Source organism: Streptomyces polyasparticus (assembly GCF_014493765.1).
Classification (GTDB): domain Bacteria; phylum Actinomycetota; class Actinomycetes; order Streptomycetales; family Streptomycetaceae; genus Streptomyces; species Streptomyces polyasparticus.
The window spans coordinates 1-55,983 of sequence record NZ_JACTVJ010000036.1 but is presented as its reverse complement, the minus strand read 5'-3'; the positions used below and the strand labels follow the sequence as shown (position 1 = coordinate 55,983).

69 protein-coding genes (1 of these 69 only partly in view) are annotated in these 55,983 nt (G+C 70.7%); 44 read left to right on the top strand and 25 right to left on the bottom strand.

Annotated features, from left to right (window positions below; all coding sequences use genetic code 11):
- A protein-coding gene (locus H9Y04_RS42770) for a DUF1295 domain-containing protein (RefSeq protein WP_187819672.1) crosses the window boundary here: on the top strand, positions 1-478 show its 3' portion. It extends 329 nt beyond the left edge of the window; only the last 478 of its 807 coding nucleotides appear in the window; its start codon lies off the left edge, out of view; its stop codon occupies positions 476-478.
- Between the two features lie 55 nt (positions 479-533).
- Here the strand turns inward: H9Y04_RS42770 and H9Y04_RS42765 are convergent, their stop codons facing one another.
- The 4 genes from H9Y04_RS42765 to H9Y04_RS42750 form a co-directional block, all read right to left on the bottom strand.
- Positions 534-1,898, bottom strand: coding sequence for a cryptochrome/photolyase family protein (locus H9Y04_RS42765; RefSeq protein WP_187819671.1), 1,365 nt, complete (start codon positions 1,896-1,898; stop codon positions 534-536).
- 14 nt (positions 1,899-1,912) lie between these two features.
- Complete coding sequence (locus H9Y04_RS42760) at positions 1,913-2,656, bottom strand: anti-sigma factor (protein WP_187819670.1); 744 nt, start codon at positions 2,654-2,656, stop codon at positions 1,913-1,915.
- Positions 2,653-3,243 (bottom strand): sigma-70 family RNA polymerase sigma factor, encoded by a 591-nt coding sequence (locus H9Y04_RS42755; protein WP_187819669.1) that lies wholly within the window; start codon positions 3,241-3,243, stop codon positions 2,653-2,655. Before H9Y04_RS42755 ends, H9Y04_RS42760 begins: the two co-directional genes overlap by 4 nt.
- Positions 3,244-3,417: 174 nt before the next feature.
- Positions 3,418-4,119 (bottom strand): alpha/beta hydrolase, encoded by a 702-nt coding sequence (locus tag H9Y04_RS42750; protein ID WP_308802015.1) that lies wholly within the window; start codon positions 4,117-4,119, stop codon positions 3,418-3,420.
- 233 nt (positions 4,120-4,352) lie between these two features.
- Here H9Y04_RS42750 and H9Y04_RS42745 point away from each other — a divergent pair, with 233 nt between their 5' ends.
- The 5 genes from H9Y04_RS42745 (at position 4,353) to H9Y04_RS42725 (ending at position 10,395) form a co-directional block, all read left to right on the top strand.
- Positions 4,353-4,838, top strand: coding sequence for a peroxiredoxin (locus H9Y04_RS42745; protein WP_187819668.1), 486 nt, complete (start codon positions 4,353-4,355; stop codon positions 4,836-4,838).
- Positions 4,839-5,193: 355 nt separating this feature from the next.
- Positions 5,194-6,765: a DUF4331 domain-containing protein gene (locus tag H9Y04_RS42740; protein ID WP_187819667.1), complete on the top strand. Its 1,572-nt coding sequence runs from the start codon at positions 5,194-5,196 to the stop codon at positions 6,763-6,765.
- Between the two features lie 97 nt (positions 6,766-6,862).
- Positions 6,863-8,212, top strand: a complete 1,350-nt coding sequence (locus tag H9Y04_RS42735; RefSeq protein ID WP_187819666.1) for a tetratricopeptide repeat protein — start codon at positions 6,863-6,865, stop codon at positions 8,210-8,212.
- Positions 8,209-9,831, top strand: a complete 1,623-nt coding sequence (locus H9Y04_RS42730) for a nickel transporter (RefSeq protein ID WP_187819665.1) — start codon at positions 8,209-8,211, stop codon at positions 9,829-9,831. The genes H9Y04_RS42735 and H9Y04_RS42730 overlap by 4 nt, the downstream gene beginning before the upstream one ends.
- A 225-nt stretch (positions 9,832-10,056) precedes the next feature.
- Positions 10,057-10,395: a hypothetical protein gene (locus H9Y04_RS42725; RefSeq protein ID WP_187819664.1), complete on the top strand. Its 339-nt coding sequence runs from the start codon at positions 10,057-10,059 to the stop codon at positions 10,393-10,395.
- On the opposite strand, the gene H9Y04_RS42720 is transcribed toward H9Y04_RS42725, so the two are convergent.
- From H9Y04_RS42720 to H9Y04_RS42710, 3 genes are read right to left on the bottom strand one after another with little or no spacing between them, the layout of a single operon-like run.
- Positions 10,390-10,641, bottom strand: a complete 252-nt coding sequence (locus H9Y04_RS42720) for a hypothetical protein (protein ID WP_187819663.1) — start codon at positions 10,639-10,641, stop codon at positions 10,390-10,392. The two genes, H9Y04_RS42725 and H9Y04_RS42720, sit on opposite strands and share 6 nt — an antisense overlap.
- Positions 10,642-10,652: 11 nt before the next feature.
- Positions 10,653-11,120: a hypothetical protein gene (locus H9Y04_RS42715; RefSeq protein WP_187819662.1), complete on the bottom strand. Its 468-nt coding sequence runs from the start codon at positions 11,118-11,120 to the stop codon at positions 10,653-10,655.
- 9 nt (positions 11,121-11,129) lie between these two features.
- Positions 11,130-11,660 (bottom strand): hypothetical protein, encoded by a 531-nt coding sequence (locus tag H9Y04_RS42710; RefSeq protein WP_308802011.1) that lies wholly within the window; start codon positions 11,658-11,660, stop codon positions 11,130-11,132.
- Positions 11,661-11,818: 158 nt separating this feature from the next.
- Here H9Y04_RS42710 and H9Y04_RS42705 point away from each other — a divergent pair, with 158 nt between their 5' ends.
- Positions 11,819-12,025 (top strand): DUF8825 domain-containing protein, encoded by a 207-nt coding sequence (locus tag H9Y04_RS42705; RefSeq protein WP_308802009.1) that lies wholly within the window; start codon positions 11,819-11,821, stop codon positions 12,023-12,025.
- Positions 12,026-12,256: 231 nt separating this feature from the next.
- Complete coding sequence (locus tag H9Y04_RS42700; protein WP_187819660.1) at positions 12,257-12,877, top strand: hypothetical protein; 621 nt, start codon at positions 12,257-12,259, stop codon at positions 12,875-12,877.
- Positions 12,878-12,944: 67 nt separating this feature from the next.
- Here the strand turns inward: H9Y04_RS42700 and H9Y04_RS42695 are convergent, their stop codons facing one another.
- The 18 genes from H9Y04_RS42695 to H9Y04_RS42610 form a co-directional block, all read right to left on the bottom strand.
- Complete coding sequence (locus tag H9Y04_RS42695; RefSeq protein ID WP_187819659.1) at positions 12,945-13,958, bottom strand: MSCRAMM family protein; 1,014 nt, start codon at positions 13,956-13,958, stop codon at positions 12,945-12,947.
- Between the two features lie 59 nt (positions 13,959-14,017).
- The gene (locus H9Y04_RS42690) at positions 14,018-14,512 is read right to left on the bottom strand and encodes a hypothetical protein (protein WP_187819658.1); all 495 of its coding nucleotides are present in this window, start codon (positions 14,510-14,512) and stop codon (positions 14,018-14,020) included.
- Between the two features lie 25 nt (positions 14,513-14,537).
- A complete protein-coding gene (locus tag H9Y04_RS42685) occupies positions 14,538-15,014 on the bottom strand; it encodes a hypothetical protein (protein WP_187819657.1) in 477 nt (158 codons plus the stop codon).
- Positions 15,015-15,058: 44 nt separating this feature from the next.
- On the bottom strand, positions 15,059-16,252 hold the full coding sequence (locus H9Y04_RS42680; protein WP_187819694.1) for an ATP-grasp domain-containing protein: 1,194 nt from the start codon (positions 16,250-16,252) through the stop codon (positions 15,059-15,061).
- A 93-nt stretch (positions 16,253-16,345) separates the two neighbouring features.
- Positions 16,346-16,684 (bottom strand): hypothetical protein, encoded by a 339-nt coding sequence (locus tag H9Y04_RS42675; RefSeq protein WP_236072134.1) that lies wholly within the window; start codon positions 16,682-16,684, stop codon positions 16,346-16,348.
- Positions 16,685-16,716: 32 nt separating this feature from the next.
- Positions 16,717-17,958: an MFS transporter gene (locus H9Y04_RS42670; protein ID WP_187819656.1), complete on the bottom strand. Its 1,242-nt coding sequence runs from the start codon at positions 17,956-17,958 to the stop codon at positions 16,717-16,719.
- Positions 17,955-18,470, bottom strand: a complete 516-nt coding sequence (locus tag H9Y04_RS42665) for a hypothetical protein (RefSeq protein ID WP_187819655.1) — start codon at positions 18,468-18,470, stop codon at positions 17,955-17,957. The genes H9Y04_RS42670 and H9Y04_RS42665 overlap by 4 nt, the downstream gene beginning before the upstream one ends.
- The gene (locus tag H9Y04_RS42660) at positions 18,467-19,360 is read right to left on the bottom strand and encodes a winged helix-turn-helix transcriptional regulator (RefSeq protein WP_187819654.1); all 894 of its coding nucleotides are present in this window, start codon (positions 19,358-19,360) and stop codon (positions 18,467-18,469) included. The genes H9Y04_RS42665 and H9Y04_RS42660 overlap by 4 nt, the downstream gene beginning before the upstream one ends.
- A gap of 29 nt (positions 19,361-19,389) precedes the next feature.
- A complete protein-coding gene (locus tag H9Y04_RS42655; protein ID WP_187819653.1) occupies positions 19,390-19,812 on the bottom strand; it encodes a hypothetical protein in 423 nt (140 codons plus the stop codon).
- Between the two features lie 11 nt (positions 19,813-19,823).
- Complete coding sequence (locus H9Y04_RS42650; protein ID WP_187819652.1) at positions 19,824-20,027, bottom strand: hypothetical protein; 204 nt, start codon at positions 20,025-20,027, stop codon at positions 19,824-19,826.
- The gene (locus H9Y04_RS42645) at positions 20,024-20,482 is read right to left on the bottom strand and encodes a hypothetical protein (RefSeq protein ID WP_187819651.1); all 459 of its coding nucleotides are present in this window, start codon (positions 20,480-20,482) and stop codon (positions 20,024-20,026) included. The genes H9Y04_RS42650 and H9Y04_RS42645 overlap by 4 nt, the downstream gene beginning before the upstream one ends.
- Before the next feature lie 236 nt (positions 20,483-20,718).
- Entirely contained in the window at positions 20,719-21,432 is a 714-nt protein-coding gene (locus tag H9Y04_RS42640; protein ID WP_236072133.1) for a hypothetical protein, read from the bottom strand.
- Between the two features lie 55 nt (positions 21,433-21,487).
- The gene (locus H9Y04_RS42635) at positions 21,488-22,141 is read right to left on the bottom strand and encodes a hypothetical protein (protein WP_187819650.1); all 654 of its coding nucleotides are present in this window, start codon (positions 22,139-22,141) and stop codon (positions 21,488-21,490) included.
- A 24-nt stretch (positions 22,142-22,165) separates the two neighbouring features.
- Complete coding sequence (locus tag H9Y04_RS42630; protein WP_187819649.1) at positions 22,166-22,627, bottom strand: GNAT family N-acetyltransferase; 462 nt, start codon at positions 22,625-22,627, stop codon at positions 22,166-22,168.
- A 29-nt stretch (positions 22,628-22,656) separates the two neighbouring features.
- The gene (locus tag H9Y04_RS42625) at positions 22,657-23,376 is read right to left on the bottom strand and encodes a DUF3631 domain-containing protein (protein ID WP_187819648.1); all 720 of its coding nucleotides are present in this window, start codon (positions 23,374-23,376) and stop codon (positions 22,657-22,659) included.
- A complete protein-coding gene (locus H9Y04_RS42620) occupies positions 23,373-23,861 on the bottom strand; it encodes a hypothetical protein (protein ID WP_187819647.1) in 489 nt (162 codons plus the stop codon). The genes H9Y04_RS42625 and H9Y04_RS42620 overlap by 4 nt, the downstream gene beginning before the upstream one ends.
- A complete protein-coding gene (locus tag H9Y04_RS42615; RefSeq protein WP_438818221.1) occupies positions 23,858-24,613 on the bottom strand; it encodes a DUF4913 domain-containing protein in 756 nt (251 codons plus the stop codon). The genes H9Y04_RS42620 and H9Y04_RS42615 overlap by 4 nt, the downstream gene beginning before the upstream one ends.
- Positions 24,614-24,770: 157 nt before the next feature.
- The gene (locus H9Y04_RS42610; protein WP_187819690.1) at positions 24,771-25,526 is read right to left on the bottom strand and encodes a DNA-methyltransferase; all 756 of its coding nucleotides are present in this window, start codon (positions 25,524-25,526) and stop codon (positions 24,771-24,773) included.
- A 521-nt stretch (positions 25,527-26,047) separates the two neighbouring features.
- On the opposite strand from H9Y04_RS42610, the gene H9Y04_RS42605 reads away from it, so the two are divergent.
- The 36 genes from H9Y04_RS42605 to H9Y04_RS42430 all read left to right on the top strand — a co-directional run bounded on the left by H9Y04_RS42605 (position 26,048) and on the right by H9Y04_RS42430 (position 55,925).
- Entirely contained in the window at positions 26,048-27,163 is a 1,116-nt protein-coding gene (locus H9Y04_RS42605) for a C40 family peptidase (RefSeq protein WP_187819646.1), read from the top strand.
- Positions 27,164-27,302: 139 nt separating this feature from the next.
- Positions 27,303-27,620, top strand: a complete 318-nt coding sequence (locus H9Y04_RS42600) for a DUF6112 family protein (RefSeq protein ID WP_187819645.1) — start codon at positions 27,303-27,305, stop codon at positions 27,618-27,620.
- Complete coding sequence (locus H9Y04_RS42595; RefSeq protein WP_187819644.1) at positions 27,620-28,300, top strand: hypothetical protein; 681 nt, start codon at positions 27,620-27,622, stop codon at positions 28,298-28,300. The genes H9Y04_RS42600 and H9Y04_RS42595 overlap by 1 nt, the downstream gene beginning before the upstream one ends.
- Positions 28,301-28,335: 35 nt before the next feature.
- Entirely contained in the window at positions 28,336-29,688 is a 1,353-nt protein-coding gene (locus H9Y04_RS42590) for an SCO6881 family protein (RefSeq protein WP_187819643.1), read from the top strand.
- An 87-nt stretch (positions 29,689-29,775) separates the two neighbouring features.
- Positions 29,776-31,248 carry an SCO6880 family protein gene (locus H9Y04_RS42585; protein ID WP_187819642.1) on the top strand — a complete coding sequence of 491 codons (1,473 nt, stop codon included), beginning with the start codon at positions 29,776-29,778 and terminating at the stop codon, positions 31,246-31,248.
- Positions 31,249-31,308: 60 nt separating this feature from the next.
- On the top strand, positions 31,309-31,773 hold the full coding sequence (locus tag H9Y04_RS42580) for a DUF6238 family protein (RefSeq protein ID WP_187819641.1): 465 nt from the start codon (positions 31,309-31,311) through the stop codon (positions 31,771-31,773).
- Between the two features lie 23 nt (positions 31,774-31,796).
- Positions 31,797-32,339, top strand: coding sequence for a hypothetical protein (locus H9Y04_RS42575; protein ID WP_187819640.1), 543 nt, complete (start codon positions 31,797-31,799; stop codon positions 32,337-32,339).
- Between the two features lie 44 nt (positions 32,340-32,383).
- Complete coding sequence (locus H9Y04_RS42570; protein ID WP_187819639.1) at positions 32,384-33,898, top strand: putative type IV secretion/conjugal transfer ATPase; 1,515 nt, start codon at positions 32,384-32,386, stop codon at positions 33,896-33,898.
- A 174-nt stretch (positions 33,899-34,072) separates the two neighbouring features.
- Complete coding sequence (locus H9Y04_RS42565) at positions 34,073-34,423, top strand: hypothetical protein (RefSeq protein ID WP_236072131.1); 351 nt, start codon at positions 34,073-34,075, stop codon at positions 34,421-34,423.
- A gap of 232 nt (positions 34,424-34,655) precedes the next feature.
- Complete coding sequence (locus H9Y04_RS42560; protein WP_236072130.1) at positions 34,656-35,018, top strand: hypothetical protein; 363 nt, start codon at positions 34,656-34,658, stop codon at positions 35,016-35,018.
- Positions 35,019-35,179: 161 nt separating this feature from the next.
- On the top strand, positions 35,180-36,103 hold the full coding sequence (locus tag H9Y04_RS42555; protein ID WP_308802001.1) for a DUF8094 domain-containing protein: 924 nt from the start codon (positions 35,180-35,182) through the stop codon (positions 36,101-36,103).
- A 17-nt stretch (positions 36,104-36,120) separates the two neighbouring features.
- Positions 36,121-36,639: a hypothetical protein gene (locus H9Y04_RS42550; protein WP_187819637.1), complete on the top strand. Its 519-nt coding sequence runs from the start codon at positions 36,121-36,123 to the stop codon at positions 36,637-36,639.
- Positions 36,640-37,112: 473 nt separating this feature from the next.
- Positions 37,113-37,829, top strand: coding sequence for a hypothetical protein (locus tag H9Y04_RS42545; RefSeq protein ID WP_308801999.1), 717 nt, complete (start codon positions 37,113-37,115; stop codon positions 37,827-37,829).
- 81 nt (positions 37,830-37,910) lie between these two features.
- The gene (locus H9Y04_RS42540) at positions 37,911-38,645 is read left to right on the top strand and encodes a glycosyltransferase family 2 protein (RefSeq protein WP_187819636.1); all 735 of its coding nucleotides are present in this window, start codon (positions 37,911-37,913) and stop codon (positions 38,643-38,645) included.
- Between the two features lie 48 nt (positions 38,646-38,693).
- Complete coding sequence (locus H9Y04_RS42535) at positions 38,694-39,500, top strand: SPDY domain-containing protein (RefSeq protein ID WP_187819635.1); 807 nt, start codon at positions 38,694-38,696, stop codon at positions 39,498-39,500.
- A 49-nt stretch (positions 39,501-39,549) separates the two neighbouring features.
- Positions 39,550-40,734: a hypothetical protein gene (locus H9Y04_RS42530; protein ID WP_187819634.1), complete on the top strand. Its 1,185-nt coding sequence runs from the start codon at positions 39,550-39,552 to the stop codon at positions 40,732-40,734.
- A 67-nt stretch (positions 40,735-40,801) separates the two neighbouring features.
- Positions 40,802-41,203 carry a hypothetical protein gene (locus H9Y04_RS42525; protein ID WP_187819633.1) on the top strand — a complete coding sequence of 134 codons (402 nt, stop codon included), beginning with the start codon at positions 40,802-40,804 and terminating at the stop codon, positions 41,201-41,203.
- Complete coding sequence (locus tag H9Y04_RS42520; protein WP_187819632.1) at positions 41,200-41,550, top strand: hypothetical protein; 351 nt, start codon at positions 41,200-41,202, stop codon at positions 41,548-41,550. Before H9Y04_RS42525 ends, H9Y04_RS42520 begins: the two co-directional genes overlap by 4 nt.
- A gap of 131 nt (positions 41,551-41,681) precedes the next feature.
- Entirely contained in the window at positions 41,682-42,611 is a 930-nt protein-coding gene (locus tag H9Y04_RS42515; protein ID WP_187819631.1) for a hypothetical protein, read from the top strand.
- Positions 42,612-42,657: 46 nt separating this feature from the next.
- Positions 42,658-43,914: an MFS transporter gene (locus H9Y04_RS42510; RefSeq protein WP_187819630.1), complete on the top strand. Its 1,257-nt coding sequence runs from the start codon at positions 42,658-42,660 to the stop codon at positions 43,912-43,914.
- A 74-nt stretch (positions 43,915-43,988) separates the two neighbouring features.
- A complete protein-coding gene (locus tag H9Y04_RS42505) occupies positions 43,989-44,210 on the top strand; it encodes a hypothetical protein (RefSeq protein WP_187819686.1) in 222 nt (73 codons plus the stop codon).
- A 194-nt stretch (positions 44,211-44,404) separates the two neighbouring features.
- Positions 44,405-45,547 (top strand): AAA family ATPase, encoded by a 1,143-nt coding sequence (locus H9Y04_RS42500; RefSeq protein WP_187819685.1) that lies wholly within the window; start codon positions 44,405-44,407, stop codon positions 45,545-45,547.
- Positions 45,544-47,343, top strand: a complete 1,800-nt coding sequence (locus H9Y04_RS42495) for a vWA domain-containing protein (RefSeq protein WP_187819629.1) — start codon at positions 45,544-45,546, stop codon at positions 47,341-47,343. Before H9Y04_RS42500 ends, H9Y04_RS42495 begins: the two co-directional genes overlap by 4 nt.
- 82 nt (positions 47,344-47,425) lie before the next feature.
- Entirely contained in the window at positions 47,426-47,875 is a 450-nt protein-coding gene (locus H9Y04_RS42490; protein ID WP_187819684.1) for a hypothetical protein, read from the top strand.
- Positions 47,876-47,982: 107 nt separating this feature from the next.
- On the top strand, positions 47,983-48,399 hold the full coding sequence (locus H9Y04_RS42485; protein ID WP_187819628.1) for a hypothetical protein: 417 nt from the start codon (positions 47,983-47,985) through the stop codon (positions 48,397-48,399).
- A gap of 14 nt (positions 48,400-48,413) precedes the next feature.
- Positions 48,414-49,172 carry a hypothetical protein gene (locus H9Y04_RS42480; RefSeq protein WP_236072127.1) on the top strand — a complete coding sequence of 253 codons (759 nt, stop codon included), beginning with the start codon at positions 48,414-48,416 and terminating at the stop codon, positions 49,170-49,172.
- A complete protein-coding gene (locus H9Y04_RS42475) occupies positions 49,169-50,080 on the top strand; it encodes a hypothetical protein (RefSeq protein ID WP_187819627.1) in 912 nt (303 codons plus the stop codon). The genes H9Y04_RS42480 and H9Y04_RS42475 overlap by 4 nt, the downstream gene beginning before the upstream one ends.
- Before the next feature lie 21 nt (positions 50,081-50,101).
- On the top strand, positions 50,102-50,812 hold the full coding sequence (locus H9Y04_RS42470; RefSeq protein ID WP_187819626.1) for a hypothetical protein: 711 nt from the start codon (positions 50,102-50,104) through the stop codon (positions 50,810-50,812).
- Positions 50,813-50,839: 27 nt separating this feature from the next.
- Positions 50,840-51,595, top strand: coding sequence for a hypothetical protein (locus H9Y04_RS42465; RefSeq protein ID WP_187819625.1), 756 nt, complete (start codon positions 50,840-50,842; stop codon positions 51,593-51,595).
- Positions 51,596-51,620: 25 nt separating this feature from the next.
- Complete coding sequence (locus H9Y04_RS42460) at positions 51,621-52,025, top strand: hypothetical protein (RefSeq protein ID WP_187819624.1); 405 nt, start codon at positions 51,621-51,623, stop codon at positions 52,023-52,025.
- Complete coding sequence (locus H9Y04_RS42455) at positions 52,022-52,384, top strand: hypothetical protein (RefSeq protein WP_187819623.1); 363 nt, start codon at positions 52,022-52,024, stop codon at positions 52,382-52,384. The genes H9Y04_RS42460 and H9Y04_RS42455 overlap by 4 nt, the downstream gene beginning before the upstream one ends.
- Positions 52,385-52,699: 315 nt before the next feature.
- Complete coding sequence (locus tag H9Y04_RS42450) at positions 52,700-53,089, top strand: hypothetical protein (protein ID WP_187819622.1); 390 nt, start codon at positions 52,700-52,702, stop codon at positions 53,087-53,089.
- Positions 53,086-53,889: an SPDY domain-containing protein gene (locus H9Y04_RS42445; protein ID WP_187819621.1), complete on the top strand. Its 804-nt coding sequence runs from the start codon at positions 53,086-53,088 to the stop codon at positions 53,887-53,889. Before H9Y04_RS42450 ends, H9Y04_RS42445 begins: the two co-directional genes overlap by 4 nt.
- A complete protein-coding gene (locus H9Y04_RS42440) occupies positions 53,886-54,719 on the top strand; it encodes an SPDY domain-containing protein (RefSeq protein ID WP_187819620.1) in 834 nt (277 codons plus the stop codon). Before H9Y04_RS42445 ends, H9Y04_RS42440 begins: the two co-directional genes overlap by 4 nt.
- Positions 54,720-54,759: 40 nt before the next feature.
- Positions 54,760-55,110, top strand: a complete 351-nt coding sequence (locus H9Y04_RS42435) for a hypothetical protein (RefSeq protein WP_187819619.1) — start codon at positions 54,760-54,762, stop codon at positions 55,108-55,110.
- Complete coding sequence (locus H9Y04_RS42430) at positions 55,107-55,925, top strand: SPDY domain-containing protein (protein ID WP_187819618.1); 819 nt, start codon at positions 55,107-55,109, stop codon at positions 55,923-55,925. Before H9Y04_RS42435 ends, H9Y04_RS42430 begins: the two co-directional genes overlap by 4 nt.
- The last annotated feature ends 58 nt before the right edge of the window (positions 55,926-55,983 follow it).

Sequence of the window (55,983 nt, the reverse complement as noted above, 5' to 3'; positions counted from 1 at the left end):
GGCCGCGTACGCGTTGCGCATGGTCTATCTGCTGCAGGCCGCACTGGTCTGGCTGGTGTCACTGCCAGTGCAGGCCGCCGGGTACGTCACCGGGCCGATGGGGCCCGTCGCGCTCGCGGGTGTGCTGCTGTGGCTTACCGGTCTGCTCTTCGAGGCCGTCGGCGACCATCAACTCGCCAGGTTCAAGGCCGATCCAGGCAACCGGGGCCACATCATGGACCGCGGCCTGTGGTCCTGGACCCGGCACCCCAACTACTTCGGCGACTTCTGCGTCTGGTGGGGACTCTTCCTCATCGTGTGCGACGCCCCGGCCGCCGCGGCGGCGACGGTGGTCGGGCCGGTGGTGATGAGCCTGCTGCTGACTCGCGACAGCGGCAAGGCGCTCCTTGAGCGGCATATGGCCGACCGGCCCGGCTATGCGGCCTACCGGCGACGCACCAGCGGGTTTCTCCCCCGGCCTCCGCGCCGGCGCCTCTGAGGCGCTATCCGGTACAGGAGCAACTGAAGGCGAGCGGGCCGGCAGCCCTGCGTAGTCACCCGCGCGAGCGGGCCCGCTGGAAGCGCCGCAGCCCGTCAGCCAGTTGGACGAGCGGGTGCGGGTAGTCGAAGCGGGCCCGCTCAGGGGCGGGGAGCTTCCACGGCTCGTGGATCGCGGGCCCGTCCAGAGCGGACAGCTCCGGAACCCATCGCCGGACATAGGCCCCGTGAGGGTCGTGGCGCTTGGCCTGGACGACCGGGTTGAGGACCCGATTGGGGCGGGTGTCGGTCCCGGTGCCGGCCGCCCACTGCCAGTTGAGCTGGTTGTTGGCCACATCCCCGTCGACCAGCAGATCGAGGAAGTGCCGGGCACCGGTGCGCCAGTCCAGGTAGAGGGTCTTGGTCAGAAAGCTCGCGGCCAGCAGCCGCGCCCGGCCCGGCAGCCAGCCCTCGTAACGGAGCTGACGCATCGCGGCGTCGATCACCGGATAGCCGGTGCGGCCGTCCCGCCATGCCTGCACCTCCCGTTCCGCGCGTCGCCAGCGGTCCTGCCGCGGCCGGTAGTCAACACTCGCCGACCGGGGGCGGGCGGCGAGCACCTGGTGATGGAAGTCCCGCCAGGCCAGCTGCCGTACGAACGCGTCCGCGCCCGCGCCGTCCATCGCGCGGGCCCGGTGCACGAGTTCGGTGGCGGACAGCGACCCGAAGTGCAGATGCGCCGAAAGCCGCGAGGTGGCGTCCGCCGCGAGCTCGGCCTGGTGATCGGCATAGTGAATCAGTCCGTCGGGCAGCCAGGCCGCCAGGCGGCTGCGCGCCTCCCGCTCGCCGCCGTTGCCCAGACCCGGAGAGACCCCCGCCACCGCCGTACGTTCGGGGAGCGGGGCCGAGGCGACGCCCGCAGGGACGTCGATCCGCCGGGGAACGGGCGCCAGGCCGCGGATCGCGGCGCCTTGCCACCGCCGAAAGTACGGGGTGAACACAGCGAAGTGGTCGCCGTCCTGCGGGACATGGGCTCCCGGGGCCACCACCGTGGCCACGGCTTCGTGGACCCGCAGGTCGCAGCCCTGGGCCGTGAGGGCCGCGGCCAGCCGCTCCTCGCGGCGGCGCGCGTACGCACTCGACCCCGCCGCCACATGCACCTGCTGCGCGCCCGTCTCGGCGGCCAGCGCGCACACCTCGCGGACCACGGGACCGCAGCGCACCACAAGCCGTCCACCGCGCTGTCGCAGTCCCGCATCGAGATCGGCCAGGCAGTCGGCGAGGAAGGCCCTGCGGTTGGGGACGTCGAATCCTGCCGCGCGCACGCCGTCGTCCACGACGAACAGCGGAACGACCTGCTCGCTGTCGCGTACGGCGGCGGCGAGCACCGGGTTGTCGTGCAGCCGCAGATCGGCGGTGAACAGGCAGAGGGAAACGCTCATGCCGGGTCGTGCTCCTAGGCGGGGAAGGACATCAGGCCCAGGGGGGCCGTCGTGGGCTGGTCGGATCCGCCTGCCGGCTCGACGGTGACGCCCATCCCGGAGGCGTTGCCGACAGGGCCGTCGAGCAGGGTCGCGCTGCTGGTGTCCGGGGTGCTCAGCAGTCCGGCCGAGCGCATCTGCCCGCCGTCGTCGAACCACAGCTGGTAGACCTTGCCGTCCGGCAGTCCGGGCAGCTTCGAGGTGAGCAGAGCGGCCCGGTCCATGGACCGGGACACCACAACGGTGCCGGTCGCCTCGTCGGTGAGCTTGCCGGTGCTGGTCCGTGCGTCGGGCGCGGCGAGGACGGCGGCCAGTTCGGCGGCCTGCTGCTGGGTCCGGCGTGCCTGGTCCCGCGCGTCCTGGGCCGACTGGTACTGCCATACGGCCACCCCGCCGAATGCCACGGCCGCGGCGAGGCACGCGGCGAGCGCCATCCGCGGAAGGGCCCGGGTCCACCGGCCCGCCCGGCCGCGCGCCGAGGTCTGCGGCGGCTCCTGGCGGACCGTGGCGATCTGCCGGAGCACCTGCTCCCTCATGTGCGCAGGTGGCGCGGTGGCCACGGCGAGGCCGAGGCGCTCCGCGGTGGCGGCGAGCTCCCGTACTTCCTGAGTGCAGGAGTCGCAGGCGGCCAAGTGCCGTTCGAACTCGGCCCGTTCGGCGGGCAGCAGTGCGTGCAGGACATAGGCGCCGGTGGCGGTGTGCAGGTCGGCGGTGGTCATACGGTCACCCCCAGGCAGTCGCGCAGCCGGATCAGGCCGTCGCGTAGGCGGGTTTTGACGGTGCCCAGCGGCAATGTCAGGAGCTGGGCGACCTCGCGATAGGTCAGGCCCCGGTAGTAGGCGAGGGTCACCGCCTCGCGCTGCAAAGTGGTGAGGGCGCTCATACATCGGCGTACCCGCTGCTGTTCCAGGCGGGTCTCGACCTGCTCGCTCACCTCGTCGTACGCGGGGACCTGGTCCAGGAGCGCCGCCTTGTGCTCGCGCTCGGCGGCTGCCTGTGCGGAGCGCACGCGGTCGATGGCGCGACGGTGGGCCAGTGTCATCACCCAGGTCATCGCGCTTCCTTTCTCGGGCCGGAACCGGGCGGCGGTGCGCCACACTTCCACCAGGACCTCCTGCATCACTTCCTCGGACTGCGCCGGGTCCCGCAGCACGCTGCGCACCAGCCCGAGCACCGGCCCGCTCACCGCGTCGTACAGGGCGGTGAAGGCTTCCTGATCGCCTCGGGCCACCTCTGTCAGGCGGGCATCGAGATCGGGGCCCGTCCCGGGCTGCGGAGTCGGGTGAGCGTTTTCCGCCGGCCTCATGCGGCTGCCTCGTGGAACATCTGGGGCCTTCCTCGTCACGTGCAGCCCCGGACAGGAGCCAGACACCATTGGGTGATCGCCGTTTCACGGGTGATTCGGAACGAATACGACCTTGGATTGGTCCACCCGGGAAACCCGTTGAGATAGCCCCCGAACGGCCGTGCCGCCCCTTGCTCAGCACTCGCGTACGTGGCAGCCGTCGAAGCCGTCGGCCCGCACCATCACGGCGGGCTCCGGGCCGAGTCCGAGCAGCGCACTCACCGCACCGGCCGTCAGCTCGTGCCACATAGTCGCGCGGCGCAGCATCGCATGACCGGTGCCACGGAGCAGGACCATGCTCACGTCGGCCCCTGCCGTATCCGCCCGCACCGCCAACTCCGCCGAGGCGTCCGGGTCGGTCATGCAGTCCCGGTCACCGTGCAGGAGGACCACGCGACGCCCCGCAAGCTGCTCCACCGGCTCGTCCGGCGGACACCACGGCGCGAGCCCCACGACCCCGCGTACCAAACGGTGCCCGCCCGCCCTCAATGCGGCCCGGCCTCCCATGGAGTGCCCCACCAGGACCGTTGGCACGTCGCCGAAGCGCTGCACCAGGGTGTCCAGTGCCTGCCGGGCATCGCGTACGGGGTCCTCGCAGACGCCGTTCCAGCCTCTGCAGCGGTAGCGCACCCGCCCCACGGCCACGTCGCCTCCCCAGGTGGCCCGTCCGATGGCCGACGCGAAAGGCCGCATCCGAAGACTGGGGAGATTCCAGGGCGGGGGCACGGCCGTCCCGTACTCGCGCCCTCCGTGCAGCAGGAGCACCGCCGCCGCGGGGCCGGGTGCGCGGCGGCGCACCACCAGCGAGGTGTGGGGGTCGTCATCCCATACGAGCACGCGTACTCCCTGTCCGGTCCGGTCTCCCCGGCGCGGGGACACCGCACGTTATTCGGAGACAGGGCCGGTACGGATGGGTCGGCAGCGACGATTCCCTGCAGCAGCGGCCCAGACAACCAATCCTTCTCTGCGCCGGCTCCGAATGACGAGGGGCACTCGATCGCCCGACTGCGCGGGTTTCCCGCGCTCCCTCCGTGCCGCTTTCTCCTCTGTGATCCTGACTGGAGCTGCCCGTGGCCAGGTCCCCCCAACTCGGCGAGCATGTGCCCGACTTCTCCCTTCCGGGTGGTCGACTGACCGACGGCCACTTCCTACGACGCGACTATGAGTTGTGCTCGCAGCGGGGGCGTCCGATCGTCCTGGCCTTCTACCCGGGGGACGGCACACCGGTGTGCACCAGGCAGTTGTGCTCCTACTCCCACGCGTTGGACGGACTCAACGACCTGGGCGCGGAGGTCTGGGCGATCAGCCCGCAGGGCATGCGCAGACATGAGAGGTTCGCCCGGCGGCACGACCTGCGGATGCCGCTGCTCTCGGACGCCGACCTCGTGGTGGCTCGCATGTTCGGCATCACACGGCCCGGACTCGGCTTACGGCGGTCGGTGTTCCTGATCGCCGCCGACGGCACCCTGCGCTGGAAGCACGTCTCATGGATGGGCGTCACGTTCCAGTCGGCGCAGACATTGAAAGGCCGCATCGCCGCCATCACCGAGAGCTGATCGCCCGACTGGCTCAGCCTGCACTCTCTGTTCCCGTGTCGGCCCCGGCGTCCACGTCGGCGATCATTACGGCGATGACCTGGGGTTTCCATGGGAACGGCGAGGGCGCGAAGCAGGTCCGTACGCTCCGGTTGCGCAGCGCGAGACGGTTTACGTGGTTTGCTGCGGCCTGCGCATTCGATGCGCGGTGCAATTCCGACCGGCGAGGGTTCCCATGCCCTCGTGGAAGCCGCCCGGACACGCTCGTGTCCCGCCCGCTGGGTCGATCACCCCACTCGTTGAACTCTCCGCAGCCGCAGCACGGCCGAAGTTGTGCTGCCCTGACGCGAGTTCACGGTTCGAGAGGATCTCCCCCTTGAAGCTCCCTGCAGCGCGGCCCCGCTCCCGCCGCACCGTCGAGCACGCTCTGCTCACCCTCGGGGCCGGCGCACTGGCCACCGGACTCGCGGCCCTGGCGCTCGCGCCCGCCACCAGTGTGGCCTCGAGCCACCGCGAGGCACCCCTGATCGCCGGTGACCCCCGAGCGGACAACACCGACGTCTACGCCTTCACCAGCCCCGACCGCGCCGACACCGTGACCCTCGTCGCCAACTGGATCCCGTTCCAGGAGCCCGACGGCGGCCCGAACTTCTACGCCTTCGCCGACGACGCCCGCTACCACATCAAGATCGACAACACCGGTGACGGAAAGGCCGACGTCACCTACACCTGGCGCTTCCGCAACCAGATCAAAGACGCGGACGGCCAGTTCCTCTACAACACCGGGCCGGTCCGCTCGCTGAAGGACCCCAACCTCAACTTCCGCCAGGTGTACGACCTCACCGTCACTGACGCCCGCGGCACCCGCACCCTGCTGCGCGGCGCGCCCGCGGCTCCCTCCCGCACCGGGCAGGCGTCCATGCCCGACTACGCCTCGCTGCGCAACCAGGCCGTACGGTCCGTGCCGGGCGGCGGCCAGGCGTTCGCCGGGCAGGCCGAGGACCCGTTCTTCGGCGACCTGCGGATCTTCGACCTCCTGTACGGCGGCGATCTGAGCAAGCGCGGCAAGGACACCCTCGCCGGCTACAACGTCAACTCCGTTGCCCTGCAGGTTCCCAAGAAGCAGCTGGCCCTCAAGGGCGACGCAGCACGCAATCCGGTTATCGGTGTCTGGTCAACCACCGAACGACGCGGAGCCGGCGTGACCGACAGCCGCGCCAAGCAGGGGGCCGGCTGGCGCCAGGTCTCCCGGCTCGGCAACCCGCTGGTCAACGAAGTCGTCGTACCGCTGAAGTACAAGGACGCCTTCAACACCATCTCGCCCGACCAGGACCGCACGGTCAAGCCAGTCGTCGACAAGGTCTACGACCCGATCCTGCCCAAACTGGTCAACAAGGTGTATGGAGTGCCCGCCCCCAAGGCCCCGCGCAACGACATCGCTGAGATCTACCTGACCGGTGTCTGCAAGGCGTGCGGCCCGGTCAAGGCCGATCTCAACGCCCACCGGCTGAACAAGGACGCGCTGCCGCGCCAGATCGTGCCGGCCGAGGAGCTGCGCCTGAACATGGCGGTTCCGCCCGCCGAGGACCCGGAGCGCCTCGGTGTACTCGCCGGCGACCTGGGCGGGTTCCCCAACGGCCGGCGCCTTGGCGACGATGTCATCGACATCTCGCTGCAGGCCGTGATGGGCGCGGCCCAGACCGGCGAGCTCGTCGAGGCACTGGAGGACGGCGACGAGGTCGATGCCAACGACGCCGAGTTCAGCAGCAGCTTCCCCTACCTGGCGCTGCCGCACGGTGGCGATGGTGACGGCGCTCGAGCGGCCGGCGTAGTCGAGCGTTCTTCGGCGGAACTGCAAGCTTCCAGCAGCGTTGCGCTCGGGGCAGCGGGTGTCGCGATGCTCGGTGCCGGCGGCCTCAGCAAGTACCGGCGCCGCCCCGTCGCCTGACGCAGCCATCCGGCCTAGCCGAATCCGCTCTTCGGGCGGGCAGATCTGTGGATCTGCCCGCCCGGGTGCCGGCCCGCAACCCTCTTCTCGGAGGCCCGTGTTGAACCGACCCAGCCTTGTGCGCCGTCCCCGTGCGGGCGTCCGCCTCCGCAATGCGGCGGCGGTCCTCGCTCTGGCTGCCGCTCTGTTCACAGCCGGAGCTGTGGTGCTGGATCCGCTCGGCGCCCCTGGCCTGCCGGACGACTTCGCTGCGCCTTCGCGCACGGAGGGCCCTGGCGGTTCCGGTTCCCTCGAAGCCCTGCGTGAACGGGCACGTGAACTCCCACGTGACCCCTCGGCCTGGGCCCGTCTGGGCATGGCCCACGTGGAGCGGGCCCGTGTCTCCGCGGATCCCGCGAACTACGCCGCTGCGGAAGACGCGCTGCGCAAGTCGTTGGCCCTGCAGCCGCACGGCAACTACACGGCCGAGACCGGCATGGGCGCCCTGGCCGCGGCGCGTCATGACTTTCCCCGGGCGCTGACCTGGGCCCGCGCAGCGGTCACCAGCAACGCATACAGCGCTCCCGCGCACGGGGTGCTCGCTGATGCCTACACACAACTGGGCCGATACGAGGAGGCGTTCGCCGCCGTCCAGCGCATGAGCGACCTGCGCCCGGACGCCTCGTCCTTGGCCAGGGCCTCCTACGCGTGGGAACTGCGCGGCGATGCACCCCGGGCCCGTGCACTGATGAACCGGTCATTGCGCGAGGGCGCCGGTGACGCGGAGACGGTTTTCGCACGGACGCATCTCGCCTCGCTGGCACAGGACTCGGGCGACCATCGCCGTGCGCTGCGTGAAGCCGAGGAAGGACTGCGCGTTGCGCCCCGCGACCCGGGTCTACTGGAGGCCCGCGCCCGAGCGCGAGCCGCACTCGGCGACACCGATGGCGCGGTCGCCGACTACACCGCGGCCATCGCGATCGTCCCGCTGCCGCACTTCCTCATCGGCCTCGGTGAACTCCAGGAGGCGCTCGGACACCGGGAGCAGGCGCAAACACAGTACGCGTTGCTGCGAGCTCAGCAACGCCTCCTACGTGCCGGCGGCTCCCCACCCGACGTGGACGACATCCTGTTCGAGGCCGACCACGGGCGGCCCGCCCGAGCCGTCGCCCAATGCCGCACGACGCTCACGTCCCGGCCCTTCCTCGCTGTCCACGACGCTTGCGCCTGGGCCCTGCACCAGGCGGGCAAGGACAGCGAAGCGTTGCACCACGCAGATGAAGCACTCGCCCTCGGTACACGCAGTGCCCTCTTCCACTATCACCGAGCGATGATCCACCGCTCGCTGGGCAACCTACCCGGCGCCCGCGCGGACCTCAGGCGAGCTCTTGGGATCGACGCCCGGTTCCATCCGTTGCACGGGCCCGCGGCCCGCACCGCACTCAGCCGAATCGACAGCAACCGATGAACCTGACGCTCCGCCGTACTCTGCCCGTCGGAACCCTGGCGTTCCTTGCGCTGTCCCTGCCCGGCGCACCTGCCGCCGAGGCCCACCCACTGGGAAACTTCACGGTCAACCACCACACCGGTCTGACCCTGCGCCCCGACCGTATCGACGCCGTCATCATCACCGACCACGCCGAAATCGCCGCCGCCCAGGAGCAGACCCTGGTGGACACCGATCACGACGGCGACGTCACGACAGGCGAACGCAGAGCCCACGCCCGCGCCGCATGCGCGGTGCTCGCCACTCAACTGCGCGTGGACCGGGGAGGGGTTCCCGTCACCTGGCGGACCACCGCCACCCGATTCCAGTACCTGCCCGGCGAAGCCGGACTGCCCACCAGCAGGCTGACCTGCACCCTCACCAGCCCCGCACGGCTGAATGAGCCCGCGCAGATGAACGTCCGCACCACATACGACACACGACGTCTCGGCTGGCATGAACTCACAGCCCGCGGACTGGGGATCTCGCTCTCCCGGTCCGACGTACCCGCCGCCTCGCCCACGGACGAACTGCGCAGCTACCCACAAGACCCGTTGGCCACCCCACTGGACCAGCGCACCGCAACCCTCCACACCCAACCGGGCCCGAGCACCACACCAGGGCAAGCCTCTGCTCCGGCCCCCGGAACGGGCTGGTTCAGCCCTCTCCTGGACGAAATCTCCAGCACCTTCAACTCCGCAGTCGGAAGCCGCGAACTCACCTTCTCCGTCGGACTCCTGGCACTGCTCCTTTCCCTCGTCCTCGGCGCCTCCCACGCCCTCATGCCCGGTCACGGCAAGACCATCATGGCCGCCTACCTCGCAGGACGAAGGGGAACTCCCCGGGACGCCCTCACGGTTGGCGCCACTGTCACCATCACTCACACGGCAGGCGTCCTGCTCCTCGGATTGGCTCTTCCCCTGGCCACGACGCTCGCCGGTGAAACCGTGCTCGCCTGGCTCGGCCTTGCCAGCGGCCTGCTCGTCACGGGCATCGGCGTGTGGCTCCTACACTCCGCGGTCCTGCGGCGCCCCACACACCAGCACCACCACCATCACGGCCACTCGCACGATGGCCCGGGCCACACCCACCACGGACACGCCCATAGCCACCATCCGATCTCCGCAACTCCCGACACCACGATCCCGCAAAGCCGTCAACCAGCCTCGCGCACCCGCCAAAAGCGAAGCATCGCCGTACTACCACCGGCACTCGCCCCGTCCCCGTTTCCGTCTCCCCGACCGAGCCCACCCCGCCAACCGCACAGGCACCGTGCGGGGACCATCGGAGTGGGCATCGCCGGCGGCCTGGTCCCCAGCCCCTCGGCCCTGGTCGTCCTCCTCGGAGCCGTGGCGCTGGGCAGAACCGCCTTCGGCGTACTCCTGGTGATCGGATACGGACTCGGCATGGCCGCCACACTCACCGCGGCCGGCCTCCTCCTCGTACGCCTCCGCGACCGCATCAAAGCGCACACCCGCACCACGAAGCCCCGCTGGGCCGGTTGGCACACACTCGCCCGACTTGGCCCCCTTGCAACCTCAACCCTCGTACTCATCGTCGGGCTGGGCCTGATCGCCAGGGCCTCGTTCGGCCCTTGGTGACGCCGAGCTGAGCCTGATCGCAAGCGAGCCCCGGTACGAGCAGGGCCGGATAGGCCCCTCTGGACGCCAATGGATTGGCCTTCCGCTGACATCCAATCCAGTCGCCCCAGGTCAGCGCCGCGCACGCGACTAAGTTCATTGTCAAAGGACAACTGCCACCCTCGCGCGCCCATCGGCCTCGGCGCGGGCTACTCGGCGAGACGGGCCCGCTACTCTCTGGCTGTTATGCAGATCCCGGAACCTGCCGGACCGCCGTATATCGATCCGGACCGCGAGGACCCGAGCCGCCCCGTCTGCGGGATCTGCCCAGCCACCCGGTACCCACGCGCACAGTTCCTGGTCTACAACAGGCCGTCCTGGGAGTGCCCGTTCCATCCGGAGAACGGGCACCGCTACACCCACGACGAGACCGTGCCCGCCTGCGTCCACCCGGACAAGATCGGCCTGGAGCCCGACAGGATCGCCCCGCCGCCGAAGGCGCCACCAGACCAGGCCAAGGCACCGGCCGGCCGCCGAGGCTGGAGCTTTCCCTGGAGCGCCTCGCGGCGGCGACCTTCCTCATGACGCCCCGGTCCGCCAGGAGGCACCGAGGTCCGCGAGCCGTCCTCGAAGCGCCCCGCGCTGCGCCTCCAGATCCTGCGAGGCCGGAGAGAGCAGATAGACGTTGTCCCGGTAGAGGCGGAACCCGAGGCTCTCCCACCCCTGGGCGATCTTGGCGTTCACGCGGTCCCACTCGGCCTGGTCCGTCAGCCGTCGACTGCTGAGGTCGGTAACGCCGGGCGAGCAGGCAACTGCCCGGCAGCCGGGCATGAGCCGATGGATCACCTCGCTGCCGAGTAGGCGGCGAGTCCGTGTCCACGCCACGCAGGGTCCAGCGTGACCCGGTCCATGACGAGCAGCGCGGAGCCGACGTACTCCAGCAGCTCACTGACCTCGCTGGTGAACGAGCCCGTCTCGGGATCGAGGAGGACCTGGGCGGTCTCGTACAGCTCCTCCGACTCCTCCTCCATGGCCCAGTAGGCGTTCCGACCTCGGTCGAGGTGGATCCGGTAGAACGTCATCGACCCCACGGCGGCGTCCTCGACCGTGCACGAGGAGCACTCCGCGGTGGTGCAACTGCTCGTGGTCGTTGGCTCCTGGTCTGCGTCGTGCACACGCCGGCGGTGGAGGACGGCCACGTTCCATCGCTCCAGCGTGTCCGCCTGGGGGGTGTCCCAGAGGTCGTCGTCATAGGTGATGCGCAGGTGCAGGTCTGAGGGATCGCCTGGAAGCTGGGACCGCGTGCTCACCTGGTCAACCTAGACGTTGAGGTCCTGCACGATGGCTTCCAGGACGGCAACCGAACCCTCGATCGACGCGGGCATGACGACGCCGACCACCGTCCGGTGCGCAGCGCCGCCCGTCAGCAGCGACGGCTCGGCCTTCTTGGTCACAATCCGCAGGAACCGGTGTCCGGGAGACCCCTCGATCCGATAGCCGGGCTGTAGCCGGGCGAGCCACTCGTGGTCTACGGCCACCGCGCCGCCGAGCAACGCGCCGATCCGCAGACCGCGGGTCACCCAGGCCGACCAGGTGATCTCGCTCCAGTCCGCGCCGTCGGCTGCCGCCGGGATGACATCGGAGAGGTCGGGGTGCTGTTCGGAAACCCAGCGTGAGGGCTGCGCCTTGCGGAGGACCCACTGCCCGTCCCGGGCAACCTCGCCGGGGTCGAGCCCCGGGGTGAGGCGCATGTCCAGGGCGACGTGGCCGTCGGTGATCCGGTCGCCGTGGACCCAGACCTTGTCCTTGTTGACGACCCAGTCGCAGAGCCGCTCCATTGACGCTGTCACTCGTTGTGCTCCCAGGAGAGATCGTTGCCCCTCCACAGTAAGCCGCTGCCCAGAGCACCCGACCGGCATGCGCCACGCCCGGCGTCCGAGGACTTGGCTCGAAATCGAACAGGGTTTCTAATAGTGGAATGACTCGGCATCCCTTCCCCTCAGACCTCGTGGAAACGCAGACCGCCTGGTACGTCACGTACAGACGGCTGGCGAATGAAGACAACGGCGGGGCGGCCGAACAGCGTCGCCGCCTGCTGCAGCTTTCGCAACGGATCGCTGGTCACGTCTTCTGGCGAAGCGCGGCAGGCACGCCCGCAGCCCGCGTTGCGCTCAAGGAGCTTGCCCGCGCCGAGGCCACAGGAGAGCAGCCGTGAGCCGTCACGCCTCGGCCGGCCCTCCATCCGGAAGGCCATCGAGATCCGGCCATCTCCTTGGATCGCCGAGGTGTGGCCGCATGGAGCCTGGATAGGCTCCGGCCAGATTCCTCGCAGGTTTCACCCCCCGTAGCCCGCGAGGATCGCCGGGCCCCCGTTCTGTCAGGTCAGGGCGGGGGTCGTGCCGGTGATCTTTAGGAGGCAAACGTGCCGGTGGACTTGGCTACATGCGTGCGCGAGCACACGGAGCGGTACGCAGGCGGCCACGGCGGCGAGCACCCGCTGACCGAGTGCATGCCCTGGGCCGAGGCGATTGTGTCCTGGCTGGAGGCGCTACCGGAGGTAGACCCGCACGATCCGCCCCCGATGTGGCACGGCCCGAACCGATTCGGCCCGAGGGTGAACAACCCCGATGACCTCACCCTCGCCATCGCCGAGGCGATCCGCCTGGCGACGGCCGTGTGGCGCGTCCCCATCGGCGACCTCGGCCTTCAGAGCGTCCAGAACGTGCTCCGCGACTGGCTCCGCTGGGACGTCGTCCCGGGCACTGAACAGTGGCCGGCGCCGGACGGCACCCCGTACATCGCGCAGTGGGAGGCGCTGTTCACGGCCGACGCCGAGCGGGCCAAGGAAGTAGCCTCCGGCGCGTACTGGGCGATCGAGGCGCTGGAGGGGCCCTGGCGCGACATCCAGATGTCGGCGGCCTGGTTCCACCGACTGCACACCTACAAGATCGTCTACGCACGACTCGCGGACGTGGCGCCACTACTCGGGCTCACCATGCCGATCCAGGTACGCGAACCCACCGACTACCTCAACGTGCCAGACCTGATTGTCGAACCGGCCGCCTAGCCGGCACCGCATGCGCGCGAAGGCCCCCGGAATCGGATTCCGGGGGCCTTCGCGGTGTTGTGGGTGGTTAGTTCTCGTCGGTGGCGTCGTTGCCCGTACGGCGTCGGCGGGCTACGGCCAGGGCCCCTCCGCCGGCGGCGATCAGGAGGCCAGCACCGCCGAGCAGCCATGGAGTGGCATCGGCGCCGGTGTGGGCGAGCGAACCCTCGGGGGCGGGCGCCGCAGTGCTCGACGCGGTCTCGTCAGAGGTGGGGGTGGCCGAGTCGGACGGGGCCGGAGTGTCCTCGTCCTTGCCGGGGTTGCCCGGGGAGGGCTTGTCGCTCGGCTTCTCGGTGGGCTTGTCGGTCGGCTTCTCCGTCGGCGGCGGGGTGGTCGCCGTCTTGGCGTTGGTCGTGGTGACCGTCACCGGATCGCCCGGCTTGGCCTTGAACTCCTTCGAGGGCTTGTAAAGGTCGTAGCCGGCAGGTGCCTTCACCTGCCTGACCCAGAAGTCGGTGCCCGTACGGGAGTTAACGGGCAGCTTGCCGGTGGCCGTGCCGTCGGAGCCGGTGGTCAGGGTTAGGAGGGTCTTGTCGCCGCTGCCGATGTTGACGGTGGATCCGGCCAGCAGCTTGCCGGTCTTGTCGTCCTTGGCCTTCAGCAGGACCGAGGCGTCCTTGAACGGGTCGACGATCGTGAGCGGCGTGTCCGTGCCAGGCGTGACGATGACGTCCTGGTCGTCGACCGTGTCGTGCAGGTTGCTACCGCTGGAGACCTCCTTGAGGCGGTAGACGCCCGGTGCGAGGCCCTTGAAGGCGAGCTTGCCCTGGGCGTCGGTCTTGCCGTTGGCGGCTTCCTTGCCCGCGGAGTCGAAGAGGGCGAAGGCCGCGCCGGCGAGCACGTCGCCGCCGGGATCCTTCTTCAGGATGACCACACCGCCGGTCTCCGGCTCGGTCGCGTTACGCGGAGTCGAGGACGTGGATGCGGACGGGGTGGGACCGGTGCTCTGAGCCGAGGCGGTCGGCGCCCAGGACAGGGAACCGGTCACCGTGGCAGCAACGGCAACAGCGGCCGGGAGGGTGCGAGCGGAACGGATGCGCAAGAAGAAACTCTCCAAGGGATACGGGCGGTAATGGGCAAGGCGGGCAAGCGGGTCGTTGTTCAACGGGTGCGGCCCGGCGCCGGGCGTGGGGGTGCAGCGGGCGGTCCAGTTGCCGATCGGGATGGTGCGGTGATCGCGTAGCGACGGGCGGCGGCTCGGACGAGTTGCTGTTGCTGCTCGAAGGGCAGCTGGGCGATGCCGGCCAGCCCCTGGGCGATGGCCAGGCCGAAGGGCGATCCGGCGTCCAGGCCGGCGGTCTGGACGATCTGCGCGGCGGCTTCGGCTTCGACGAGGACGCCGTAGGTGCTGGGGACGCCGAGCATGTGCTCCGCATGGTCGCGGGCGCCGTCGAGGATCTCGGTGAGCGGGACGTCGTCGTTGAGGCAGTCCTCGACGATGTCGAGGAGGGTCAGCGTCGCGCTGCGCAGCCGGTCGCGGAAGTCCGGGTCGGTGATCCAGAACCCGTTCGGGCCCGACGGCGGAGATGGGTCGGGGACCGTGGTCGTCGGCGGCGGTGGTCGATGGTGGGAGGGGAACCAGCGAGGCGGGGACATGCGGAACTCCGTGACGAGGTGGGGGTCAGCGGCTACGGAGCGAGGCCCCGGTGGTGGCTGCGGGCTGGGCGACAGGGCGGACTGCCGGACGGGGCGCGGTAGATGCCGGGATCCAGAGGTGGGCGTACTGCTCGATCGCGGTGCGCAGCCCGGTGCCGTCCGCGCCGTGCCACGGCGGCTGGCTGCCGTGGGCGTGCCAGTCGCGGATGACGGCGTAGCCGTCGCGGCCGGGCACGAGGTCGCGGGCCCGGTCGCGGCGCTCGAAGGTGCCGTGGTCGGCGAAGCGGAGGATCGCGGTGTCGAGCACGCCCTGGTCGGGGTGGACGACGCGCAGGCGCAGTCCGTCGTACTCGCCGTGGCGGATGGTCGGGGCGAAGTCGATCCGCAGCCGCAGGGGCGAGGTCGGCTGCGGGGCGGCGTACAGGGCCTCGCCGACGACGGCGTACTGGTGGAAAGGCAGTTCGAGGACATCATCGAAGAACTGCTGGGCGTGCAGGGCCAAAGAGCTTCTCTCGGACGAAGGGCGTCTGGTCAGTCAGCGGCGGTCTAGACGGGGGTGACCTGGACGGCGAGGTGCCGGTACGCCTCGGTGGAGCGGGCCTGCGCAACCTTGGCGCTGGGTCCGGTGGTGATCAGGTAGCCGATGCGGGCGCTGAACATGTCACCGTCCGGCGGCAGCACGAGCCGGTCGCCGGCGTCGCGGTGGAAGGTGACGCGCTCGAGCCAGTCGGCGTGGTCAGTGAACTCGGCGTCCAGGCGGCGCTCGGTGAGGGTGCCCGAGTACGCCGGGTAGATCAGCCGGATCGCCGCCGCCCGACTGCGTGTTGGGGTGAGGTCGGGCAACACTCCACAGGCAATATCGGCGGCGGCGCGAGCCAGGTCGACGCCGGTCGCGAGGTGGACGAGGTGTCCGATCATGTCGCCGGCGATGCGTGCGTTGACCTCGATTAGGCGCGGGCGGCCATCCACGATGCGGATCTCGACGTGGCTGACGCCGTCGGTGACGCCGACGGCGTCGAGGGCCGCTACGGCGACCGGCGCCACGGTCGCGAGCAGCGGGTCGTTCGCGTCGACCACGTGCGCCAGTTCCTCGAAGAAGGGCGGCATCCCGACGGTCTTGCGGGTGACGGCGACCACGGTGGTCTGCCCCTGGAAGGTGACGCACTCGACGCTCACCTCGTCCCCGTCGAGGTACTCCTCGACCAGGACCTGGGTGCTCTCCACGCCGTGGCCGGCGGTCTGCGCGGCGAAGGCGTACGCGGAGGAGAGTTCGCTGGCGGTGTCGACTCGGATGACGCCCATGCTCGCGGCGTGCGCGGCGGGTTTGAGGACGACGGGATAGCCGATCAGTGCTGCGGCGTCGGCCGCCTCCCGCTCGGTGCGCACGCTCACGGAGATGGCGGAGGGCACCCCGTGGCGGGCGAACAGCGTGCGGCAGGTGTGCTTGTTGCGGCAGCCCTGGAGGGCTTCTGGACTCGTCGTGGGCAAGCCGAGCTGCCGGGCGAGACGGGCGACGGGCACGAGGTACCACTCGGTCCACGTCAGCACACCGGCCAGCTCGTACCGCTCGGCGAGCGCGTGCCCGGCCGCGGCCAGTGCCGCTTGGTCGGTGGGGTCGGCGACGGCGTAGTCGACGACGAACTCTTTCTCCCAGGTCGGCTCGGCACCGGAGATCAGGACGACGTCGTAGTGGGCACGGACGTTTTCAAGGCAATACGCCCGATACGCGCGCGCCTCCATGTCGGCGGCTGCGACGACCAGGACGACGGGACGAGAGGACAACAAGGCTCCAAACGGTGACAGGACAATAGGAGTTGAGACAGGCGGCGCGGGTCAGGGGGTGCGGCGGCGGCGCAGCTCGAAGGCGGACGCCCAGTGGGGGTGGTCTGCGATCAGCTTTCGCGCGTACAGGGCGGTGAAGTTGTTGTTCAGGCCGCGCACGCCTGGGGGCAGCTGCCAGCGCAGGTCCTCGAACAGCGCCTTCAGCCCGACCCGGGTGGCTCCGGCGGCGAGCCGGTCGGCGGTGCGGCGTTCCAACGTGCGGTAGACGTACGGGTGCTCGGCGTCGAAGGCCAGGAACCGGTCCATCAGGGTGGGCCGCGATCCTGCGCGCAACGACGGTCGGGATATCGGCAGAAGCATCTGGTCGGCCGGGGCGTGGGACGTGGGCATGGCGGGGCTCCGTGAGGTGTGCAGGGAGGCGGTCAGGCGAAGGAGGTACGCAGGGCGGGTGTGGCGCGCAGCCGGGCGAAGGCGGTGAACAGGCCCGCGGCCTGGAGTACGGCGCAGAGCGTGATGACGTGGCCGAGCTGGGCGGGCGGCACGGCGGCGACGAGGACGCCGGCCAGTGGGAAGGGCAGCAACAGCAGCAAGATCGTCAGGGAGAGGGTGGCGCCGAACACGTCCGCGGGGATGAGGCGGGAGCGCAGGGTGCGCAGCACGACGGTCATGCCGCCCTCGCCGGCCATGAGGACGGCGATCAAGGCGAGATAGGCGTGGTAGGTGTCGGCGAAGGAGACGGCCAGGCACGCAGTGGCGGCGATCGTGGCGGAGACGACGCCGACCGGCCACAGGCCGAGACGGTCAATCGCTCGACGGCACAGGGCGACCGCGCCGAGGGTGGCGACCGCGGCCACCGACCAGATGAATCCGACGTCGGCCGTGGAGTATCCGAGCTGCTTGACGATGATCACCGGGGCGGCGGCCTGCAGTAGGCCGATGGCCAGGTTGGACACGGTCAGTCCGGCTACGAGCCAGCCGAGCGCCGGCAGGGCCCGCAGGGTCGACCATCCGGTGCTCAGCCCCTTGCCGACCGGCTGCGCCACGGCGGGCTGCGGTCGACGGTTCTGGCGCGGTGCGAGGACGCTGGTGAGCAGGGAGAAGACGGCGATCACCGTCAGCATGCCGGTCGCGCCGGTCCACTGGAGCAGGAGGCCGGCCAGCGCCGGGCCGGCCAGGGTGGCGACCTGGTCGATGCCGAGGAGCACCGACTGGACCCGGTGGGCGCGGGCGCCGGCCTCGCGGCTGGCGACGCCGCCCGCGGTCTCGGCCGCGATGTACGAGCACTCGGTGAGGATGCCGGTGGACGCGGCGAGCACCATGACGGTGACGGTCGCCCCGAGGCCCGCCTCCTGACGGGGCAGGAGGACTGCGGCGGCTAGGACGACCAGGGCGCGGGCCACGGAGGCGTAGCGGAGCACCGCGGTGGTGCCATGGCGGTCGACCAGGGCACCGGCGAACGCGAACGCACCCAGCCTTGGAATCCATTCCAGCGCGAAGGCGAGGCCGGTCAGGGCTGCGGAGTTGGTGGTGGCCAGCACCAGCAGCGGGATGCCGTAGGTGGCCATGGCGAACGCGGCGGCGTCCGTGCTGCGCGGCAGGTAGATGCCGCGCAGCACGGTGGGGACCGGGCGGCGGGCATGCCGCGGTCCGACACGGGATCTCACGCAGCGCGCCCCGCTTCCGCCGGCTGCTGCACGCAGCGGGCGTCGGCGTGTTGCAGGACGCGGGGGTACGCCTGCAGAAACTCGGCCAGGACCTGGTGCGGTGCCGACGTCTCCAGGCTCGAGCCAATCGCCTGCGGGCCGCGACTGGACAACTGGAGGGTGTGCTGGACGCGGGTGACGAAGTCGCTGCTGGTGTCGGGGAACTGACGGGCACGCGCCCAGCGGGCCGCGGCGTCGTACACCTCGGCCAGGGCCTCGCCACTCACGGTGAGCCGGTAGCGGTCGGGGGCCTGCTCGTCAGCGTGGACGAAGTCCAGGTCGCGGGCGACATCGATGGCATAGCGCAGCTGCCCGGCGGTGAGGTCACCGAAGGCGCCCTGCAGGCTGCCCTTCTGGTGGCTGATGGGGCCGTTGTCGTCAATCTCGGTGACCAGACGGATCAGGGCCGGCAGGGTCAGCGTCCGGATTACGCGCCGTTCGTGCAGGAGGGCCTGGGGCAGGGAGGGGGTCATCGGCGCGGGCCTCCTGCCGCGGAGATCGGGCGGGCGGGTATCTGGTGGGAGAAGAGGTCGCCGGACTTCCAGGCCGGACCGTCCGGGGCCGTGGTGGTCAGTGCGGGACGCGGCGCCGGTGCAGCCGGAACCGCAGGCGCAGGAAGGCGAGTCGGGGTGGTGGCCCACGGGCCGGAACGGTTCTGCGACGGGGCGGCGCCCGGCCCCGGAGTCCGACGGGAATCGGCCTCGGGGGCAGGGGCGGTGGCCCAGGCGGAGATCGCCTCGAAGACGGGGGCGAGCGCCCGGCCGCTCGCGGTCAGCTGGTAGCCGCCGGTTCCGCCGGCGGTGACGAGGCCGTCGGCGACCAGGCGTTCCAGCGGCTTGTAGACGGCGGTCAGCCCGTAGCCGGGCATGGCCTCGGCCGCCAGCGTCTTAGCGGTCGCCGTTCCCCGGGTCTGCAGGGCGAACAGGATCGGGGGGGCGTGCCGCGGCGCGAGCAGCGCCACGGCGTCGTCGATGTTCTGGGCCGGCGCGATCCGCTCGGGCTCCATCGCTCCGGTGTGCTTGTTGGCGACCAGCTCCTTCTCCAGATACGTGTCGCCCCAGGAGGCGATCACCGACAGGACAGGCAGCAGCGCCGAGCCGCGGCTGGTGAGGCCGTAGGTGACGTGGCGCGGGGCGTACTCCGTGCGCTCGATGACGCCGGCGTTGGTGAGGTGACGCAGCCGGGGGTGGAGCTGGCCGTCCGCCAGCCACGGCAGCCTCGGCTTGAACTCGGCGTAGCGCAGCGGCTTCGAGGAGACGGTCATCAACACCCACACGCTCCAGCGCGGAGCGAGCAGGTCCAGGGTCTTGGTGACGCCCAAGAGATCGTTCGGTGTGGCGTGCGACGGCGCGGTGGTGGCCAAGAAGGGGCTCCTCAAGCGGTACAGGTGGATCAGCGGGTGCGGGAGGTGGTCGCCGTCGGTGTGGCCGGTAGCGGCGCGGCTGGCGGGTGGGTGTCCGGGGCGGACACCCGGCGCAGGCCGCCCAGGACCGCGCTGGTGCTCTTGGCGTAGGCGTCGCGGGTGGCGACGGACTCGGCGATGCGTCGGGCGCAGTCGAGGATGTGACCGGCGGCGAAGGGGCCGATCTCCCGGTCAGGGGCGGTGAGTTCACGCAGTCGCTGAAGTTGGAAGGCGATGTTGCGTTCGGCGAGGGCCAAGTCGCTGTGGGTGCCGGTCAGGGCGGCGAGCAGCGTGGTCTCGGAACTCGCTTCGGCGATGGCTTCGAGCTCAGCGAGCGGCTGTCCGTACAGCGCCTCGATGCGCTGGGCGACGAGCTGGGAAACGGCGTGGGGCGGGGTGTCGGGCTGGGGCAATCGGTGGGCTTTCAGGGATGTCGGGTCCGCATCGCCGCGGCGCGGGATGCTGCCGGGGTGGTGGGAGCGGTGGCGGCGATCTTGGGGCTCAACCCGGCGCGTGCAGGTGCTACTTGGTTCGGCGCCGGCATGGTGCGCAGCAGCTCGGACACTTCGGTGCCGAATGCTTGCTGCAGTGCCGCATCGCGGCTGCTGGACTTGTCGATGACGCTCACCGCGTCACCCCGCGCACCGCGGTGTTTTGCGCACTGGGCAGCGTGGGCGGGGTGGTGGGCAGGGCTGGAGCGCGACGGGTGGCCGGGGCTGCACCTCGCCATACCCCGGGTCCTCGCTTGCCGGGAGCGTTGGGGTCGAGGAGGTACTTCACGACCATGGCGCGGCCGTCGCGGGAGGCGACAGCGGCGTTGACCTGGTGGGCCAACTCCATGACGGGGTCGTCGAGTACGTCGCCCGGCTGCGTGCCCAGCGCCTCGACGAGCGCGTCCTCGGCGGTGTCGAGCGCCTGCTGCGTTTCGACCAGCAGGCCGTACCAGTGCACGACGGTGGTGGCCTCGGGATTGGCTTGCGGTGCCGCCTCAACCGCTCGGCGCAGGTCGGCGAGCGGCATCTGGAATCGGCCTTCGATTCGCTCGGTGATGACGCCCATCACGTCTTCGCTGTCATCGAGCACGAAGTAGCTCCCTTCTGTTCGGGAATGCCGGTAGGGGATAAGGAATTGGCGTTGCGGCGTGGAGAGGGAATGCGGAAGTAGCCCCAGGCGAATGCCGTGCGGGCTGAGAACAAGAGTCCGGAGAATCCCCGGTTTCGGTAACCGGGGATTGCGTGCTATGTTCCGCACCGCGTCCGGCCCGGCAGAAGGAAATCCGCCCTGGGTGGCATTCCAAATACCGTTGGATGAGCGGGAGTTCAGCGGCTCGGGCCGCGCGGAGGCGCGAGTCGCACCGGCAGGCCCGGGACGGCGGTGGCCCGCGTCGCCGGCGAGGCCGTCGGCAGCTGCGGCTTGTCGCCGTTCCAGTGCGCTTCCCACCACTGGGTGGCGGCCTCGTAGGTCGGGAAGCCGCCCTCGCGCAGGGTGTGCGTCCATGCGGTCGTGTCGACCTCTTCGAGGAGCACGCGGAAGGGCAGCGTCGCCTTCTCATCGACGGCACGCAGCATCACGGTGGTCTGTACCGGGTCGTCGTCCTTGGTGTAGCTGGTGAGCAGAGCGAAGTGATCGCCGTCGCTGCGCAACCGCTTCTCCAAGGCGCTGGTGGCCTCGTTCGCGGGGGCGGTGCCCATGCCGTCGGGCAGGAGGATCTCCTCCTCGGGGCAGCCGCGGGCGATCAGCCAGGACTGGGCCATGGCCGGCAGCGGCAGTTCCGCATGGTCGAACTGGTAGGTGCCAGCGGCATGATTGCGTTTGAGGTGCAGGGCGACGAGCTGCGGCTCCCCGGGGATGCCCCAGGTGACGGCGCGGTTGTGCATCACAAAGAAGCTGTGCTTGGCGTCGGCGCTGTGGTGCTCGGCAAGAACGGTCATCGAGTCCTGCTCGATGCCGATGTGGCCCCAGAACTGCTCGGCGACGTGGTCGTTGACGGCTTCGTATCCGCCGAGGCGGAAATCGGGTTCGTATGTGGGCATCGGTGCTTTCGGTGGTGGCGCCTGCGGCTCCCTGCGCGTGGCATGGATGCGCTGTTCAGCGGCGGCTGCGGGAGACGGCGGGGAAGCCCGGCGGGACAGGCGCGGGCGTGGTGCCGGGCGGGCCGGAGCGGCGGGGTTCGGTCAGCGCGGCGCGGCCGATATCGGTGAGGGCGACGGGCTGACCGGCCTGCACGGGATGCGCCCTATCGCGCTCCACCAGGCCCATCGCCTCCAGGCGCTGGAGCTGGGCGTAGGAGATCCGGGTGCGCGTGGGGGTCGCCACGGCGAGACGGTGGGTGACGAGATGCTCGTGCAGCTTGGCGCCCTGGGCGATGGCGAGCAGGGCCGCGACGTCCGTCGTCGCGAGCTGCGGTGGCGCCTGCCGGGGAGCGGCGGACTCGATCGACTCCAGCGCCGCGGCTGCGGCGGCCTGCTTCGCATCGCGTGCATCGGCGGCCCTCGCCAGGTGATCGAGGGTGCGCTGAATCGAGGCGAACAGCGCCTGGTCAGCGGGTAGTTCACTGGATGCGAGGCGGGCAAGACGGGCACGATAGAAGGTGACGTCCCGCTCAGCCCTGGCCAGTTCGCGGTGCGCGTCGGCCAGGGCGGCGTGCGGGGCGTCGAGGAGTCCGCCGTCGCGGTGCCGGCGCAGCTCCTCGACGTCGTATCCGACGGCGGCCTCGATCCGCTGGTCGAGGGCGGTGGGCACCAACCCGTCGCGTGGGGGGGCGGGTCATGACGGTGTGATTTCTGGGTCCGGGGCGAGCGCATCCAGGGCAACGCGGACCTCGACGTACGGGCCGTCACGGGTGTGCGACGTCGGGCCGAGCCGATCGAGGAGGCGGAGCATGGGCGCGTTGGACGCCTGGGTGAACGCGGAGAGGGTGTGGGCCCCGCGCGCGCGGGCGAGGCGGGCGACTTGGCGGGCCAGAGCCGTGCCAATGCCCTGCCGGTGGCGGTGGTCGACGACCTGCAGGCCGAGGTCGACGACCCCCGGCTCCAGGGTGACGGACCCGGCGCAGACTAGGGCCAGGGGCCGCTCGTCTGCGCCGAGCCCTATCCAGCAGTCCGCGTGGGTAAGGAGCCGGGACAGGTCGCGGGGTGTGATGCGGGTGCGGCCCCAGCGGCGCAGCAGGTTCTGCTCGGAGCACTGGGCATGGAGGGCGGCGACCAGGCCCCAGTCCGCTTCCCTCACCCGCCGGGTGTGCGCGAGAGCCGGGTGCCTCAGCAGGAGCAGGTCGGGCGGGCCGCCAGCAGATCGGCGCGCCGGTAGGCCCGGTAGCGACTGCCGTCGGCCGCTCGCGGCTTGCAGGGCTGGACTCCGTAACCGCGCAGGAGCAGCCCCAGCCGCAACGGGGTGAGGTCGGCGTAGCTCCAGCGCCCGTCGGCCTGGCCGGGCAGATCGCGCAGGCGCTTGACCAGCTCTGCGGTGCTCACGTACTCCGGGGCGCCCTCGTCGTCGAAGACGGTGAGGCAGGCGTGGACGATCGTCTGCGGGCGGCGGGGGCAGGACAGGAACTCTTCGCATGTGCCCACGTGGAGGTCGTCGAAGTTGTCCAGATCGTCCGGCTCGTCGAAGTCGTACAACTCGCTGAAGCCGTCGAAGTCCGGGTCGAAGTAGGGCTCTTCGTCGTCGAGCGGTTCGCAGTCGGTCGAGGGCTCGGCCTCGTAGGCGGCGGCGCAGCAGCAGGAGGTGGCCAGGAGGGCGCTCAGCTCGGCACCGGCTGTCATCCGTTCGACCAGCAGGTCGGTCAGGGCGTTCAGCTGCTCAGTGGGGCTGACACTGGGCAGTTCGGCTTCCGCTAGCTCGGCGAGCTGGCGGTCGAGTTCCTGGATCTCGACGAAGGTGTCGAGGATGGCGCGGTGGTGCGGGTTCTCGGTGACCTGGGCCGGCGCCAGTACGGCGGCGGCGACCTGGTCGATCAGGGTGGGGAACTGCGTCAACGAACGGGGCCCTTCAGGGTCGGGGGCTGTGCGGGTTGGGGAAGGCCGGGCATCGCGTAGGGCGGTGGTCCCGGTTTGGGGACGGGCTGGCGCGTGCCCAGCTGCGGCGAGCGGGTGCGGGCCGCGTGGGTGCGCTCGCCCAGCGGGCGCCGGCGGATGCCGAGGCGGGCGCGGGCGGTGTCGTACACGTCGTGCGCTTCTCGCGGGCGTATGGCCACGACGTGGATCTCGGTGGTGTGCGTGGAGTTGGCGGGCGCCGGCCGCTGGGCGTAGACGATGCGCCACTGCGCCCGGTGATCGAAGTAGACCTTGCGGCATCCGGCGAGGTCGCGGGTGAGTTTGGCGCCGTGCAGGCGGGCGTTGACGATGTCCTGGAGCTGGGCGAGTGCCAGGTCGCGTATGTCGCCGGGGGCTTGCAGGAGGTCGGTCAGGGCGCGGGGGTCGAAGGACAGGGCGTACGCCGGCCGGTCCTCACGGCCGGTCATCCGCTTGCCTGGCCCGGCTCGCCGCTCTCCTCGTGGTCCCCGCTCTCTTCGTGGTCCCCGCGCTCCTCGGGCTCGTCGGGCTCGTCGGGCTCGTCGATCGCGGAAGTGGTTCGGTTTGAGGGGCGGGGACCGGGCAGTAGACGGTGCGCGGGCCGGTCCGGGTCGGTCATGCACGCGGACAGCGGGCCGCCAGCGGCGCGGACGGTGGCCATGGCGTGGGTGAGGAAGTCGCGGTGCCACACGAACAGTCCGGACAGTCCGGCTTCGGCGTCCTTGTGCTGCTGGTAGGCCAGCCACAGGGCGTGGAGCCAGGCGACGACGTCGGCGTGTTCCTGCCAGTGCTCGCACCACGGTGCGGCGGTCGTGACCTCCGCACCGTAGACACGGAGCAGGAAGTCGTCAACCCAGTCACTAAGTGCGTCGAGTTCGTCCTCGTACTCCTCGTCCTCCAGCTCGAGGATCGGGCGCGGCTCGGGCGGCATCGGGGCGGGCGGCAGACCTGCGAACCCCGGCAGCCCATAGGCGGCGAAGGGCGAGTCCGGTGTCGGTGGCGCGGCCGAGAGGTCGTCGAGCTGGCGCTCGTGCTGCGCGGCCATGTTCATCAGCTTGGCCATGTCCGCTTGCATGCTCGCCAGATGAGAGTCCGGCACCCGGACCGGCTCCATCTCTCCGCTCTCCGAGCGGAGAGGGTCTTCGGGTGTCCGGACCGGATCCGTCTCCGCGTCCTCCGGGGGGTTTATGGATTCAGTCACGAAAAGGGGCCTCCTTGGGCCGCAGCCATAGGGCGTCGATTGCGGCTCCAACCATCCGGAGAATTCCCGGTTTCGGTAACCGGGACTTCGCTGCTATAACGCTGCGCGCGGCACGACGCGAACACGCCGAATGCCGCGCCGCGCGGCAGGGCCAGCCTCAGACGACCAGCGTCAAGTCATCCCGGGAAAGGGTCTGTTGCAGAGTCTCGGTGAGGCGGTCGGCAGCAATCTCGGCGTACTGCTTGGTCTTCTCGACACCGATGAAGTCGCGCCCCTCCAGCAGCGCCGCGACCCCGGTCGAGCCGGATCCGCAGGTGAAGTCGAGAACCGTGCCGCCCTCCGGGGCGATTTGCACGAGCTCGCGCATGACGGAAACGGGCTTCTGCGTGATGTGCTGGCGCGCCTTGCCGCTTGGCTGCGAAGCGCTGTAGAGGCCGGGAAGGTAGACCGGGTTGCGGGCCGCATCGATCGGGCCGTTGGACGCCCAGACGATGAATTCACAATTCTGCGTAAACCGCCCCTTTTGGGGTCGCGCCTGGGGCTTGTGCCAGGCCAGGACACCCCGCCACAGCCAGCCGGCGGCCTGGATGGCGTCCGTGGTGATCGGCAGCTGCCGCCAGTCGGTGAACAGCAGCGCAGTGCCGCCGACCTTGGTGAGCCGGTGCGCCTCGGTCATGATCTGGGTCAGCCAGAAGCCGTACGACCTCTGATCCATGTTCTCGCCGGTGAAGTCCGGCAGCTCGTGGCCGGCGTCGGCCGAGGTGTACTTCTGCTTCGCGGACCGGCTCGTGCGCTCCTTCGCCGTCCGACCGCCGCTGTTGTACGGCGGGTCGGTGATGACGGAGTCGACGCAGTTGTCCGGCAGCTCGGCGAGGACGCTGAGCGCGTCGCCCTGGTGCAGGGAAAAAGGCAAAGAGATACCCCAATTCGGGTCGTGTGAGATGAGGGAGAGACGCTCCAGCTCGCCTGGATGCCCCACAGGACCGAATGCGGGCGGATGGCTCCGCGGTCTGCGACGTGAGGGGGCGAGGGAGGAGCCAAAACTGTAGGGCACGATCCCCGGTTGAGCGCTATCGCCGCCGAAAACCCCGAAATAGAGCCTTGATCACGAACGATTTCGGCAACCGGGGATCCGCCCTTACTGTTTTGGAACTGCCCGGCGGACACCGCCGATGGCACATCCCCGCCGCTGCCTTCGTGGAGGTATTCCCATGTCCTGGCACACCTGACCCGACGCCCTGTGCCGGTGCGAGCGGCAACTCGCAACAGCACCCGGGCGACCCGAATTACCCACCACCCGGACGTCGCGCCCTTTCCTCAACGACGCACGCGCCGCCGGGACTTCACCAAGGACCTCGCTGTGACATCGCTCTACCCTCCCCTGCCCGCGATCCGTCCGCCGGCCCGTGACCGCCTTCCGGGAGGCGGACCGGATTGAAGGGCATAGCCGCCGGCATCGGCGTCGTCGTCCTCTCCCCTCTCCTGCTCGCCGGCACCGCCATGATGATGGCGTCCTCCAGCGAAGCCTCCACCACCTCGACCTTCCAATGCCCGACCGACCTCGACACCAGCGAGGTGACCAAGGAAGTCACCAAGCTCCTCGACGGCGCGTCCGCCAAGGACGTCCACATCCAGGGCCTGGACCTTCCGGCCGAGCAGGTCCCCAACGCGCAGACCATAGTGGCCACCGGAATCAGCCTTGACGTGCCCAAGAAGGGGCAGATCATCGCGATCGCCACCGCGATGCAGGAGTCGCGGCTGCACAACCTCAACTACGGCGACCGGGACAGCCTCGGCTTGTTCCAGCAACGGCCCAGCCAGGGGTGGGGAACCGCGCAGCAGATCCGCGATCCGGTCTACGCCTCGGAGCGCTTCTACAAGGCGCTGCTCAAGGTCGACGGCTGGCAGCAGATGAAGGTCACCCAAGCCGTCCAGGCCGTACAGAAGTCCGGCTACCCGGACGCGTACGCGCAGTGGGAGGACCTGGCCACCGCGCTGCAGAAGGCCATCGCCGCCACGTTCCCGAACGCCGACAAGGGCGAGTCCGCCAAGGACAAGGACACCGAGTCCAGTGCCGGAGGGTGCACTCCCGACAAGGACGGCACGTCCTTCGGGCGGATCCCCGAGGGCGCCGTCCCGAAGGGCTACAAGATCCCCAAGGACGCCGATCCGAAGGCGCGCAAGGCCATCGAGTGGGCCATGCACCAGCTCGGCACGCTCTACCAGTGGGGCGGCTCGTGCACCGACGCCCACGGCCCCGACCCGATGGGCCGCTGCGACTGCAGCTCGCTGATGCAGCAGGCGTACGCGCACGCCGGCATCAAGCTCACCCGCACCACGTACACGCAGGTCAATGAGGGCAAGGCCGTCTCGGCGAAGAACCTCAAGCCCGGTGACCTGATCTTCAGCCGCGGCACCGCCGCTCGGCCCGAACACGTCGGTCTTTACATGGGCGAGGGCCTCGTCATCGAGGCGCCGCGCACATCGAAACCGGTCCGGATCACGCCGATCAAGGACTGGGACATCTTGGCCGTCCGCCGCGTCCTCTGACGCCGAGCGCTGCCCGGACACCCCGGGCCGCGCCCCGCCGGGCCCCCTTCTCGCGCCGAGAGCGCACCCCTCCCCTCTCCCTTTCCCCTTTTCGCCGGCCCCTGCACGGCCCGCGTACGCAAGGAGTCCTGCCACACCTATGCCCATACCTCTCGCAGACCGCGCCGCCGCCCTCCTCGCCTACGACCCAGGCATCACGCCTGCGGGTGGCGGCCTGCCCGGCCTGTCCGTGCTGAAGAACGTCGTCAACAGCATCAACATGTTCGGGATCATCGCCGTCGTCGGCGCCCTCGCCGTCTCCCTCGGCGTATGGGCCTGGGGCCACCACACCGGCGGCCACCAGGCGGAGGCCAACGGCAAGAAGGGAGCTGTCGTCGCGGCCGGCGCCGCGCTCGGACTCGGAGCCGCCAACGGAATCGTCGCGTTCTTCTCCGGTCTGGGGGCTCAGGTCCACTGATGCCGAATCGACTCCCCTCCCTGTCCGGATACGGCGTGACCTGGTCGGCCAAGAAGCGCATCGCGATCGTCGCCCTGGTCATCACGGCACTGCTCGCCCTCGCCGCGACCGCCGCCTGGTTCACCGGCCGCGGCGAACACCACGACGACGGCAGCACGCCCGCGCAGGCGAGCGGTTCCTCGCCCTCCGAGGCCGCACCACAGCCCGCGGCGGGGTCGGGGTCGGTGCCCAAGCCCCCGCAGATCGCCGAACCGGTCGCCTTCGCCAAGGCCGCAGCGCAGATGCTGTGGTCGTACGACACTCGCGACACCAGCCGCGATCAGCAACTCGCCGGCATGCACGCCTGGATGACCAAGGAGCCCAAGTACAGCGACTGGACATCTGTCTCCGGCCAGGTGCCCGATCCGCTGTTGTGGTCGCGCATGGCCGACCAGGACCAGCACGCCACCGCCACGATCACCGAGGGCCACTACCCCGGCGCCTTCAAGCAGGCCCTCGCCGAGGACCCCTCCGCGATCACCGAGGCGTACATCTACGTCGTCACCGTCAACGGCAAGCAGCAGATCGAGTGGAAGAAGGGCGGCGGCGGGGCCGAGGACCGCGCCGTGACCCTCGCCGTGCAGTGCCGGCCCAACCACGACTGCACCCTCGCCGCCATCGCGCCCAGCGTCACGCAGTGACCCAGCTGACCGAAAGATAAGGAGGTCAACTTCCCTTGGGTTTCTGCGACTTTCCCGTAGCGGACAAGCTGTGCGCCGTCGGCGAGGCCGTCGACTTCGCCTCCGATCCCGGAAAGGCGATCGGCGACTGGATGGCCAAGAGCGCCGGTGAACTCGCCGCCGCAGCAGCCGACCTGGCCGCCAAGGCGGTCGACGCCACCACCAAGGTCGATCTGAACGCCGGCTGGTTCCGCGACAACTACGAGATGCTGCTGCCGATCGGCCTGGTCATCCTGGTCGGGACGTTCTGCGCGCAACTCATCCGGGCCGCCGTCAAACGCGACGGGCAAGCCCTTACCCAGGCGTTCACCGGCACCGCCTCGGGCGTGATTTTCGCCTTCGCCGCTATCGCCCTGACCACGGTCGCCATCGAGGTGGTCGATGCTCTGTCGGCCGGCCTGTTCAAGGCGTCGAACCTATCCATCGAAGCGGCCGTCCGCCGCATCGTGAAGGTGTCCCAGATCCCCGCCCTGGCGGGCCTGGGCTGGCTGGTCGCCGTGTTCGCCGCCCTCGGCGCCGCTGTCGGCGCGTTCCTCTACTGGTGCGTGATGATGGTCCGCAAGGTCGGCATCCTCGTGATGGTCACCCTCGCGATCTTTGCCGGAGCGGGCGGAGGCTGGGAGGTCGCCCGCCGCTGGCGGCGCGGCTGGATCGAGGCCACCGCCACCCTCGTGGTCAGCAAGCTGCTGATGACCGTGATCTTCGTCCTCGGTATCGCCGCCATGGGCAAGACCGAGGCCAAGGACGGCCTTGGGGCACTGGCCGACGTCATGGCAGGCATCGTGATCATGGTGCTGGTGCTGCTCTGCCCGTACGCCACCTTCAAGTTCGTCCACTGGGCGGCCGAAGGCACCGACGGAGAATCGATTCACCGAGCCGGTGGCGCCGGCGCCCAGCTCGCCCGGCAGCACGCCGAGAAGGCGGGACGCAAGGCCGCCGCCATGGCCGCCACCGCCGGAACGGGCGGCGCGGCAGCCGGAGCGGGCGCCGCAGGACCCGAGGCCGCCGGCGGCGGCGGATTTCCCGGCGACATCGCCGCCAACCCCACCGGAGGCACCAGCCAGGAGAGCCCCGGCTCCCCGGGGTCCGCAGGCGACGGGATCAAGTCCGGGTTGGAGAAGGCCGTCCAGCCGCCCCCGACCAGCCCCAGCGACGACACCAGCGGCCAGGTAGGCGGCGTGCCCAGAAGCGGCGGCGGTTCCGCGTCCGCACCCAGCGGCGGCAGCGGATTCATGTCGCAGCCCGGCGGCGGCGCCTCCACGCCCCCGCCGCAGGGCGCCCCGCCGGCGCCGAACTCGGCCGGCACCAGTGGGACCGGCGCGCCGCCGCCCCCGCCCACCGGCCTGTAGCTCCTGCCCGACTCCGGGGCGGCACGCGCCGCGTCTCGTCGCCGCGTGCCGCCCCGGTTACCGCCCCGCGCACCCTCGGAACGGCCCTTGTCTGATCTCACCGTCCAACCGCTCGCCGTCAAATTCCCCCATCGCTCCCGGCGCGGCATCCTGCTTGGCCTCTCCCTGCCGCAACTCGTCCTGGTCTCATGCGCGTTGGCGCTCTTGCTGTTCACGGTGGTGTCCACCGGGCTGCTCGGTGCCATCGCCCTGACACCTCTGTGGGCCGTGGTCGCCGCCCTGGTCGCCATCCGCCGGCACGGCCGCTCGCTGATCGACTGGGCGCCGATCGTCCTGCGCTTCGCGCATCGGCGCCGTACCGGACAGACCCTGTGGCTCGCCCGGCCCGTCACCCGCCCCCGCCAGGACGGCGTCCTGCACCTGCCCGGCACCGCCGCCTCGCTGCGGGTGGTCACCCCCGGCGATTCCGCCAACGGCGCCGCCGCCGTCCACGACCCGCACCAGCAGACCCTGACCGCCGTCGCCCGCGTCTCCAGCCGGGCCTTCGCGCTGCTGGACCCTGCGACCCAGAACCACAACGTCGCCGGGTGGGGGCGGGCTCTTGCCGGTATCGCCCGCACCGGACACGTCGCCACGGTGCAGGTCCTGGAGCGCACCGTCCCCGACAGCGGCGACACCCTCGCCCGGCACTGGAGCCGGCAAGGCCACCCCGAGACACCGGTGGCCGGTCAGGTCTACAGCGAACTGGTCGCCTCCGCCGGACCGGCCGCCGCCCCGCACGAGGCGTACCTGGCGATCTCCCTCGACCTCAAGGCCGCCAAGCGTCTCATCAGCCAGGCCGGCGGCGGCCTTCCCGGCGCCTTCACGGTGATGGAGCAGACCACCACCTCGATCGCCCTGGCCGCGCGCAGCGCCGGACTGATGGTGACCGGCTGGCTCTCGGCACGCGAGATCGCGGCCGTGATCCGCACCGCCTACGACCCCAAGGCCCTGTCCGCGCTGCAGCAGTGGTCGGAGTCCGGCCGGGCCGAGGCCGACCCGGCCGCCGCGGGACCGGTGGTCCAGGTCGAGGAGTACGACCGGCTCGCCACCGACTCCGCGCGGCACGCCACCTACTGGGTCGAGGACTGGCCGCGCACCGAAACGAGCGCGGGCTTCCTGCACGGGCTTATGTTCACCGCCGGCGTCCGCCGCACTCTGTCCCTTATATACGTGCCCCAGGGTCTCGAGTCCGCGATGCGCGACGTACAGCGCACGAAGGCAGCGATCATCGCGGACGCGAACGAACGCAGCCGTCGCGGGCAGGTCGACTCCGAGGCCGACAGCGTCGAGTACGCGGACGTGAAAGCCCGCGAGCGTCAGCTGATCGCCGGGCACGCGGACGTCGCGCTGACCGGGCTGCTCACCGTGTCCGCCGAGACCGACGCCCTCCTCGACGCCGCCTGCGCGCAGATCGAGACCGCCGCCGTTACCGCCCAAGTCGACCTGCGGCGCCTGAACTTCCAGCAGCCCGACGCATTCACGCTCGGCGCCCTACCCCTCGGCCGCACCGCCTTGTAACCCCCACGCCCGGCCACCCGCCGATGTCCTGCCGCCGCGGCAGGAAGGAACCGTTCCCCTTTGACCTCTGCCATCCCCGTCGGCGATGCGTACCCGTACCTACGGGCCGCCAGCGCCGGCATCCGCCACCACGCGCGCGCCCTCGCCCCGCGCACAGATCACCCGGGCACGGCCGCCGACCGCGCACATCTCGACGTGCTGCACGCCCATCTGACCGCGCTTCACCAGCTGCTCGACCAGCTCGCCGAGACCACCCGGCCCCCGCATCCCGCTGCCGGCCGACAGCTCGCCACCGCGCACACCCGGCTGTGGCAGGCCACCGCCGCCGTCCACGACGCCTTTCACCTCCTCCCCGTAGCGGACGAGACCGGCACCGCATGCCACCCCGAGCGCCTCCCCGAAGGACCGCCCGTCCTGACCATCTGCCAGCGCCACCTCGCCGCTGGCCACGTCGTACGGCGAAAGACCACACCGGCCGACCTCAACACCCCGGCGCCCAGTCGCACGACTACGTGCGCCCAGTAATCCCCACCACCGAAAGGCCCTGCATGCGCAAGCTCAAGCGCTCCACCTCCGCCGCCATCCTCGTCGCCACGCTCGCCGGCACCGCCGCCCTGGCCACCGCCGCGCCGGCCACCGCCGCCAGCTACCAATGCAAGACCAGCACCAAGTCCGTCGATGACGCCGCCTATGACGGCATTTGGGCCGACAACTGGGACTTCTCCGCCAAGGTGTGCGCCAAGCAGTCCGGCGACTACCTCTACAGCTACGCGTCCATCTCTTGGGACGGTCCGGTGATCTACGAGATCGACGACTCCTCGATCTTCGACGGCGCGTACTTCAAGGTGCAGGCCAAGAAGTCTGTGCCGGGCACCGATCCCGTCCTCAAGTCGGCCAACTACCACGGCATCGAATCTCGACTCGAGAACAGCAGCTCCAACGCCAACTACAACAACCACTACACGACACCGGTGATGAAGACGAAGGTCGGCTCGGCCCCCGTGCTCACCGACGGCGAGCTGTACCTCGACTGGAACAACGACGGCAACGGCTACGGCCGACACCAGTTCACCGCCTCACCGGTCGTCTGATCACCCCGCCACCCCGACTGCCGTCACGTGAAAGCCAGTTCGCCATGAGCCACCGCCCCGCCCGGCGCGCCCGCCGCGCCTCGGCCTCTCCCTTGTTCACCCCGCACGGCACCGATCGCGCCGCCCGCAAGGCGGCCCGCCGGCAGCTCGCCCAGGCAGCCGCGAAGGCCCGCACCGAGGCCGCCGGGCACCACAGCAACAACCTCGGCGTGGAGCAGGAGATGCCTCCGCCGCTCTTCCCGGCGGGCGGCCGGCCCGGGTCGGCGTCCTCGCGCTACAACAAGATCAAATTGCCCGCCCACCGTATGACCACCGCCACCGCGTCCGGGGCGTACCCGTTCCTCGCCGAGGGCGGCCTGGGCGCCGAGGGCATATACATCGGCCGTGACGTCCATGCGGAGGCGTCCTTTTGTTTCGATCCGTTCGCGCTGTACGGCAAGGTCGAGGGATTCACCAACCCGAACGTCCTGTTGGCCGGGGTGATCGGGCAGGGCAAGTCGGCGCTCGCCAAGAGCTTCGCGCTGCGGTCGATCGCCTTCGGGTACCGCGTCTATGTCCCGTGCGATCCGAAGGGTGAATGGACGCCCGTTGCGCAGGCGTTGGGCGGCACCTCCATCGCCCTGGGACCGGGACTGCCCGGAAAGCTCAATCCGCTGGATGCCGCGCCACGCCCCAACAGCGTCTCGGAGACCGACTGGGCGGGCGAGATCCGCAAGCGCCGTCTACTGTTGCTCGGCTCGCTGGCCCGCACCGTCCTCGGGCGGGACCTGCTGCCGATGGAGCACACCGGACTCGACGTCGCTCTCGACGCCGTCGTCGCCCGCGCCGCCGCGAGCGGACGCACCCCGCTGCTCGGCGACATCGCCGCCACCCTCAACAACCCCGACGAACTCGACCGGGTCGGTGGCGTCATGTCCGGCCGTCTCGGCGACGCCTCCCGCGACCTGGCCCACGCCATGCGCCGTCTCGTGCACGGCGACCTCGCGGGCATGTTCGACGCCCCCAGCACCGTGGTCTTCGACCCCAACTCGCCGATGCTGACCATCGACCTGTCACGCCTGGGCGGATCGGGCGACGACACCGCGCTGGTGCTGGCGATGACGTGTGCCTCCGCCTGGATGGAGTCGGCACTGTCCGACCCGAACGGCGGCCGACGCTGGATCGTCTACGACGAAGCATGGCGTCTGATGCGCCACCCCGGGCTGCTCGCGCGGATGCAATCCCAGTGGAAGCTGAGCCGTGGTCTGGGCATCGCCAACCTCATGGTCATCCACCGGCTCAGCGATCTACTCACCGCAGGTGACGCCGGATCCCGCGGCCGGGCGCTCGCCGAGGGCCTGCTCGCCGACTGCTCCACCCGCATCATCTACCGCCAGGAGACCGACCAACTCCTCGCGGCAGCAGCTCTGTTGGGCCTGACCTCGGTCGAGGCCGACGCGATCGCACATCTCAACCGCGGCAGGGGCTTGTGGAAGGTCGCCGGACGATCATTCATCGTCCAACATCTGCTACATCCTCACGAATTGGCGCTCTTCGACACCGATGCCCGAATGCATTGATCGCGTTCTGAGACCCTGCCCGCCGCCCCATTTCCCCATGGCCTCCTGGATTCCCTGCCAATGGAAAACCCTGCAAGCCCTCCATCCCCCGCTGCCCCCGGCTCCCAGATGGTGCACGAAGCCCTCGGCGCCTCACCGCGCGGCCTCGGACGTCTCCATACGGACGGCCCCGAGATGGTTCTCGCCGACCTCGTGTACACGGCGGCCCGTCACCTGGACCACCTGCACCAGCAGTTCAACGACGCCGCCGGATCCGCGGCCTCCACGCTGACGCGCGCAATCTCCGGGAATGCGGCGATCAACTCCCTGGGCGTCCTGCAGAACAGTGCCACGCAAATCGACATCCTTGCCGCACGCCGGGCTGACGCAGTCGACCGTCTCAAGGAAGTCATCGGCGCCTACCGGCAGGTGACGGCATCCAAGGACACCACCGCCCGCCAGCCGACCTCCCCGCGAGCCGCGCCGGCCGCGATACCCGCGAGCGCTGTGCTGCCACCCTCGGCCGTCCGCGGCCATCACCGCTGACCGCGCCGTCTCCCGCCGCACACCGTCAGGAGCCCTTCTGCCCTCCCCGTACGACCAGGTCAGTCAGCTGCACTCGCTGGCCGAGCGCATCCACAACGCGGCCGACGAGCTACCGCTCACCGCCTCGGCGCACGCCGGCGCCGACAACCTCGATGACCTCGATGACAGGACTCGCGACGTCGCCGAACTGATCGCCCACCTCACCACCGCGGCAGCCTTCGCCGCGCGCACCGTGCGCCGCGGACGCGACTCTGAAAGTGACGTCACTCACCGCACGGTCGCCCAGCTCACGCGCACGGTGGGCGCCCTGGGGCACGCCCTGGCCGACCTCGGTGAAGCCGTCGCCCACGCCGGTGCCCTCCACTACCTCACCTCGCTTCCCCGCTCCTCGCAGCGCGCCACGGCCATCGCGTCCACCCGCTCACAGCTCCACGCCCGGATCGACAGCACGCGGCGCCGCCTGCACCAGGCCGGCGGCCGGCTCCATCAGCAGGCCGATCTGCTCGCCGCTGCGCCGGCGTCGAACCGCACCCCCCGTACGACCAACACCGCCCCTGTCGCCCCGCCCATTGCTGCGCCCTCCCGCAGCCGCTGATCACCTCCCGACCGAGCTCCTGGAGCACCCTCATCCACACCGCCCGCCGCACTCTTCCCCTGCTCGTCTGTGCCGCCCTGCTCACCGGGGCCACCGCCTGCAGCAACAACGACGCCCCGTCCACGAAGAAGAACGCCACCACGCCTGCCGCGCCGAAGCCGGTGCCCGCGCTCAGTCAGGCACAGGCCCGCGCCGTCATCACCCACTACTCGAAGATCAACAACGCGGCCAACGCACAGCGTGACCGCACCCTGCTCGACACCGTCGAGGACGGGCCGATGTACGCGATGTCCCTCTCCGACTACACCGAGATCGAGGGCCTGCCCAAGGCCGACCGCAAGCCGTACAAGCCCTGGTCGTACGACACCTCCAGCGCCCAGCTCTACATTCCGTGTTTCGCCTCCGGCCAGGACCGCTGGTTCGCCGCCGCGCTCTCCAGTGAGAAGGGCAAGGCCCCGAGCCGCATCGCCGTCTTCGCCGAGCAGTCAAAAGAGGACCGGTGGGAGTTGGTCTCCGTCGTCGACCTCGCCAGCACGACGCTCCCGGACATCGCCCTCGACCAGGACGGCTATGCCGCCGCGGTCGCCGCCACCGGTAAGAAGCAGCTCGCGGCCGACTCCAACCTGCTACGCGCCGCGGTGATCGACAACTTCGCGACCGGCGGGACGAACACCGGCACCAAGGTCTTTGACCCAACCAAGGCCAGCCAGCAGCAGATCAAGGTCCACGACAAAGCCACCCGCAAGTTCGGGAAGTTGGGCACCACCGTCTTCGCCGGCGGCACCAACCGGTTCAAGGACGCCTACGCGCTGAAGACCCACGACGGCGGCGCGCTGGTGCTGTTCGCCCACACCCATACGCAGACCGACGCGGTCGCGCACTCCGGGCTGCAGATCAACCCCGACAAGCGCGACAACGCCTGGCTGCACGGCATCCCGCGCACCTCGGTGACGTACTCGTTCGTCTGCTCCGACGCCGCCACCGTGCCCGCGACAGCCGCCCCGTCCCGCCTGATCGGCTACACGTGCGCCCGCACCGACGCCTTCGGCCCGCCCGTCGGCTCCGCGCAGACGGACCGCGCGTAACCGACCAAAGGAGTCCCTTGCCCCTGCCGCACCCCGACTTCGAGATGTACGAGAACGTCGGCCGCACCACTGAGCAGATCACCGCCCAGCGGGAGGACCGACCCACCGCCTACGACCTGCGCCGGTGGGCTGACCATGACGCACGGGAGTTCAGCGCAAAGCTCCCTGGCGAGAACGCCGGTCAGAGCATCCGAGACTGGACTCGCCAGCTCCACTGGGCGCATACAGCCGCCGAGTTGGACACCGTCGCGCAGGCCGTACTCAGCGACGCGCACAGCGGTCTCGCCGAGCTGCACCTGTTCCTGGAGAGCGTGGCCGAGTGGTGCGAGCTCAACGACGAACCGAGCATCGCCGCTCGCTACCGCCAACATGCCGAGGAGCTGTCCGAACTCGGTGATCGACTCGCCTGCTTGAGCGAGGACCACCTGGCCGGCATCTACCGGCGCACGAACCGGTCGGCATCCGCGCCACCGCCGCGGGCCGTACCGGCGGCTCCTGCCGCACCGGCGGCGCCCGCACGCCGATCCGCCCGCTGACCCCGCCCACGACAGGAAGATCGTCTGTCCACTCGTTCTGTCATCGCCCGTCCCACCGGCACCGGATACGCCGGCAGTTACGTCCACTGGGACGGCTACCCCAGCCATCACCTGCCCCTGCTGCTCGCCGCGCACCAGCATCGCTTCGCCGGGGACACCGACGCCCTGACCGCGTACCTCATCGACGAGGCGCCGGAGGGCTGGTCCTTCCTCGGCACCGACCTCCTGGACGGCGCACCCGACGCGCTGCGCGAGCATCTGGCCGGCGGACGTAACGAACCCGGCCGACGCTACCCGGCTCACCCGACGTTGCCCCCGTTCACCTGGACCGAGCGAACGGCGTCCCAGCTGAGCTGGGGCTACGTCCTCCACCCGGCGGGCATCGAAGTGATCAGCGCGCCCGGCGCGGCACGCGGCCCGGTCGTCGCGTGGAGCACCGACCCCCGCGCGCGGTTCCGCGACACCGCCAGCCTGTGGGCGCCCGACCGGCCGATCCCGGCCAGCATCCCGCCGAAGACCACCGCGCGCACGGCGACGCCCAGTCTCACCCCCTCGCCCGTCGCGTCGACGCCGACGCGCCCCCGCGCACACTGACCGCCCAGTTTCAGGAGACCGACCTGTCCACCCGTTCTGTCATCGCCCGCCCCACCGCCGACGGCTACGCCGGCATGTACGTCCACTTCGACGGATACCCCGACAGCAAGCTCCCGCTGCTCCTGGCCGCCTACCGGCACCGGTTCGCCGGTGACCTGGAGGCCATGGCCCAGCACCTGATCGACGATGTGGAGCACGGCTGGGACGAGCTGGGCACCGACCTTCTCGACGGCGCTCCCGCCACTCTGCGCCGCGCTTTGACCGGCGGCGCTGAGTACCCCAGCCGTCAGATCACCGACGTGGTCAATGCAGACGGCAGTCCGGCCGAGCGTGAGCTGATCACGCAGGACGGCACGGACGAGCTGGAGTGGGCGTACGTCCTGCATCCGCACGGCATCGAGGTGATCGCCCTGCAGGCGTACGACCGCGGGCCCGTCGTCGCGTGGGACACCGATCCTCGCGGTCGAATCACTGCCAATCCGGGTGCGTGGCACCCGGATTCGGCTGCCCCGATCGTTGCGCCGCGCACCGCCCCGCGCCTGTCCACGACCGCGTCCGCCGCGGCGTCGGCACCCCGCAAGGCCGCTCGCCGCTAGCCCCGGCTGTCCCGCACCGTCCTCGACCGTCGAAACCGCCCGGAGAACCCGCTGTCCTCGTACTCGCACCCGAAGATCACTGTGGTAATCGCCACCCAACTCCGCCCGGATCGCCTGGCGTTCCTTACGGCCATGCATGCCAGCCTGTGCCGTCAGAACGTGCCGTGGGAGGCCGTCGTCGCCCTCGACGGAGCCAACCCCGCCGTGCTGCCCGCGCCTCTCGCCGCCGACCCCCGCGTCCGCATCCTTGCCCTGCCGCGCCCGGTCGGCGCGGCCTGCGCCCGGAACTTCGCGCTCTCCGAAGTGCGGACCGAGTACGTCAACTGGGCGGATGACGATGATGAGTTCACCGACGAGGCCATGGCGCTGCGGCTGCGCACCCTGGAGGAGACCGGGGCGGGCTGGTGCGCCGGATACAGCCAGGACCTCCACCCGGACGGGTCTACGACCCTGTGGCGGCCCCCGACGCCGCCGGGCCGGCACGAGGCCGGGGACGTGTGGCGGTACTGGAAGGACCCGGCCGACACCATCCCGCTCGGCCCGACCACCCTCCTGGCCCGCACCGACCTGGTGCGCGCGGCCCCCATGGGCGGGCTCGTCCAAGGCGAGGACTACTGCACCCTCGCGGTCACCTGCCTCGCCCCGGGCATCGTGCTGCCCGTCCCGGTCTACCGATACCGCAAGCACCCCGGGCAGATGACAGCCCAGGACTCGTACGACCGGCTGGAGGCAAGGGCGCGGGCCTTTGCCCATCGTTTTGGTACCAGCCTGTACACCGCGTCCTCGTCGCTGCGCGATGCCACCGTCGCCGCGTAGTTGAGACGACCTTCGCCCCTGTCCCACTCCTAGCCACCAAAGGTTCCTATGCCCGACGCCCCCGCTCAGGACCAGCCCCCTGAGAAGGTCCTTATCTCTCCCCGCTACCTGGCCGCTAGTCTCCCCACCACCCACCACCACTTCCTGGACGTCTTCGCCGAGGAGACAGGGTGGAGTGCGCATACGGACAACTCGTCGTTGCTCGTTACCAGTCCCTGTCGGCGCGTCACCATCCGCCACGACCAGATGGCCGTGGGGCAAGGCCCCCACTTGGTGATCTCGGTCCGTAGCGACGAGGACGCGGCCGAGCGATGGCGCACGAGCGTCCGCGGTGCCATGCCGGTCGAGTTCGTCTCCACGCTCCTTGGCACCCTGGCAGCCGAGCTGGAAGCCGACCCAGACCACGTCGTCTACGGCATCGGCGCTGAGCCCGGTCTGTTCGAGCTGCTGGTCGACATCGACGCCTGGGACCAGTTCGACGCCTTCGGGCTCTCCGGATTCATCTCACGCGACGGGCAGGCGGCCGTGATCGGCCGGCCGCCGGACTCGTCGGCGCCTCCCATCCACGGCGACGCGTCCATCGCGTGGCACGTGGCCGCCTCCCCGGACGACCTCGGCCACCTGTGGGACATCTCGTTCACTCAGCAGGCGCCCGAGTTCCTCATGCATGCCGTCGTCGCCAAGACCCTCGATCCCCGGCCCATCCTGCGCTCCACGGCGTTCCCGTTCCCCAACGCCGTCGTGCCCCTGGTGAACATCCAGCACGTCCCGTCGCCTCGGCCTCCCGCGGCGCGGCCGTCACCCGCCGAACCAGCGCGCAACCCCGAGCCCAAGCGCGCCCCGAAGACCCGCTGAGCCCCGTCCGCCTGGACGGCGCCCGCGGGCTCGCCCCTCCAGGACCTTGATGCCCACCTCCTCCACCGAGATCACCCTCAGCACCAGCCGAGCGCTGGGCCTTGTCGCCATCGCCTCCGGCGAAAACTACGAACGGGCCAACCAGGCCCTCGAAGCATCCGGGTTCAGCCGCCTGCGCAACGGCGCGTACACCGCCTCCCTGACCGACGCGCAGGCCGCCCGGGACACCGCCAGTGCGCTGGTGCACCGCGCCCACGAACACGGCGCCACCCTCGTCACCAGCCCCCGGCCCTACCTCGGCGACATCGGCATCGAGATCGCCGCCCGGCTGCCCGGCACCTGGAGCGCCGAGCTGGAGATCTACAGCCACCCGCTGTGGCAGGACGACCTCTGGTACGGGCTCTGGGAAGCCGGCGAGATCCACCAGGCCCTCGAAGACCACCGCATCCCGTACGCATCCGTACTGAAGAACGGCACGGGTACCGAACTGCTCCTGGTCGAACGGCCCGGCCACCGCAGCGGCTACCTGCTCGGCGCGCTCACCGACCACGAGAAGGAAGACGTCCGCGACGATCCCGCAACGCCGCGCACCATGGTGCTGCCCGCCGACCCGGGCCTCGCCGCGCACCTCGTGACCCACACGTTCCTGCCCGCCTACCGCCGCGCCCTGCACCACCGGGACCTCAACACCGTCCTGTCGGCACTGGAACGTATCCGGGGGGAACACCAGACCCTGAAGGCAATCAAGGACTCCGGCCGGTACAGCGACGCAGCGCCACTCGGCGACTCCCGCCTGATCGCCGGTATGGAACGGGACTTCGCCGACCACGCCTGGCTGGAGTTCCGTCACGTCCTCGAACACGCGCCACGCCTCCTCTCGCGCTGCCGCCCCGCCGCCACCGCCTGGCCCGACGACGGTGCAGCACTGACCCGGCTGCGCGAGGCACTCGCCCACAGCCAGGACACCTGGGACGAGTGGAACGGCCTGCGGCGCGAGTTGTACTCGGTACCCCGGACGCTGCCGGCCCACGAGTGGAGCCAGGTCCGCGGGCAGATGGGCCTCGCCGTCCTGCCTGCCATAGAGACCTGGCTCGCCGACAGCGAGGCGTTCGAGCGCCAGGTCCGCGCAGCCGTGCCGGGCGGACCGGCGGCTCTGTCCGCGCCCAGCCCACGACTGCTCACCGCCCGCACCGTTCCGCCGCCTGCACCCCGCGCCGCGGCAGTGCACCGCTGACAGCTCCAGAAGGGAATCCTCTCTGTCCGACCACTTCCGGTTCGGCGCCCACCCCGACCACGGATTCGTGGCCGCCGCCACCGCCAACATCCCCGCACGCCTCGCCAACTGGTTCCTCGTACGCGAGCAGTTCGAGCCCGTACCCGACACCCCGGGCCTGTACCGGCTCACCAACCCCGAACAGGACGGGATCCGCCGCACCCGCCAGGCCGTTCACGACCTTCGACGCCACGGCTACGAAGTCCACGCCGACTACAGCCTCGACCCCGGCCGCAGCGCCTCCCCGCCCCGGCCGGCCGTACGCAACGGGCTGATGGAGCGCCGCAACCGCATCGCGCAGGCAGCCGCCACCCGCTCCCCGCAGCAACGCGGCGCCCCGACCACCGCGCTCCCCGAGTTTCTGCCCCAGCCCGGCGCCGTCCCGGTGGGCGGGCAGGCTCAGGCAGCCGGGAAGGGACGGAGCCGATGAGCGACGAGCCGATCCGCATCGCCCGCGGCCAGGGCGGCGAAGTCGACGTCGAGGGCCCGGTCGACGGCTTCGCCGCGAGCGTCCTCAAGCGCGCCGGATTCGACACCTACCCCACCTTGCGCGGCGTCTGGATCCGGCTGCCGTTCGACCTGGGCCGCACCTGGGAGAACGAACACGCCACCTGGGCCGCGGAGATGCTCGCCGCCGCCCGCTACAGCGTCGACCTCGACCCCGATCTGCGCGCCGTCCCGCCCGCCGCGTCCGCGCCATCGGCGCCACGCCGCACGAAGACCGCCATGACCGCACAGTCCGCACCCGCCGACACCCCGCGGCGGCAACGGCGCTGACCGCCGATTCGATACGAAGGCCCTCCGCCCTGACTTCCTCCGCCACCATCTCCCTCCACCTCAGCTCCGGCAACACGATCGTCGCGCTCCCCAGCGGAAATCGGCACCAATGGGCCACGACCGCACTGGAGTTGTCCGGGTTCACCCGGGAACACCAGGACCACGCCCACCGGCTGTCCCTCGATGACCACGCCAGCGCACGCGAGGCGCTCACCCGGCTACACCAGACCGCTCAGGACTGCCAGACCAAGGTCATCACCAGCGAGCGGCCCTACTTCGGCGACATCGCACACGCCGTCGCCGAAGCCCTGCCCGGCCAGTGGGAGGTGAGCATCGAGCACTATCCAGACGGCGCCATCCCCACCGATGTCCTCGACTGGGTGTGGGAGGCCGGCCCCGCGCTGTCCACGCAGCCCGCGTACCGCACCCCTGGCGCGGCATTTCTCCGCGACGGCGGAGGAACCGAACTCCTTCTCGTTGAACGTCCCCGGGATGGGCGGTACTTGATCGGCACCCTTATGCCGTCGCCGGACCATCTGCACGTGGTCGGCGCCGGGCCACGCACGGTAAGTGCCGCCACCGCCCGCGAGGCAGCCGCCGACGTGCGCTCCCGTCTGCTGCCCGAGTTCGAGCAGCTGGTGCATCTGTCCCGGCTCCGCGAAGTGCAGCAGGACCTCGACTGGGTGCGGGGTACCGAGTCCGGCACCGTGGCCGCCGTGGAACTGGACGCCGCGCTGGACCGGTTCCTCACCCACGCGCCCTACCTGCTGGCGGCCATCCGTCGGGCCGACATCAAGCCCTTGGCCGCCAGCGAGACGGCCGTCCTCATCCGCTTCGAGATCCTCCTCGCTCGAGCCCCGGCCGATACCGACACCCGAAGCGGGTCCGAGGCGGACGGCATGGACGAGGCCCTGGCGCTGTGGCTCGAAGCCGGCGACGACCTGCTCGACGTGGTCCGCACCGCCACCGTCAGGCCCGCCGAGGAGCCCGCCCGTCCGGCCATCACCTCCGTCACGCCACCGAGGCCCCCGGCAGCGGTAGCCGCCGGACGCACCCGCTAGCCCTCCCTTTCACCCCAGCCAGAAGCCCACGGAAAGCATCCCCGCGTTGAACTCCGACACCAGTTGCCCGCCGGCCCGCACTGCATCCCGGCCGCTGCTCGCCGAGCGGCATGTCGCCCGGCTGCTGCTGGGCACCCTGATCGGGCGCCTGCCCAACGGCATGGTGCCCGTCGCGATCCTTCTCCTGATCGTCGAGCAGGGCGGATCGCTCGCGACCGGCGGGCTGCTGTGCGCGCTGTACGGGCTGGCCAGCGCCGTCGGGCAGCCGGTGCTGGGGCGGATGGTCGACCGACGCGGCCAGACCCGTGTCACGACGGCCGCCGTCCTGGTCACCACGGCCTGCCTCCTGCTGCTGTCGTACGCCGACGCCCTCGCCCAGCCGGGGCTCGCGGCGGGTCTGGTCGTCCTCGCGGGGCTAAGCACGCCTCCGTTGGAGGCCAACCTGCGTGCCCTGTGGGGCGCCGTACTGAAGGACCCGGAGCGGCGCCGCGCCGCGCTCGCGCTCGACACCGGCGCCCAGGGGCTGATCTACGTCGCCGGACCGCCGCTGGTCGCCGCACTGTCCGCCCTTCAGGGGCCCGGCGCCGCGATGACGGTCACCGCGGTACTCGGGCTGCTCGGGGCGGGCGCGGTACTCAGCGCCGCACCGTCCAGGGAGTGGCAGCCCGAGGGCACGCACGCGGGCGGGTTCCTCGGCCCCCTGCGGCACGGCGGGCTGCGGCTGCTGTTCCTCGCCGTCTCCGGGGTCGGCTTCTCCCTGGGCGCGATGAACGTGTGGGCGGTGTCCATGGCCGACCGGCACGGCATGGCCCTGCTGTCCGGGGTCATCCCCGCAGCGCTGTCCGTCGGCAGCCTCCTCGGCGGCATCCTGTACGGCCTTCTCCGCCGGCCTGGCCAGCTCGGCACTCAACTCCGCACCGCAGCACTGCTGTTCACCCTCGCCTGGGTTCCACTTGCCGCTCACCCCGGCCCGATCGCTGCGACCGCGCTCACGACACTGCCGGGCCTCTTCCTCACCGCACTGATCACCAGCGCGTTCCTCACGGTGGATGCGCTCGCCCCCGCCGGCACCCGCACCGAGGCGTACGCCTGGCTGATCGCCTCGGTCGGCACAGGTCAGGCCGCAGGCACCGCGCTCGCAGGTGCGCTCTCCACGCACCCGGACTCCGCCGCGCTCCCGACCGCCGGAGCTCTCTCCTGCCTGCTGGTGCTGCTCGGCGTCCGCCGCAGTCTCGCCGTTTCAACTGCCCCACGCCGCCGGGGCCGGCACCGCCGCACACCTGCCCATGCTGCGCAGCGCTGAGCCTCACACCCCACCTTCTTCCCGCCACCACCGATAGGAGATCCGCCTTGCCCGAAGCACCAGCAGAGCCGTTCATGACGATCCGGCACACCATCACCGGCGAGATCACCACCACCGGCTACAACGCCGCCGCCCGGCGGATCCTGCTCCAGGCCGGCTTCGAAGAGACGCCAGGCTGCGCCTGCCAGGCGACGGAACCCAGTACGGAGCGGACGCACGAGCCTGCTCGGCAGCCAGCGCGCTGCTCGTCGCCGGCCATCCCGTGCACCTGTACCGAGCCCTCGGCCGACCGGTGAGCGTGGACGGTACGCCCCGGTTGGCCCGGTCGCCGATGTCGGCACAATCCGTGATCCGCTCCGAGAGCGGCCAGCCTCTCCAGCGCATCGCCAACCCCGCCCGCACCCGCACCTGTTGAAGGATCCCTGTTTTGACGACACCCGGACCGCCTACGCGTCCAGCACGCACCAAGGGCGGCGAACTACGGGCCAAGGTGGCCCGACTGCTGGCCGACCGGCCGGCGGACAAGCTCACCATCGGGGACATGGCCCGGCAGCTGGGCCACTCCCACGGCGCCGTCCGCAACGCCGCCCTCACCTTGGTGCGCCGCGGCGAGGCCAACCAAAGCGGAAGCGGACAACCGGAGTTCCGCGCGAACGCGAAGACCGCCGCAGCCGCGCAGACCGCCGTGATCAGCCCACCGGGCACCCACTCGCCCCGCGCCCAGGCGGCCAAGGCCCGCACGACCATTCCCGCAGCAGCCACGCCCCGGCAGACCGGCCCGATCCGCCGCGCGGGGGGCCAGCTCTACCACCCCCGGGAGCTGGCCGATCTGCCCGACGTCGAGGCGCTGAATCGTCTGCGCGACGCCGACGTGCCGGTGCTGCTCTACGGTCCTCCGGGCACCGGCAAGACGTCGCTGGTCGAGGCGGCGTTCCCGGACCTGCTCACCGTCGCCGGTGACGGTGACACCACGGTCGGCGACCTGATCGGCGAGTACACCCAGGACGACGCGGGAGCCTATGTCTTCCAGTACGGTCCGCTGGTCACCGCGATGACCGAGGGCCGCGCCCTGCTGATCGACGATGCCACCCTGATCTCACCGAAGGTCCTGGCGGCGCTGTATCCCGCGATGGACGGGCGCAGGCAGATCCAGGTCAAGGCCCACAAGGGCGAGACCATCAAGGCCGAGCCGGGCTTCTACGTGGTGGCGGGCCACAATCCCGGCGTCCACGGGGCCGTGTTGACGGAGGCGCTCGCGAGCCGGTTCAGCGTGCAGATCCAGATCGGCACGGACTATGACCTCGCCCTGGCGCTGAGGATCGATGCCCGGGTGGTCCGGGTCGCCCGACACCTCGCCCACCAGGTCGAACTCGGCGAGCTGGGCTGGGCCCCCCAACTGCGGGAACTGCTCAGCTACCAGAAGACCGAGGCCGTCCTCGGCACCAAAGCCGCGCTCGCGAACCTCGTCGGCATCGCGCCTGTGGAGGATCGCGATATCGTCGCCGCCGCCGTCACCAAGGCTGTCGGCGTCAAGCAGATCGCGCCCCTCACCCTCGGCAAGCAGCTCCCCGCCTCAGCCGCCCGGCAGCCCGCGGGCAGCACCGGCTCCGCACACCGGGGCCGCTCGCGATGAGCGCCCAGCACCACGTCCAGTCGCCCGCCACCACTCGGGACGACGATGCCGACCTCGCGCGCTGGGACGACGACGGCGCGCCGCCCGCGCAACCCCGTTCCTCCCCGGCCGCGTGGCTGCGCGTGGGAGCCGAACTCGGCGACCGGCTGGTCGCCCTCTCCGGCCGCCAGGACCTCCTCGTCACCTGCCGTCCCGGCACGCGTAGCGGCGCACCGGCCGCGTTCTTCCCCACTCTGGGCGAGGTCGAGTTCGACGCCGGCCTGTTCGCCCCGCTGAAGCCCCACGAGATCCATCCGCGGATCGTGGGCGACGAGGAGAGGTATCCCGCCGCCTGGGGAGTGTTCGTCCACGAGGCCGCGCACGCGGCCCACTCCGTCTGGACGGAGCCTGCCGGAGCGAACCCCCGTGTCGTCGAGGCCGCGCTCCTGCTGGAGGAGAGTCGTGTCGAAGGCGCACACCTGATTACGCGGCCCACGGACCGCACGTACCTGCGCACCAGTGCCCGAACCCTGGTCATGCCCGACATCGCCCACCCCACCCTCCAGGGCATCGAGAAGGCCGCCTCCGTGGCGGCCCTGATCCTCGGCCGCCGTGACGTCGGCATCCTGGACGCCAACGAGACCCAGGCCGTCGCCGATCTGTGCGAAAAGGTGCTGGGCGCAGACCTGCTGGCCACCCTCACCGGCATCTGGACGGCGGCCCACCAGTGCGCCGACCACGACGCCACGACCATGCTCGCGCACGGCCAAGAATGGTGCGACGCTCTGGCCACGGCGGCCCCCGCCCTGCCCGTGCCGGAGAACCTCACCGATCTGCTGTCCGGCGCCGTGGGGGTCGTCATGGACCACGCGTCAGCCACCGACGCGGCCGACCTCGCGGCACAGGCCGCAGCGGCCAACGCGATGGCGTCGCGGTCCAAGGCGCAGGCTCAGGACCGCGCCCAGCGGGCCGGCCAGCGACGCAAAGCCGCCGCCACCGCCAAGTCGGTCTTCAACCCACGCGGCACCACCGTCAGCCCCGACGGCACACCGGCGCCCTACGGCAACCCGGTCACCGGCACCCGCAGGCCCACCGCCGCCGAGCAGAGTGCCGCCGCGCGTCTGAGTCGCGCTCTGCGTGCCGCCGCCTACCGCGAGCGGACCGAGGAGCGGACCACCAGCCCCACCCCGCCCGGCCGCCTCAACATGCGCGCGGCCCTCGCCCGCGACGCTCAGCGCGCGGCCGGGTCGGTCCCCACCGCAGAACCGTTCACCCACACCCACCGCCGGAACACCCCCACCCCACCGCTGCGTGTGGGTATCGCCGTCGACGTCTCCGGCTCCATGCGTGCCGCCTGCAAACCCGTCGCATCAGCTGCCTGGATCGTGGCACGCGCAGCAGCCCTGACCGACCCCGACTCCCGAACCGCCACCATCGCCTACGACCATGATCTGACCGCATTGACCCGGCCCACCCACCGAGCACCAGAGCGCGTGACGACGTTCGACGCCAACGGCGGCCACCACAACCTCGGCGACGCCATCGACGCACTCGACCACGGCCTCGAACTCAGCCGCCCCGGCGCCGGCCGCCTCCTCGTGATCGTCACCGACGCCCACTACGGCAGCGACGAAACCGCTCAAGCCGTCACCCGCATCAAGCAGCTCACGACCGCCGGCTGCGCCGTACTCCAACTCACCCTCACCGCGAAGTCCCAGCACCTGCCGGGGACCACCTTGCTGCACCTGCCCCGGCCCGCCAGCGCTCCCGCCGCCATCGCCACGGCGGCCACAGACGCCATCCGCAGGACACGCTGAAACGACGCAAAAGACAGAAAGTAGGAACAACCACGTGGCAATACGTACGACCTGGAAAATTGTCCACAGCTGCGGACACGAAGTGACGCACGACCTGTCCGACCGACCGGCCGACCGGCGCGCCGGATTCGCCCGCTGGCTCGAAGGCCGCGACTGCACCGACTGTTGGAAGGCCGCCCGGGACTCCGACACGGAATCCAAGGAAGCCTGGCTCGCCGCCAAGCGCGCCGAGGAGCAGCAGGCCGCCCGCGAGTGGGCCGAGCAGTTCGACATGCCGCCGCTCGAAGGCCCCGAGAAGGCCCTCGCCTGGGGCGAGCGCTCCCGCCACCAGCTCGTCACCGCCGCGCACAGCGCCCTGGTGAACGAGGGCACCTGGGACGAGGCCGACTGGGCCGTCCTGGAAGACAAGATCCGCACCATCGCCCGCGCGGGATGGTGGATCGACCAGAGGGAAGCTGAGGGCTCTGACCTGCCCGAACTCCTGGACGCCGCCGCCTCGGACGACATCGGGACGGAGAACCCGTTCCGGTAAGACGCGGGGCTTTATACCCGACGATCCCCGGTTACCGAAACCGGGGATCGTCCGGATCCTTGTTCCTCCCACCGCCTCCCCGCGTACCTCGTGGAAGGAACCCAGCCGTGCCCGTTTCCCGCCATCCGCATGCCCCCGGTGACATCGTCACCCCCGACCGGGACATCACCCACGCCCATTTCCGGCCCGGTGACCAGGTCGTCATCCTCAAGGGCACCTCTGGCAGTGAGCTGTGGGGCGATGCCTACAAGGTCGTCACTCCCTCGTGGCACACCCCGACCGACGAGGACGGCTGGCGCCTGTACGACCCCGCCGGCGGCGCGCGCACGTACATCACCGCGCACCCGCGCTACCTCGTCCACCTCTCCAGCCGCTGCCCGGACTGCCTCATCTACCAACAGGCGCTGCGCACTTACCTGGTCCCGCGCCTGGTCGACGCCGACGCGGACGTCGACTGCGGCTGGTACTCGCTCACCCACCTCAACCAGGTGGTGCACGTCGCCGACGCCCGGAGCGGTCAGTGACCCACACACCCGAAATGGAGCGCGCAGCGACCCTGGCGCGAGCGGCTTCTGCTGCCTCCGGCGAGATCACCAGTAGCGAGTGGCCGACGCTGCTCACCGAGTCTCTGCGCGAGATGGAAGCGACGTGGCAGGAGTCGGCCGAAGTGTGCGCCGACGTCGCCTGGCAGGCCCGCGCCGCCGGCAACAGCGTGTTGAACCTGCTTACCCCCGAGCACGCCACCGACTCCAGCGCCGACCCCATGCTCTGGCGCACGTACCGGCATCTGTACTTCAACGGACTGCGCTTCGACACCCGCTGCCCCACCATGGAAGCGCTCATGTGCAAGGTGCCGCCCCGCGTGCTGGACCAGGATCCGTATACCGAGGCGCTGTACGCCTTCTCCCGGTTGGGGCAGTCGCGGCCGGACGGCCTGGCCGTCATGCAACGGGCCCTAATCTCCGCGGACGGCCACCCCAAGACGGTGCACGTCCTGCTGCACGGTCTGTGGCTCGGCAGCCAGCTGCCCGGCCGGGCCTCCTTGCTGGTCTCCCTGGTGGGGCTGCTCCCCGACGGCGGGCTGAACGATCCCATCGCGCTGTACCGCATGGCCTCGGGCCGGCGCAGCCTCAACGAATACCCCGAAGCCCTCACGGCCATCGGCCACGCACTGGATCAGCTGCCGCCCGGCGATCCGAGCGTCCACGCCGACCTTGTGCATGAGCACACGCTCATCACTGCCGCCTACGAACTCGACCAACGCATGCGCGCGATCCGAAACCTCACCTCACCATGATCATCAGTATTCACGAGCGCGGCATCGACCCCAACGAGGCGGTCGCCGAGGCACTGGGCCGGCCCATCAGCACCCAGGAGGGACTCACCGATCACACGGTGGTCGCCCACTGGCCGGGCCTGGACGCCTACCTACTCGACGAACAGGAGCGCGTCTGGACCTCGGCGGATTGGGCCGAGCATCTGGACGATCCGCTCTGGCAACACTCCTTCGTGGCCGGCCCGCAGGGCGACCGGCACGCCATCTGGCACGCGTCCGTGCGCCTGCACCCGGACGATCGCGAGCTCACCGGGCCCGAGTGGTCCGAGATCGCCCACCGAGTCGCCCGCACCGCAGGCATCCAGCGCCCCGGGGACGATCACGGCTGCCGCTGGATCGCGGTGCAGGCGCAGACTGGCCGCCTCGATCTGATCGCCAACCTCATCCGGCCTGACGACACATGGACCACACAGCCGTACCGGCTGCCTGCGCGCCTGGCCACCGAGAGCCGGCGCATCGAGGCAGAGCTGGGCCTCATCTCGCCCCGTACCGGGCCCGATCCGCAGCAGCCCGTCCAGCAAGCCCGGTTCGCGGGGCGCCGACTGGAAGCCGGCACCGCAGATGCCGCTTCTCAGTTCGCCGTACTGCTGCGGCAGCTCGCCGCCGAACGCACCGGGCCGCTGTCCACGGTTCGCGGCCTCATCGAGCACGCGGCCCACCGCCTCGATGGCCTGCCGGATGCGTACGGCCCCGACATCGCGCACCAGCTGGAGATGGTGGCCCGTCGGCTGTACGGCATCCAAGAGAGTCTCGAGTCTCTGGCTGCCGCCCTGCCAGCCCGCGCTCGACCGCCCCTTGCAGGGCCAACACCCCCTGCGTCCAAGCCGATCGTCACACCTGGCCCGTCCGGCGCCCGGCTCTCCCACTGACCCGACTGAAAGAACACCTTCTTGGCCCTTGCCGATCGTTTCCTCACCCTGGGGCGCGATGTGCACTCCGGGGAAGTCCTAGCCCGCGGCGGCGATCCCGAAGCCCACAGCATCCTTGAGCGCACCGGCTTCGTCCCCGTCGTCCGCCTCCACGAGACCTATCACCGCCTGCCCCTCGGCCTCGACGAAGCCGAGGAGAAACGTCTCGCCACCCGCGCCGTCGCCCGGCTACGCGCCGTCAAATACGACGTCGTTACTGACCACGTTTTCGACACCGAGACACGCGAGGCGCGCTACCTGCCGCTTGGCTCCCAGGTCGCACACCTCGCCGAACAGATCCGCGACGCCACCACCAGCGACGAGGTCGCCGACGCCCTGACCGAACTCACGGCCTCCCACGACGGCGTACTCATCGCCCTCGGCGAGGTGCTCGCGGCCACCGCCGCCTTCTATCAAGACCTCGGCCAACCGCCGGATCCACACACCGCGAAGCGGCTGCAGTACCTCGCCGAGCACCGGCTCGCCGTCCTGTGGTCCGACCTCGCACACATACGCAACGACCTCGCCGACCGGCACCAGGACCATCCCCAGCGCCGCGCGTGCACCGCCGAGGTCGGACCGGACGAACGCGAAGCCTCCGCCGTCTGCGCCTGCCCGCCGCCTCCGCCTCGTCTGACCACCACCCCCGTCGCCGCGCCCGCCGCCCCCGCACCGGCACCCCCGCGGCGCTGATCCGCACCCTTCCCTTCCGAGGAGCCCATGCACGACCCCACCCCCGACACCAGTCTCGGCTCGTTCGCTACCGTCCTCGCCGGCGAACTGCCCGGCGCCTGGACCAGCACGTTCCACCCGGATCGCGGCGGCAACAACGACCACGGCGCGCTCACCGACCGCGTGTGGGACATGAACGACGTCGCCGACGCCTTGGCCAAGCACACCGTGGACCAGTGCGCCGTCATCACCCGCGATGACGGAACCCGCCTGTTCGTCGCCGACCCGATCGGTTACGGCGAGGGATATCTGATCGCCGCCATGGCCCCCGACGACGCACCGAACGAGGCATTCCGCGCCGTCCGCGAGCCCGACGGAATCACGGTCGCTGCCGACCCGTTCAGCGCCGCCGAAGACATCACCCACGATTTGCTTCCGCGGTACGACAAGGCCCTCGGCCAGGTCCGCAGCAACGCCGCCCGACTCTCGGCACCGCAGGCCGATCCGGAACGCGTCGTGATGACCTGGTCCGGCGAGGACCTCATCGTCGACAAGCCCGAGCGCGCCGACATCACCGAGGCCCTGACCGAGAACGGCTTCACGTTCGCCCCGGACCGGAACGTCTTCGTGCTGTCCGGTGACGACACCGCCCACCAGGCCGCCTCCGTACGAGCCGCCGGCGAACGCCTCTCCGATCTGGGGGTCGCCGCCCAACTGCGTCATCCGCAGGCCGGACCCGCCCTGGCCACCACCCCCGTCGCGCCGGCGACTCCCTCACCCGCGCCATCCGTACGACGGCGATGACCCCGACCCGAGCAGAAAGAACCACGTGGGAAACCGAGCCGACGACGCCGGCACCGACGTCACGATCTACCGCAAGGCCCTGAGCGACACCGTGCACGCCGACACCCCAACCGGCGCGCCCGAACACCTCCTTGACCTGCTCGACCGCCTCGGCTTCGAGCGCCAGACCCTGCCCACCCCCGGGCCGGTCTACGTCTGGCACGAAGCACCCGCCCACCTCAGCGAGGACGCGAAGAAGCAGCTCGCTACCCACGCGGTGCCCTGGCTACACAAGGCCGGATATGTGGTCCAGATCGACAATGACGTCTGGGACATCGCCGCTTACACCAACGCCGCAACGGCCATGCGCAACCAAAGTGCACCGGCACCGCCGCCCGCCGTGGCGGCAGCGCCCACCTCTGCCCGTCCGGCAGGGGCATGCCGCCGGTGAGCCTCGCCGATGAACACGGCGTCGACGTCACCTTCTACCACCGCGACGGAACGATCTACGTCGACACCCGTACCGGCGCCTCTGAGCCTCTCCTGGCGATGCTCGACAACCTCGGTCTCGACCGGCACAGCGCCTTCGGCGATGTCTGGCATCAAGTCCCCGACGGGATGGACGAGATCGCCATGAAGTCCATGGCCGACCGGGCCGCGCCCCTGCTGGCCCGTGCCGGATACCAGGTCGACATCGACACGGGCCTCTTCGGCGGCACCGCCTACCGCGCCGCACTCGCCGAACAGGCAGCACACCGACAGTCCCCGCCACCCGCACCACGCTCTGCGCGAGCGCACCGTACGCGCTAACCGCCCACCCGTCGCCGGCCCCGGCCCACTGGGGCCGGCCCCACCCTCCCCAGGAGCCCGCCGTCACTCACGAACCCGACCGCACGCCACCACCCACCACCGCCAGCCGCAAACCCCGCCTGGTCACCGCCCTGTTCCGCCGCTACCTGCGCGCCGTCACCCTCGGCAGCCAGGGGCGCACCATCCCGCTGGCGGGCGGACGCCCCGAGGCCACCCTCGACGAGGCCCGCCGCCACGACGCGCTCCTCCTCATCGACAGCTACCGCATCCGCCAACACCACAACTAACCCTCAGCAACACCCTGTTCAGGAGCCCATGACCGACTCGAACCTCCCCTCCGTACAGCTCGCTGACGCCATCACCGCCCAGATCGGCCAGCTCCGCCGCCACCTCGCCCTGGCGCCGCCGCACGAGCAGGCCCAGATCCTCGCCACCGTCCTGGACTACGACACCGGACTTCTCGGCGAGGTCACCGAACTCGTCTCCACCGGCTCGCGTTTCGCGAAAGTCCACTCCGAGCGCGGTGTTCTGCCGCCCGAGGTCTGGCTGGCGCTGGGCCGCGCCGCGAACGAACTCGACAGTGTGGGCGCCAACCTCAACGAGCACACCGGCAGCATCAAGAAGGTCACCGCGCCCGCCATCGCATCCAGCAGGCCGACCGCTGCGCCGGTCGCCTCGGCGATGGTCTTCAGGCGGCGCCGGTGAAGAAGAACAAGCAGTGGTCCGGCTGGGGCCCAACTGGTCAACAGGCGCAGCAGCATTACCTCGTTGAGCCGCGACACCTCGCCGGCGGCGGAGACCTGCGCCACGTCACCGAGTACCTGCGCGCCTCGGGCTGGGACAAGTCCAAGTCCGGCGGCCCTGTCGTGTTCGACAGCCCCGACAAGTCCATGCGCATCGGATACGACCCGTACACCCAGCCCGGCGGCTGGACCATCAGCGGAAAGCAGACCGCGACCCAAGAGGCATGGCACGCCACCCTAGGTCGGCAGGTCCCCGTCGAGATCGTGGCCGGGTTCACCGACGCACTGACCCGGCCGCGCTCGGCACACGCCCCCAACGTGTGGGCGCCGCTTGAGGCCCAGGACTGGGAGACCGAACGCGGACAGCACTTCACCGCCCGCAGCCCGGACGGCGACGCCGTCCTCCGCTTCCACCAGACCGCCCCCGGACAGGCGCACTGGTGGGCCGGCGCCCGCAATGAACACGGCCGGGTGTGGGAGGCGATGTTCACGCCGACCACGCCAATGCACCTCGTGCAGGCGTTCAGCACCGCGCTCGCCGATCCGCAGCCGGCGATGCGGCCCCTCGGGCACGTCCCGCCCTCCCAGAGAATCCGCACCACCTCCGTGTCCGTGCTGCCCTCGCAGCTCAGCGCATGGCAGCAAGCCCGGGTCACCGCGGCCCGTGCCGCCACTTGGGCTAGCAACGCCTTCGCCACCAACAAGGCGCGCCCTCAAGGAACCGGAGCCCGCCCGTACGCCAAGGCCGGGCGGATGCGGTGAACCACGAACGCTTCTACTCCCGCGTCAATGGGCCCACCCTGCATCGCGTCAACGCCGTCCGCTGGCTGGACGAGGTCTCTCCCCGGCACCTGGCCGGCGGCGGCGACCCCCGGCACGTGACCGAGCATCTGCTCGCGTCGGGGTGGAGCAATCACTCGGTCGTCGGCTTTCCCCACGTCCTGCTGGAAAGCCCTGACCACCACCTGCACCTCACGCTCGAGCCCGAACCCGACGAGCGGAGCACCTGGTGGCGCATCCACCCGGCCGAGGACCGCGCATGGGTGGCCCAGTTCGGCGGCAACACCCCGGCAGAGGTCATCGCAGGCTTCACCGATGCCCTGACCAGCACCACTCCACAGCATCCGACAGCAGACCTGTGGCGCCTCGCGGCCAGCCGGGGCTGGGCAACGCGGCGGGCCGGGCGGGAGCGAGCCGCTCTGTCCCCTGATGAGACCGCCGTGCTGGCCCGCGTCTCCTCGCTCTCAGAAACACCTCGGTGGCGTTGGGACGTCGAGGTCTCCATCCCCCTCTCCGACACACGGCGCCTGTGGGTCTGGGGCGCTTCCATCGAGGAGGCCGCGCCGGCCGCCGCGCTCGCGGGATTCGTCGACGCACTCACCGATCCAACGCCGCTGCTCCGTGCCGAGGGTCAGACGACGGGCCACACCTTCGGCTTCCTCAACTCCCTCCGCAGCACTGTCACACCGGAACAACACCGTCTGCTCCACCTGCAACGGCTCCAAGCCACCGAGCGCCTCGGCCCGCCCGAGCAGTCCCCGGCGACACCGCCGCCTCCCCAAGGCTCACCTCGCCACAGAAGGCGTCGCTGATCACCCGCGCCCTCACCTCCCCCTCCGCACAAGGACGTTGATGCCCAACCCCACCGTTCCCAGCTCCGACCAGGCCGCGCAGACGACGGCCGCCCTGGCCCAGATAAGGGACTACCTGCGCACCGATCCGCCCGCATCCGAGGCGCTTCCCCTGCTCGCTGGCCTCCTCGACGAAGACACCGGCATCCCCATCCTCCTCGGCGACGTCCTGCGCAGCGCCGCACGCCTCGTCTCCCAGCAGGCCGGTGCCCAGACCGACGAGGTCCGCCTGATCATCACCGGGCTCCGGGAAGCTGCCCAGGAGGCCACCGACTGGCACATCCTGCACTGGGACATGCAGCGCCTGAACGGCCTCACGTTCGCGCCTGCTGGTCCTCCGCCGGCGTCGTGACGCGCCCCTACATCGCCAGCAAGGCCGACGAGCCCTGGTCGCGGATCTGGTTCGACACGACGCCCCGCCACCTCGCCGGGCCCGGTGACCCGCGCCACGTCACCCAGGCACTGCGGGCCGGCGGGTGGGAGAACTACGGCGACCCCGACTTCCCCCATGTCGTCCTGGCCAGCCCCGACTACCGGCACACGCTCGTCCTGGAGCCCACGCCGGACACGTACGGCTCCTGGTGGCGGGTCTCGTCGGAGCGCTGGTACGCGTCCTTCGGCGCCAACACGCCCGCCGAGATCATCGCCGGATTCACCGACCCGCTCCTGCAGACCGCACCCGAGGCCGAACCGGACATCTGGCCGACGCTGCAAGCAGCCGGCTGGACCTACGAGCGCGACGAACGAGGCAACGAGCGTGCATGCCATCCGGACGGCATCACGACCATGGAGCGGTCGACAACGCTGACCAGCGACTACTTCAGTTGGAAGGCCGAAGTCGCTCTGCCCAACGGGGGTGGCGGTCACAACCGGTTGTGGCATGCGTACTTCGACGACCGCGCCCCGCGCCATCTACTCGCTGGCTTCGCCACCGCCCTCGTCGACTCCGCGCCCGTCTCCCGTGGCCACTACGACGTCCCGCACTCCCACCTGGTCACGCAGGTGGAACGCGGCGCCCAGGGCGAACAGCTCGCCGCCGCCCACGAAGCACGGCTGAAGGCCAGCAAGTCCGCCGTTCGCAAAGCCCGCCGCAGCGCCGCACCCACCGCCCGGCCTTCGTCAGCGCCCGTCACCGAGGCGATCACGCCAACGAGCCGGAGCCGCTGACTCGTGCGGAGCGGCCCGGCCGCTCCGCACACTGCCGCCCATCACAACTGCCCGTCTA

Coding starts and splice junctions, on each gene's coding strand:
- H9Y04_RS42690 (WP_187819658.1), bottom strand. CDS start 14,512: ATGTCCCCGCCTCGCTGGTTCCCCTCCCACCATCGACCACCGCCGCCG.
- H9Y04_RS42530 (WP_187819634.1), top strand. CDS start 39,550: ATGCCCACCTCCTCCACCGAGATCACCCTCAGCACCAGCCGAGCGCTG.
- H9Y04_RS42760 (WP_187819670.1), bottom strand. CDS start 2,656: ATGACCACCGCCGACCTGCACACCGCCACCGGCGCCTATGTCCTGCAC.
- H9Y04_RS42755 (WP_187819669.1), bottom strand. CDS start 3,243: ATGAGGCCGGCGGAAAACGCTCACCCGACTCCGCAGCCCGGGACGGGC.
- H9Y04_RS42575 (WP_187819640.1), top strand. CDS start 31,797: ATGCGCAAGCTCAAGCGCTCCACCTCCGCCGCCATCCTCGTCGCCACG.
- H9Y04_RS42450 (WP_187819622.1), top strand. CDS start 52,700: ATGACCGACTCGAACCTCCCCTCCGTACAGCTCGCTGACGCCATCACC.
- H9Y04_RS42720 (WP_187819663.1), bottom strand. CDS start 10,641: ATGCCCGGCTGCCGGGCAGTTGCCTGCTCGCCCGGCGTTACCGACCTC.
- H9Y04_RS42475 (WP_187819627.1), top strand. CDS start 49,169: ATGATCATCAGTATTCACGAGCGCGGCATCGACCCCAACGAGGCGGTC.
- H9Y04_RS42480 (WP_236072127.1), top strand. CDS start 48,414: ATGGAGCGCGCAGCGACCCTGGCGCGAGCGGCTTCTGCTGCCTCCGGC.
- H9Y04_RS42620 (WP_187819647.1), bottom strand. CDS start 23,861: ATGACCGGCCGTGAGGACCGGCCGGCGTACGCCCTGTCCTTCGACCCC.
- H9Y04_RS42520 (WP_187819632.1), top strand. CDS start 41,200: ATGAGCGACGAGCCGATCCGCATCGCCCGCGGCCAGGGCGGCGAAGTC.
- H9Y04_RS42665 (WP_187819655.1), bottom strand. CDS start 18,470: ATGACCCCCTCCCTGCCCCAGGCCCTCCTGCACGAACGGCGCGTAATC.
- H9Y04_RS42595 (WP_187819644.1), top strand. CDS start 27,620: ATGCCGAATCGACTCCCCTCCCTGTCCGGATACGGCGTGACCTGGTCG.
- H9Y04_RS42600 (WP_187819645.1), top strand. CDS start 27,303: ATGCCCATACCTCTCGCAGACCGCGCCGCCGCCCTCCTCGCCTACGAC.
- H9Y04_RS42565 (WP_236072131.1), top strand. CDS start 34,073: ATGGTTCTCGCCGACCTCGTGTACACGGCGGCCCGTCACCTGGACCAC.
- H9Y04_RS42465 (WP_187819625.1), top strand. CDS start 50,840: ATGCACGACCCCACCCCCGACACCAGTCTCGGCTCGTTCGCTACCGTC.
- H9Y04_RS42505 (WP_187819686.1), top strand. CDS start 43,989: ATGACGATCCGGCACACCATCACCGGCGAGATCACCACCACCGGCTAC.
- H9Y04_RS42725 (WP_187819664.1), top strand. CDS start 10,057: ATGCAGATCCCGGAACCTGCCGGACCGCCGTATATCGATCCGGACCGC.
- H9Y04_RS42640 (WP_236072133.1), bottom strand. CDS start 21,432: ATGCCCACATACGAACCCGATTTCCGCCTCGGCGGATACGAAGCCGTC.
- H9Y04_RS42570 (WP_187819639.1), top strand. CDS start 32,384: ATGAGCCACCGCCCCGCCCGGCGCGCCCGCCGCGCCTCGGCCTCTCCC.
- H9Y04_RS42765 (WP_187819671.1), bottom strand. CDS start 1,898: ATGAGCGTTTCCCTCTGCCTGTTCACCGCCGATCTGCGGCTGCACGAC.
- H9Y04_RS42680 (WP_187819694.1), bottom strand. CDS start 16,252: ATGGAGGCGCGCGCGTATCGGGCGTATTGCCTTGAAAACGTCCGTGCC.
- H9Y04_RS42535 (WP_187819635.1), top strand. CDS start 38,694: ATGCCCGACGCCCCCGCTCAGGACCAGCCCCCTGAGAAGGTCCTTATC.
- H9Y04_RS42495 (WP_187819629.1), top strand. CDS start 45,544: ATGAGCGCCCAGCACCACGTCCAGTCGCCCGCCACCACTCGGGACGAC.
- H9Y04_RS42435 (WP_187819619.1), top strand. CDS start 54,760: ATGCCCAACCCCACCGTTCCCAGCTCCGACCAGGCCGCGCAGACGACG.
- H9Y04_RS42675 (WP_236072134.1), bottom strand. CDS start 16,684: ATGCCCACGTCCCACGCCCCGGCCGACCAGATGCTTCTGCCGATATCC.
- H9Y04_RS42730 (WP_187819665.1), top strand. CDS start 8,209: ATGAACCTGACGCTCCGCCGTACTCTGCCCGTCGGAACCCTGGCGTTC.